At 64.5% G+C, this 55,342-nt stretch carries 57 protein-coding genes and 1 tRNA gene (2 of these 58 only partly in view); 18 read left to right on the plus strand and 40 right to left on the minus strand.

Going from position 1 to position 55,342, the window contains the following annotated elements:
• The 4 genes in view from CCC_RS05620 to CCC_RS05635 are tightly spaced (at most 10 nt apart) and all read left to right on the plus strand, a layout consistent with a single transcriptional unit that may run on beyond the window.
• Positions 1-473, plus strand: the 3' portion of a protein-coding gene (locus tag CCC_RS05620; RefSeq protein WP_009870587.1) for an AAA family ATPase. Its footprint begins 718 nt before the window's first position; 473 of the gene's 1,191 nt are visible here — the last part of the coding sequence; its start codon lies off the left edge, out of view; it ends in the stop codon at positions 471-473.
• A gap of 3 nt (positions 474-476) precedes the next feature.
• On the plus strand, positions 477-1,871 hold the full coding sequence (locus CCC_RS05625) for a CpaF family protein (RefSeq protein WP_009870588.1): 1,395 nt from the start codon (positions 477-479) through the stop codon (positions 1,869-1,871).
• On the plus strand, positions 1,864-2,859 hold the full coding sequence (locus CCC_RS05630; RefSeq protein WP_009870589.1) for a type II secretion system F family protein: 996 nt from the start codon (positions 1,864-1,866) through the stop codon (positions 2,857-2,859). The genes CCC_RS05625 and CCC_RS05630 overlap by 8 nt, the downstream gene beginning before the upstream one ends.
• 10 nt (positions 2,860-2,869) lie before the next feature.
• Positions 2,870-3,829 carry a type II secretion system F family protein gene (locus CCC_RS05635; protein ID WP_009870590.1) on the plus strand — a complete coding sequence of 320 codons (960 nt, stop codon included), beginning with the start codon at positions 2,870-2,872 and terminating at the stop codon, positions 3,827-3,829.
• 6 nt (positions 3,830-3,835) lie between these two features.
• Here the strand turns inward: CCC_RS05635 and CCC_RS05640 are convergent, their stop codons facing one another.
• The gene (locus CCC_RS05640; RefSeq protein ID WP_009870591.1) at positions 3,836-4,102 is read right to left on the minus strand and encodes a hypothetical protein; all 267 of its coding nucleotides are present in this window, start codon (positions 4,100-4,102) and stop codon (positions 3,836-3,838) included.
• A 121-nt stretch (positions 4,103-4,223) separates the two neighbouring features.
• Complete coding sequence (locus CCC_RS05645; RefSeq protein WP_041040223.1) at positions 4,224-4,985, minus strand: tetratricopeptide repeat protein; 762 nt, start codon at positions 4,983-4,985, stop codon at positions 4,224-4,226.
• A 127-nt stretch (positions 4,986-5,112) separates the two neighbouring features.
• Between CCC_RS05645 and CCC_RS05650 the strand changes: the two genes are divergently transcribed.
• Positions 5,113-5,541, plus strand: coding sequence for a pilus assembly protein N-terminal domain-containing protein (locus CCC_RS05650; RefSeq protein WP_009870593.1), 429 nt, complete (start codon positions 5,113-5,115; stop codon positions 5,539-5,541).
• Positions 5,542-5,544: 3 nt separating this feature from the next.
• On the opposite strand, the gene CCC_RS05655 is transcribed toward CCC_RS05650, so the two are convergent.
• The 3 genes from CCC_RS05655 to CCC_RS05665 are packed head-to-tail and all read right to left on the minus strand — an operon-like array spanning position 5,545 to position 7,590.
• The gene (locus CCC_RS05655; protein ID WP_009870594.1) at positions 5,545-6,771 is read right to left on the minus strand and encodes a Tad domain-containing protein; all 1,227 of its coding nucleotides are present in this window, start codon (positions 6,769-6,771) and stop codon (positions 5,545-5,547) included.
• A 13-nt stretch (positions 6,772-6,784) separates the two neighbouring features.
• Positions 6,785-7,162 (minus strand): TadE/TadG family type IV pilus assembly protein, encoded by a 378-nt coding sequence (locus CCC_RS05660; protein WP_009870595.1) that lies wholly within the window; start codon positions 7,160-7,162, stop codon positions 6,785-6,787.
• Complete coding sequence (locus tag CCC_RS05665; protein ID WP_009870596.1) at positions 7,162-7,590, minus strand: TadE/TadG family type IV pilus assembly protein; 429 nt, start codon at positions 7,588-7,590, stop codon at positions 7,162-7,164. The genes CCC_RS05660 and CCC_RS05665 overlap by 1 nt, the downstream gene beginning before the upstream one ends.
• 189 nt (positions 7,591-7,779) lie before the next feature.
• On the opposite strand from CCC_RS05665, the gene CCC_RS05670 reads away from it, so the two are divergent.
• Positions 7,780-8,829 (plus strand): HpcH/HpaI aldolase/citrate lyase family protein, encoded by a 1,050-nt coding sequence (locus CCC_RS05670; protein WP_009870597.1) that lies wholly within the window; start codon positions 7,780-7,782, stop codon positions 8,827-8,829.
• Positions 8,830-8,876: 47 nt separating this feature from the next.
• On the opposite strand, the gene CCC_RS05675 is transcribed toward CCC_RS05670, so the two are convergent.
• From CCC_RS05675 to CCC_RS05690, 4 genes are all read right to left on the minus strand, one after another.
• The gene (locus tag CCC_RS05675) at positions 8,877-9,701 is read right to left on the minus strand and encodes a VOC family protein (RefSeq protein ID WP_009870598.1); all 825 of its coding nucleotides are present in this window, start codon (positions 9,699-9,701) and stop codon (positions 8,877-8,879) included.
• Between the two features lie 114 nt (positions 9,702-9,815).
• Positions 9,816-10,703 carry a prephenate/arogenate dehydrogenase family protein gene (locus tag CCC_RS05680; RefSeq protein ID WP_009870599.1) on the minus strand — a complete coding sequence of 296 codons (888 nt, stop codon included), beginning with the start codon at positions 10,701-10,703 and terminating at the stop codon, positions 9,816-9,818.
• Complete coding sequence (hisC, locus tag CCC_RS05685) at positions 10,700-11,791, minus strand: histidinol-phosphate transaminase (protein ID WP_009870600.1); 1,092 nt, start codon at positions 11,789-11,791, stop codon at positions 10,700-10,702. The genes CCC_RS05680 and hisC overlap by 4 nt, the downstream gene beginning before the upstream one ends.
• Positions 11,792-11,820: 29 nt before the next feature.
• The gene (locus CCC_RS05690; RefSeq protein ID WP_009870601.1) at positions 11,821-12,696 is read right to left on the minus strand and encodes a chorismate mutase; all 876 of its coding nucleotides are present in this window, start codon (positions 12,694-12,696) and stop codon (positions 11,821-11,823) included.
• A 136-nt stretch (positions 12,697-12,832) separates the two neighbouring features.
• On the opposite strand from CCC_RS05690, the gene metX reads away from it, so the two are divergent.
• Both metX and metW read left to right on the plus strand, forming a co-directional pair.
• A complete protein-coding gene (metX, locus tag CCC_RS05695; RefSeq protein WP_009870602.1) occupies positions 12,833-14,017 on the plus strand; it encodes a homoserine O-acetyltransferase MetX in 1,185 nt (394 codons plus the stop codon).
• A complete protein-coding gene (metW, locus tag CCC_RS05700) occupies positions 14,014-14,640 on the plus strand; it encodes a methionine biosynthesis protein MetW (RefSeq protein ID WP_009870603.1) in 627 nt (208 codons plus the stop codon). Before metX ends, metW begins: the two co-directional genes overlap by 4 nt.
• A 452-nt stretch (positions 14,641-15,092) precedes the next feature.
• On the opposite strand, the gene CCC_RS05705 is transcribed toward metW, so the two are convergent.
• On the minus strand, positions 15,093-16,802 hold the full coding sequence (locus CCC_RS05705) for a methyl-accepting chemotaxis protein (RefSeq protein WP_009870604.1): 1,710 nt from the start codon (positions 16,800-16,802) through the stop codon (positions 15,093-15,095).
• A 147-nt stretch (positions 16,803-16,949) separates the two neighbouring features.
• Entirely contained in the window at positions 16,950-18,491 is a 1,542-nt protein-coding gene (pap, locus tag CCC_RS05710) for a polyphosphate:AMP phosphotransferase (RefSeq protein ID WP_041040225.1), read from the minus strand.
• A 103-nt stretch (positions 18,492-18,594) separates the two neighbouring features.
• Here pap and CCC_RS05715 point away from each other — a divergent pair, with 103 nt between their 5' ends.
• The gene (locus tag CCC_RS05715) at positions 18,595-18,879 is read left to right on the plus strand and encodes a CopG family ribbon-helix-helix protein (RefSeq protein ID WP_009870606.1); all 285 of its coding nucleotides are present in this window, start codon (positions 18,595-18,597) and stop codon (positions 18,877-18,879) included.
• The gene (locus tag CCC_RS05720; RefSeq protein ID WP_041040230.1) at positions 18,879-19,121 is read left to right on the plus strand and encodes a type II toxin-antitoxin system RelE/ParE family toxin; all 243 of its coding nucleotides are present in this window, start codon (positions 18,879-18,881) and stop codon (positions 19,119-19,121) included. The genes CCC_RS05715 and CCC_RS05720 overlap by 1 nt, the downstream gene beginning before the upstream one ends.
• On the opposite strand, the gene CCC_RS05725 is transcribed toward CCC_RS05720, so the two are convergent.
• Complete coding sequence (locus CCC_RS05725; RefSeq protein WP_041040296.1) at positions 19,114-20,310, minus strand: MFS transporter; 1,197 nt, start codon at positions 20,308-20,310, stop codon at positions 19,114-19,116. The two genes, CCC_RS05720 and CCC_RS05725, sit on opposite strands and share 8 nt — an antisense overlap.
• Before the next feature lie 93 nt (positions 20,311-20,403).
• Here CCC_RS05725 and CCC_RS05730 point away from each other — a divergent pair, with 93 nt between their 5' ends.
• Positions 20,404-20,865, plus strand: coding sequence for a bacteriohemerythrin (locus CCC_RS05730; protein WP_236686315.1), 462 nt, complete (start codon positions 20,404-20,406; stop codon positions 20,863-20,865).
• Between the two features lie 186 nt (positions 20,866-21,051).
• On the opposite strand, the gene lpdA is transcribed toward CCC_RS05730, so the two are convergent.
• The 11 genes from lpdA to CCC_RS05785 all read right to left on the minus strand — a co-directional run bounded on the left by lpdA (position 21,052) and on the right by CCC_RS05785 (position 36,312).
• A complete protein-coding gene (lpdA, locus tag CCC_RS05735) occupies positions 21,052-22,461 on the minus strand; it encodes a dihydrolipoyl dehydrogenase (RefSeq protein ID WP_041040232.1) in 1,410 nt (469 codons plus the stop codon).
• Positions 22,462-22,584: 123 nt separating this feature from the next.
• Positions 22,585-23,781 carry a 2-oxoglutarate dehydrogenase complex dihydrolipoyllysine-residue succinyltransferase gene (gene odhB, locus CCC_RS05740; RefSeq protein WP_041040234.1) on the minus strand — a complete coding sequence of 399 codons (1,197 nt, stop codon included), beginning with the start codon at positions 23,779-23,781 and terminating at the stop codon, positions 22,585-22,587.
• 17 nt (positions 23,782-23,798) lie between these two features.
• Positions 23,799-26,768, minus strand: coding sequence for a 2-oxoglutarate dehydrogenase E1 component (locus tag CCC_RS05745; RefSeq protein WP_009868830.1), 2,970 nt, complete (start codon positions 26,766-26,768; stop codon positions 23,799-23,801).
• A 174-nt stretch (positions 26,769-26,942) separates the two neighbouring features.
• On the minus strand, positions 26,943-27,818 hold the full coding sequence (gene sucD, locus CCC_RS05750; protein ID WP_009868831.1) for a succinate--CoA ligase subunit alpha: 876 nt from the start codon (positions 27,816-27,818) through the stop codon (positions 26,943-26,945).
• Between the two features lie 2 nt (positions 27,819-27,820).
• Entirely contained in the window at positions 27,821-29,017 is a 1,197-nt protein-coding gene (gene sucC / locus CCC_RS05755) for an ADP-forming succinate--CoA ligase subunit beta (protein WP_009868832.1), read from the minus strand.
• A 32-nt stretch (positions 29,018-29,049) separates the two neighbouring features.
• The gene (mdh, locus tag CCC_RS05760) at positions 29,050-30,009 is read right to left on the minus strand and encodes a malate dehydrogenase (protein ID WP_009868833.1); all 960 of its coding nucleotides are present in this window, start codon (positions 30,007-30,009) and stop codon (positions 29,050-29,052) included.
• Positions 30,010-30,287: 278 nt separating this feature from the next.
• A complete protein-coding gene (locus CCC_RS05765; RefSeq protein ID WP_009868834.1) occupies positions 30,288-31,475 on the minus strand; it encodes a hypothetical protein in 1,188 nt (395 codons plus the stop codon).
• 34 nt (positions 31,476-31,509) lie between these two features.
• On the minus strand, positions 31,510-32,823 hold the full coding sequence (locus CCC_RS05770; RefSeq protein WP_009868835.1) for a hypothetical protein: 1,314 nt from the start codon (positions 32,821-32,823) through the stop codon (positions 31,510-31,512).
• 30 nt (positions 32,824-32,853) lie between these two features.
• A complete protein-coding gene (locus tag CCC_RS22605) occupies positions 32,854-33,705 on the minus strand; it encodes an OmpA family protein (protein ID WP_052472948.1) in 852 nt (283 codons plus the stop codon).
• Positions 33,706-34,146: 441 nt separating this feature from the next.
• The gene (gene zapE / locus CCC_RS05780) at positions 34,147-35,310 is read right to left on the minus strand and encodes a cell division protein ZapE (RefSeq protein ID WP_009868837.1); all 1,164 of its coding nucleotides are present in this window, start codon (positions 35,308-35,310) and stop codon (positions 34,147-34,149) included.
• Positions 35,311-35,379: 69 nt separating this feature from the next.
• The gene (locus CCC_RS05785; RefSeq protein WP_009868838.1) at positions 35,380-36,312 is read right to left on the minus strand and encodes a DHH family phosphoesterase; all 933 of its coding nucleotides are present in this window, start codon (positions 36,310-36,312) and stop codon (positions 35,380-35,382) included.
• A gap of 159 nt (positions 36,313-36,471) precedes the next feature.
• On the opposite strand from CCC_RS05785, the gene CCC_RS05790 reads away from it, so the two are divergent.
• On the plus strand, positions 36,472-36,888 hold the full coding sequence (locus CCC_RS05790; RefSeq protein ID WP_009868839.1) for a hypothetical protein: 417 nt from the start codon (positions 36,472-36,474) through the stop codon (positions 36,886-36,888).
• Between the two features lie 61 nt (positions 36,889-36,949).
• On the opposite strand, the gene CCC_RS05795 is transcribed toward CCC_RS05790, so the two are convergent.
• The 6 genes from CCC_RS05795 to CCC_RS05820 all read right to left on the minus strand — a co-directional run bounded on the left by CCC_RS05795 (position 36,950) and on the right by CCC_RS05820 (position 42,569).
• The gene (locus CCC_RS05795) at positions 36,950-37,729 is read right to left on the minus strand and encodes a succinate dehydrogenase iron-sulfur subunit (RefSeq protein ID WP_009868840.1); all 780 of its coding nucleotides are present in this window, start codon (positions 37,727-37,729) and stop codon (positions 36,950-36,952) included.
• Positions 37,730-37,750: 21 nt separating this feature from the next.
• Positions 37,751-39,532, minus strand: coding sequence for a succinate dehydrogenase flavoprotein subunit (gene sdhA / locus CCC_RS05800; RefSeq protein ID WP_009868841.1), 1,782 nt, complete (start codon positions 39,530-39,532; stop codon positions 37,751-37,753).
• Positions 39,533-39,536: 4 nt separating this feature from the next.
• On the minus strand, positions 39,537-39,920 hold the full coding sequence (sdhD, locus tag CCC_RS05805) for a succinate dehydrogenase, hydrophobic membrane anchor protein (RefSeq protein ID WP_009868842.1): 384 nt from the start codon (positions 39,918-39,920) through the stop codon (positions 39,537-39,539).
• A gap of 15 nt (positions 39,921-39,935) precedes the next feature.
• Positions 39,936-40,313, minus strand: a complete 378-nt coding sequence (sdhC, locus tag CCC_RS05810; protein WP_041040237.1) for a succinate dehydrogenase, cytochrome b556 subunit — start codon at positions 40,311-40,313, stop codon at positions 39,936-39,938.
• 295 nt (positions 40,314-40,608) lie between these two features.
• On the minus strand, positions 40,609-41,685 hold the full coding sequence (locus CCC_RS05815) for a MaoC family dehydratase (protein ID WP_041040239.1): 1,077 nt from the start codon (positions 41,683-41,685) through the stop codon (positions 40,609-40,611).
• 11 nt (positions 41,686-41,696) lie between these two features.
• Positions 41,697-42,569, minus strand: a complete 873-nt coding sequence (locus CCC_RS05820) for an HpcH/HpaI aldolase/citrate lyase family protein (RefSeq protein ID WP_009869589.1) — start codon at positions 42,567-42,569, stop codon at positions 41,697-41,699.
• A gap of 93 nt (positions 42,570-42,662) precedes the next feature.
• On the opposite strand from CCC_RS05820, the gene pdxY reads away from it, so the two are divergent.
• A complete protein-coding gene (gene pdxY, locus CCC_RS05825; protein ID WP_041040300.1) occupies positions 42,663-43,514 on the plus strand; it encodes a pyridoxal kinase PdxY in 852 nt (283 codons plus the stop codon).
• 68 nt (positions 43,515-43,582) lie between these two features.
• The gene (locus CCC_RS05830; protein WP_009869591.1) at positions 43,583-44,206 is read left to right on the plus strand and encodes a LysE family translocator; all 624 of its coding nucleotides are present in this window, start codon (positions 43,583-43,585) and stop codon (positions 44,204-44,206) included.
• On the opposite strand, the gene CCC_RS05835 is transcribed toward CCC_RS05830, so the two are convergent.
• The 3 genes from CCC_RS05835 to CCC_RS05845 form a co-directional block, all read right to left on the minus strand.
• Positions 44,195-44,671, minus strand: a complete 477-nt coding sequence (locus CCC_RS05835; RefSeq protein WP_009869592.1) for a GNAT family N-acetyltransferase — start codon at positions 44,669-44,671, stop codon at positions 44,195-44,197. The two genes, CCC_RS05830 and CCC_RS05835, sit on opposite strands and share 12 nt — an antisense overlap.
• Positions 44,668-45,339: a polysaccharide deacetylase family protein gene (locus CCC_RS05840; RefSeq protein WP_041040240.1), complete on the minus strand. Its 672-nt coding sequence runs from the start codon at positions 45,337-45,339 to the stop codon at positions 44,668-44,670. The genes CCC_RS05835 and CCC_RS05840 overlap by 4 nt, the downstream gene beginning before the upstream one ends.
• 136 nt (positions 45,340-45,475) lie before the next feature.
• Positions 45,476-46,147 carry a glutathione S-transferase family protein gene (locus tag CCC_RS05845; protein WP_041040242.1) on the minus strand — a complete coding sequence of 224 codons (672 nt, stop codon included), beginning with the start codon at positions 46,145-46,147 and terminating at the stop codon, positions 45,476-45,478.
• A 148-nt stretch (positions 46,148-46,295) separates the two neighbouring features.
• Here CCC_RS05845 and CCC_RS05850 point away from each other — a divergent pair, with 148 nt between their 5' ends.
• The 3 genes from CCC_RS05850 (at position 46,296) to CCC_RS05860 (ending at position 48,107) form a co-directional block, all read left to right on the plus strand.
• On the plus strand, positions 46,296-47,150 hold the full coding sequence (locus CCC_RS05850; protein ID WP_009869595.1) for a DUF4743 domain-containing protein: 855 nt from the start codon (positions 46,296-46,298) through the stop codon (positions 47,148-47,150).
• A 220-nt stretch (positions 47,151-47,370) separates the two neighbouring features.
• Positions 47,371-47,871 (plus strand): Hsp20 family protein, encoded by a 501-nt coding sequence (locus CCC_RS05855; protein ID WP_009869596.1) that lies wholly within the window; start codon positions 47,371-47,373, stop codon positions 47,869-47,871.
• Between the two features lie 2 nt (positions 47,872-47,873).
• A complete protein-coding gene (locus CCC_RS05860) occupies positions 47,874-48,107 on the plus strand; it encodes a DUF1150 family protein (RefSeq protein WP_009869597.1) in 234 nt (77 codons plus the stop codon).
• A gap of 246 nt (positions 48,108-48,353) precedes the next feature.
• Here the strand turns inward: CCC_RS05860 and ptsN are convergent, their stop codons facing one another.
• From ptsN to CCC_RS05900, 8 genes are all read right to left on the minus strand, one after another.
• Positions 48,354-48,818, minus strand: a complete 465-nt coding sequence (ptsN, locus tag CCC_RS05865; RefSeq protein ID WP_009869598.1) for a PTS IIA-like nitrogen regulatory protein PtsN — start codon at positions 48,816-48,818, stop codon at positions 48,354-48,356.
• Between the two features lie 165 nt (positions 48,819-48,983).
• Positions 48,984-50,498: an RNA polymerase factor sigma-54 gene (gene rpoN / locus CCC_RS05870; protein ID WP_009869599.1), complete on the minus strand. Its 1,515-nt coding sequence runs from the start codon at positions 50,496-50,498 to the stop codon at positions 48,984-48,986.
• A gap of 8 nt (positions 50,499-50,506) precedes the next feature.
• The gene (gene lptB / locus CCC_RS05875) at positions 50,507-51,304 is read right to left on the minus strand and encodes an LPS export ABC transporter ATP-binding protein (RefSeq protein WP_009869600.1); all 798 of its coding nucleotides are present in this window, start codon (positions 51,302-51,304) and stop codon (positions 50,507-50,509) included.
• The gene (locus CCC_RS05880) at positions 51,301-52,278 is read right to left on the minus strand and encodes an LptA/OstA family protein (protein ID WP_009869601.1); all 978 of its coding nucleotides are present in this window, start codon (positions 52,276-52,278) and stop codon (positions 51,301-51,303) included. Before CCC_RS05880 ends, lptB begins: the two co-directional genes overlap by 4 nt.
• Complete coding sequence (gene lptC / locus CCC_RS05885) at positions 52,275-52,991, minus strand: LPS export ABC transporter periplasmic protein LptC (RefSeq protein ID WP_009869602.1); 717 nt, start codon at positions 52,989-52,991, stop codon at positions 52,275-52,277. Before lptC ends, CCC_RS05880 begins: the two co-directional genes overlap by 4 nt.
• Entirely contained in the window at positions 52,988-53,953 is a 966-nt protein-coding gene (locus tag CCC_RS05890; RefSeq protein ID WP_041040244.1) for a KpsF/GutQ family sugar-phosphate isomerase, read from the minus strand. Before CCC_RS05890 ends, lptC begins: the two co-directional genes overlap by 4 nt.
• 246 nt (positions 53,954-54,199) lie before the next feature.
• On the minus strand, positions 54,200-54,811 hold the full coding sequence (locus CCC_RS05895) for a ribonuclease D (protein ID WP_009869604.1): 612 nt from the start codon (positions 54,809-54,811) through the stop codon (positions 54,200-54,202).
• Between the two features lie 85 nt (positions 54,812-54,896).
• Positions 54,897-54,983: transfer RNA gene (locus tag CCC_RS05900), tRNA-Leu, on the minus strand.
• Between the two features lie 228 nt (positions 54,984-55,211).
• On the opposite strand from CCC_RS05900, the gene CCC_RS05905 reads away from it, so the two are divergent.
• Positions 55,212-55,342, plus strand: partial view of a complex I NDUFA9 subunit family protein gene (locus CCC_RS05905; protein ID WP_041040246.1) — the 5' portion only. 877 nt of this gene lie beyond the right edge of the window; 131 of the gene's 1,008 nt are visible here — the first part of the coding sequence; the start codon lies at positions 55,212-55,214; its stop codon lies off the right edge, out of view.

Genomic DNA, 55,342 nt, shown 5'->3' on the forward strand with positions numbered 1-55,342 from the left:
TTGTGGATCTGGCGTCGCGCATGGCGGCCCTGGTGGTGCTGGACATCCCCCATGTCTGGGCGGAATGGAGCGAGGCTTTGCTGGCCGGGGCCGACGAAGTGGTGGTTACCGCCATCGCCGATTTCGCCTCCCTGCGCGATACCAAGACCCTGGTGGACCTGCTGTCGCCGCGCCGTCAGGGCATGGCTCCGCTGCGCCTGGTGCTGAACCGGGCCGAGACCGGCCGCAAGGCGCAGCTATCGGCCAAGGACTTCGCCGAGACCCTGAAGATGACGCCCGATCTGGTCATTCCGTCCGACCCCGCCCTGTTCGGCGAGGCGGCCACCGAGGCGCGCATGCTGGGAGAGGTGGCGGCCAACCACAAGATCGTCCAGTCCCTGGGGCAACTGGCCGTCACTCTGAGTGGCAAGGCCCCGGTGGTGGCGCGCAAACCGGCCAAGTCCCGCTCCCTCCTGGACTGGCTGAGGAGATAGGCCATGTTCGGGCGCCGCGCCCAGCCGCCGGAAAAGACCGCGCCGCCGCCCAAGGAGGCGGCCAAGCCCGCTGCCGGTCCGGTATCGGCACCGGCATCTCCGTCTTCGGGGCGGACGGCCGAGTTGGATCAGCGGCTTTCCGACATCAAGATCGCCATCTTCAACGATCTGATCGATTCGGTGGACCCCACCGAGCTGGGCAAGCTGGAACCGGCCCAGGTGCGCGAGGAAATCTCGGATATCGTCGCCGAGATCATCTCCATGCGCAATCTGGTGATCTCGGCGGCCGAGCAGCAGGTGGTGATCGGCGACATCTGCAACGATGTGCTGGGCCTGGGGCCCTTGGAACCCCTGATCGCCCGCGACGACATCGCCGACATCATGGTGAACGGTGCCGACAAGGTCTATATAGAGACCGAAGGGCGCATCGAGCTGACCGATATCAAGTTCCGCGATAACGCCCAGCTGATGAATATCTGCCAGCGCATCGTCGCGGCGGTGGGCCGCCGGGTGGACGAGGCCAGCCCCATCTGCGACGCCCGCCTGATGGATGGCTCGCGCGTCAACGTCATCGTGCCGCCGCTGGCCATCGACGGGCCGACTCTGACCATCCGCAAGTTCAAGCGCGAAAAGCTGACCCTGGAAAAGCTGGTGGAGTTCGGCTCGGTCTCCGCGCCCGCCGCCCGCGTGCTGCAGATCGCGTCGGCATCGCGGCTCAACATCCTGATCTCGGGCGGCACCGGTTCGGGCAAGACCACGCTGCTCAACTGCATGACCCGCTATATCGACCAGACCGAGCGCATCGTCACCTGCGAGGATGCCGCCGAGCTGCAATTGCAGCAGCCCCATGTGGTGCGCCTGGAAACCCGGCCGCCCAACCTGGAAGGCACCGGCGCCATCACCATGCGCGATCTGGTGAAGAACTGCCTGCGCATGCGGCCCGAACGCATCATCGTGGGCGAGGTGCGCGGGCCCGAGGCCTTCGACCTGCTCCAGGCCATGAATACCGGCCATGACGGCTCCATGGGAACCATCCACGCCAACACGCCCAGGGACGCCTTGTCGCGCGTCGAGAACATGGTGGCCATGGGCGGCTATTCCCTGCCCGCCAAGGCGGTGCGCGAGCAGATCTCGGCGGCCATCAACCTGATCGTCCAGGCATCGCGTCTCAGGGACGGTTCGCGCAAGATCACCCATATCACCGAAGTGGTGGGCATGGAGGGCGAGGTCATCACCCTTCAGGATCTCTATGTCTTCGAGTTCGAGGGCGAGGATAGCCGGGGCCGCATCCTGGGCCGTCACCGTCCCACCGGCCTTCGTCCGGCCTTCTGGGACCGCGCCCGCTATTATGGGCTGGAGCGCGATCTGGCCGAGGCCCTGGGTGAGACCCATGTTTGATCTCCTCGAACGCATGCCCGCCGAGATTGCCGTCCTGGTGGCGGTGATGCTGGTCACCCTGGCGGTGCTGGGCTGGTCCCTGTTCACGCTGCTCCATGGGCCGCGCGCCCGTCTCAAGCGCCGCCTCGCCGCCGTGGCGGGTGGCTCCCACGGGGCCGAGCGGCGGCTGGCCGGGCGCATGCCCCAGCGTAAATCGGTGCAGGCCCGCCTCAAGGCGGTGGAAGGCGCCAGGGCGCGCAATTTCGGCTGGCGTCTGCGCGAACAATTGCTGCAGGCGGGTTGGAACCTGGAAGTCTGGCACTATCTGGCCGGGTCCGGTGGCCTCACCCTGGCGGTCTTCGCCCTGGGCCAGGTCTTGGGGCTGGCCATGGTGTGGAGCGGGCTGGCCGCGCTTTGCCTGGGGGTCGGCGTGCCCAAGCTGGTTTTGGGCGTGGCGGCGGGCAAGCGCCTCAAGGCCTTTACCGCCCAGTTCGCCGATGCCCTGGACGTGGTGGTGCGCGGCATCCGCTCGGGCCTGCCCTTGGGCGAGTGCATCGCCATCATCGGCCGGGAAATGCCCGATCCGGTGGGGGCCGAGTTCCGCCAGATCACCGAGGGCACCCGTATCGGCCTCACCTTGCACGAAGCCATGACCCGCGCGGTGGAACGCATGCCCATGGCCGAGATGCGCTATTTCGCCATCGTCCTGGCCATCCAGCAACAGACAGGCGGGAATCTGGCCGAGACCCTGGCCAAGCTGTCCGAGGTGTTGCGCGCCCGCAAGCGCATGCGCGACAAGGTCCTGTCCTATGCCGCCGAGGCCCGCGCCTCGGCCGCCATCATCGGTTCCCTGCCCCTGCTGGTGGTGGCCATGCTGGGCATGCTGGCGCCCCAGTATATCGGCGTGCTGTTCACCACCGAGCCCGGCAATCTGCTGCTGGCCATCGGCATCCTGACCGAGGCGGCCGGGGTGATGGTCATGCGCGGCATGATCAACTTCGATATCTGAGGAGGGCGGGATGCTGACCACCCTCATCGTGATCACGGCGGCCTTGGCGGCGGCGGCTTCGGTGCTGGCCCTGGCCCTGCCGCTCTTGGCCAGGGACCGCCGCGCCGCCCGCATCAAGGCGGTGTCGGGCCGCCGCCGGGAATTGTCCGAGCGGCAAAAGGCCGATCTGGACCAGGCGCGCGGCTCGGGGCGCAGACGTGGCGCCATGCCTCAGCGCCGCGTCGCCCTGATGCGCGCCGTCATCGACCGTCTCAAGCTGCAGGACCTGATGGAGGCCAAGGCGCTGAAGGCCAAGCTGGCCCAGGCGGGCTGGCGGGGCCAGGCGGCGCCGCTCACCTTCATCTTCGCCCGCGTGGCTTTGCCGGTTCTGCTGCTGGCATTGGGCCTGATCTACGCCACCACCTTGTTTGACGAGCAGCCGCTGATGATCCGCGCCATGATCCTGGCGGTGGCCATGGGGGCCGGGGGATTGTTACCCAATATCTGGCTGGCCAATGCGGTGCAGAAACGGCAATTGGCCCTTGGCCGCGCCTTTCCCGATGCGCTGGACCTCATCGTCATCTGCGTCGATGCCGGGTTGTCGGTGGAGACGGCGCTGGGCCGCGTCACCGAGGAGATGATGAACAGCTCGCCGGAAATGGCCGAGGAAATCGGCCTCACCGCCGCCGAACTGGCCTTCCTGGCCGATCGCCGTCAGGCCTGGGAAAATTTCGCCGGGCGCACCGGCCTGCCTCAGGTCAAGTCGCTGTCCACCGCCCTGATCCAGTCGGAGAAATACGGCACGCCTGTGGCTCAGGCGCTGAAGGTGCTGTCCCAGGAAAACCGCGAAAGCCGCATGGCCGCCGCCGAAAAGAAAGCCGCCGCCCTGCCGGCCAAGCTGACCGTGCCCATGATCGTCTTCTTCCTGCCGGTGCTGTTCCTGATGATCGCCGGTCCGGCGGCGCTGCAGGTGTCGGGGATGCTGAAGTGACGGAGCCTAGGCCGGGCAGGGGACGCCTTCGGCATGGCAGCGCCCTGCCGGGCAAGACGGTTTGATCTCCTGCAATTGCCAGCGCCCGGTCTCGAACCACTTCCGGGCGAAGACCTCGGCGTCCTGCCTGTGGGTGAACTTGACCTCGTCGTAACGGCTGATGGCGAAGGGGGCTTTGCAATGGCGCTTCAGCCAGTCTTCCATCTCCATGAAGAGATCGAAGATGTAGCCACCGGAAATGTCCACGTTTCCCCGAATGCAGTAGTTCACCATGGCCGTCTCGCAATCTGTTCCGGCGGAACAGTTGTATATCCGCCCTGATCTATTTATCAGGGGCTGGGGATCTGGTTGCCAGACGCGAGTTGTATTGAGTTGGAGCTTTTCCCGCCGCCGTTCACCGGGCGGAGGCGGCCAGGGCGCGAAGTGTCTCGATATTGATCCGCGCCTGTTCGGCCGAGAGGTCGCGGCGCGCCATGCGTTCGGCCCCGTCTCCGTCGCCCTTCAGGGCCGTCAGCAGAGCCAGGTTCTGTCGGACCTGGGCGGTGGCGGCGGGCAGGTCGGCGGCACGCGACAGCGTCGCCAGTCCCGCGTCCAACTGCCCGGCCAGGGCCTGGGACAGGCCGAGATTGTTCAGCACGGCGGCATTGTCGGGGGTGATCTCCAGGGCGCGGGCATAGGCGGATTGGGCCTCGGCGGCGCGGCCCTGGGAATCCAGCGCCACCCCCAAGGTGGAATGGATGTCCCAATTGTCGGGCGCTAGGATACGGGCTTCCTCCAGCATCTTGATGGCCAGCGAGGCGCGGTCGGCGGCCAGATAGTCCTTGCCCAGTTCCAGCAGGGTCAGGGCCTCGCGGCCCGAGCGGGCCAGATGGGACTGCATCAGATCGGCCGCCGCCTGTCCCTGGCCGGAATAACGCAGATTGCGGGCCAGGGCGATGGCGAGGCCTGAATCCGTGGGGCGGTTCTGGTAAAGGGTGGAAAGGTGCTGGGCGGCGCCCTGATAGTCGCGTCCCGATTCGGCCGCAGCGGCGGCTGCGCGCAAGGAGGGCTCCACCCCGGCGGACAGACCGCCGTTCTCGACGCCGCCACCAGTCAGGGTGCAGGCGCCTAGGGCCAGGGCCAAAGGCAGGGCGAATACGGCAAAGCGTCCGATCATGATCCTGACTCTCCCAAGCGAACGGGGTACTCTGCCTTGGTTTCTACAGCTTTGTGAAGGCCTGCACTGTGGCGGGCTTCATTCATGCCTAAGATAGTGCCGTCGCCGTGATCTCCCGAGGTACGCCATGAACCGCTTCCTGCCCCCCCTGCTCGCCGCCCTGGTCTGGGCCGCGCCCCAGGCCGCGCAGGCCTCCGAGGCGCTGGAGCTGCCCCTGGGCGGCGCTATCGTCTTGCCCATGCGCGGCGGGGTCCGCACGGTGGTGGTGGGCAATCCCGCCATCGCCGATGTCTCTGTCGATGGGCCGGGCTCGGTCACCGTGTTCGGCAAGGGTCCGGGCGCCACCAGTCTGGTGGCCCTTGATGCTGGCGGCGGCGTGCTGGCCGAGCGTCAGGTGGTGGTTCTGGCGGGCGGCGCCAATTCGGTGACGCTGCGCTATGGCACCGGCAAGACCTGGGTGCCGGGCGGCGCCACCGCCATCGTCGATTGCGGCGTCGCCACTTGCGCCCCGGCCAATACCCTGTCGGGCGAAAGCCCCTTCAAGGCCCATCGCTGATCCCTATTCCACCAGAACCGGCCGCAGCGAGGCGCCCGAGGCCACGCCCGTGGCCGCGCAACTGTTGCCCAGGGACGAATTGCCGATGAACTTCACGAAGTCGGCGATCAGCCGGGTGCAGCCCGAAGCGTCGGTGCCGTTGCCGCCTGAGAAATCCAGCTCCTGCGACGGCATATAGATGGCGCCGGTGATATTGGTGACCGAATTGCCGTTCAGCTTGTTGACCTGAAGTTCGTTTTTGCGGTCGCTGAAAAAGGCGACGCCCGCCCAGATGCCCGCGGTGGGGGCGGTAATGGTGATGGCACTGCCGCCGGTGACGTCCAGCTTGGCGTTGTTGATCAGCACGAAAGTGACGCCGGTGCCGAAGACGGTGGCCTGGGCGGTGATCTTGAAGGTGCCGCCGCTGATCACATAGACTCCCGGATTGAGGAAGACGTTGCCCTGGAAGGTCAGCCCGCCGCAATAGGTGCCGGGGCTTAAGGTGAAGTCCTTGGTCTTGGGCACACTGGCGCAGGACGCCGCGCTGGGGGCGGACAGACCGGCATAGGGATCGGCGGTGGCGGCGGCATGGGTGATGATGGTTCCGGCATGTAGTACGCCCGATCCCGATATGTCATAGCCGCCCACCGACTGGACGAAGGCGGTGGTGACCGTGGCGCTGCCCGAGACGACCACGGCATTGGAGGATGAGGAATTGGCGGCGATGCCGCAATTATGCAAGGTGACCGTGGCGCTGCCGGTGAAATAGGCGGCGTCATTGATCACATTGTCCAAGGCCAGGATGCAGGCATCGCCCACCGATCCGGTCTTGGCCACGGCGCGGGCGTTGACTTGCAGCGACTTCAGGAACAGGGCCGAAAACAACAAGGTGGTGGGCTGGGAAACGCTGACCTCGACCATCTGCGGGTTGCCCGCGTATTTGCCGCTGGCAGGCGGCGTGTGGACGGCGATGGTGGCGCCGCCTGTGGCCTGGAAGCCGTTGCGCCCCGCATCCTGAATGGCCGCCGCCGAGATCACGGAACTGTTGGAGCCGCTTCCCAGTTCGAAGGCCCCGCCCAGCGCGGCGGCATCGGCGACGCTTTGCAGATTGCGCTTGGCCGCGTACCACAGGCCGGTTTCGGTGCCCAAAGCCAGGAAGCCGATCATGGCGGTCATGCCGATGCCCACCATGATGGCCACGGCTCCCTCGGTTCCGGTGCAGAGGCGGCGTATCAGGGTCTTGAGGTTCATGCTCCGCCTCCTCTTACCGGGGCGTGTTGCTCTGGGCGCTGATCACCAGCGGCCCGAAGGGAAACAGGCCCGGTGCCAGGAATTCAAAACTATAGGCGGCGCTGACATTGATCCGGGTGGCGGTGGTGGTGACGGTGACCGTGGGGACCACGTCTTTCAGCCCCGGCAGATTGGCCTTGACCGCATCGGCGATATTGGCGCCGGTCAGGGTGGAATCGGCCAGGGCGGTGCGGGCGGCGGTCTCCACGGCGAATTGCAGGCTCTGCTTGATCCACAGGCCGCGGCCGAATTCCATGATGCCCAGCATCAGCCCCAGCAGCAGCGGCAGGACCATGGCGAATTCCACCATGACCGAACCCCTGGTGCAGGCGGCAAGGCGGCGCGGGAACATCACTGGACCCTTAGCACGGCGGTGGCGCTGAGGCTGGCCGGGCCGCTGAGGCCGGGATAATCCACCAGCAGGGAATAGCGTTCCGTGGCCGTCACGGTGAGATAGGTGCGGGTCGCGCCGCCGGAACAGGTATTGCCGCAGGCCATGGCGGAGCCGTCGGCGCAGGCGCAGGAGGTGGCGGTGGTGACCGTCAGCGCGGTGGGCGAAACTCCCGACGCATCCTTCACCGCCGAGATGATGGCGGCGCTGTCGTTCCAATTGCCATAGCCCGACTGGGCCCCGGCCCGCACGGCACTGGTCAGGCGCATCTTCTCGTTGACCGCCAGGCCCATATCGGCAAGGCCAACCATCATCAGCGCCAGGATGGGCAAGGCCAGCGCGAATTCCACGGCGCTGACGCCGCGTTCGTCCCTGATCCAATGCCTCATCCATTTCCGTGTCATGGCGGTCACGTCGTGTTTGTCCCTCATGGGAAAAGTCTAGGGGCTTTTCCCTGTGGCGTCAGTGATTGCCCCCACACACCGAGTTTGGCCGGGCGGGCGCTTTCTTCTTGTGCACCGCAATGTGACGAAGCATTATTGCGGCCCACTGTTGTTTGCCGCAAGGAGATTGCGCCCATGTCCGTCAAGCCGCCCCGCAAGTTCTTCGAGCCGCTCGCCATCGGCGCGCCCGCCCCCTATCGCGAACTGCCGGTGCGTCTGGAACGCATGATCCACTTCTTCCCGCCGCACAACGAGAAGATGCGCGCCAAGGCCGCCGAGATGGGCCGCAATGTGGACGTGCTGTTGGGCAATCTGGAAGACGCCATTCCCGCCGATGCCAAGGAAGCGGCGCGCGCCGGTTTCGTCGAGGTGGCCAAGGCCTGGGACAATCCCAATACCGGGCTGTGGACCCGCGTCAACTGCCTGAACTCGCCCTGGTTCCTGGACGACATGAATGCCATCGTCGGCGAGGCTGGCAACAAGGTGGACGTGGTGATGCTGCCCAAGGTGGAAGGTCCCTGGGACATCCATTACCTGGATCAGCTTCTGGCCCAGTTGGAGGCCAAGCATGGCGTGAAGCGCCCCATCATGATCCACGCCATCCTCGAGACCGCGCTGGGCGTCGAAAATGTGGCGGCCATCTGTCAGGCCAGCCCCCGCATGCACGGCATCAGCCTCGGCCCGGCCGATCTGGCGGCGTCGCGCGGCATGAAGACCACCCGCGTGGGCGGCGGCCACCCCTTTTACGGCGTGCTGGAAGATTCCACCGAGGGCAAGCCGGGCCGGACCCTGTTCCAGCAGGATCTGTGGCACTACACCGTGGCCAAGATGGTCGATGCCTGCCAGTCGGCGGGGATCAAGGCCTTCTATGGCCCCTTCGGCGATTTCTCCGACGATGCCGCCTGTGAGGCCCAGTTCCGCAATGCCTTCCTGCTGGGCTGTGCCGGTGGCTGGTCGCTGCATCCCAAGCAGATCGACATCGCCAAGAAGGTGTTCAGCCCCGATGTGGCCGAGGTGCTGTTCGCCAAGAAAATCCTCGAAGCCATGCCCGACGGCACCGGCGCGGTGATGATCGACGGCAAGATGCAGGACGACGCCACCTGGAAGCAGGCCAAGGTCATTGTCGATCTGGCCAAGGCAGTCGCCGCCAAGGACCCGGCGATGGCCCAGGCCTACGGGCTGTAAGCACAAGGCTTGAAGGAAGGGCCGCAGGCATTGCCTGCGGCCCTTATTTATTCCTGCAACTCGATCAGCACGCCGCAGGCATCCTCGGGCGCGATGACCACCTTGCCCTGGCGGTCGCGCTCGTAAGGAATGCCCGCCGCTTTCAGGGCCTGGGCGACGGCGGCGGTGTTCTTCACCCGCAGCGTCAGCGCCACCATGGCGGGGGCCGTCGGCAAATCCTCGTCCTCGGCCTCGGGATGCATCTGCCCGATATCGTCGGGACGGCAAAGGAAGACCATGCCGCTGCGGCTATGCACGGTCACCAGTTCGTCGGTGGCGGTGGCGGCCGCCGGGCCGATCAGGCGGTCCCAGGCGGGCATCAGGTCCAGGGGCTCGGCCATCAGGGCGGTGACCGAGACGATGCCCAGAGCAGTGTTCGCATGCTCGGTCCAGCCCGGACGGCGCAGCTTTTCCGGCGTCAGATGCTGGCACAGGAAGGAGGCGATGCCGGGTGTGGTCTCGGGCGGCAAGATACCGGCCTTGAAGCGCGCCACGTCGCCTTCAATGCTGCGCGACAGGTCGCCGGGCGGCTCGAGGCCTAAGCGTGCGCTGTCGGCCTCGGCATCCTCGGTGCCCCAGACCAGGCCCATCAGCCCCTCGCCCTTGTCATGGGTGAAGGCGCGCACCCGGTCGGCTGGGCCGCCTTCGCCCACCGCCGCCAGGATTTCCAGATAGTCGCCCTCGAACATGATGCAGTGATTGGCGGTGCCCCACTCGGCATGCTCGCCCCGTGTCGCCAGGGTGAAGCCCAGGGCGCGGAAGGTGGCGGCGGCCTTGTCCAGGTCGCGCACGGCGATGATGACGTGGTCGAGACCGGTGATGCGGCTGGTCATGGCGGGTTCCTTCCGGCGACGGAAATGGATTGCCGAGTCAAGCCCGGCAATGACGAAATCTATTATTCCGTCATGCCCGGACTTGACCCGGGCATCCATGAACGGAGCGAATTACTAAGCCTGCTTGGCGTCGATGATGGCGCGGCGGATGGCGCGGGTCTCGGAAAAGCGCTTGTGCAGCACCTCGCCCTCGCCCCAGCGGATGGCGCGCTGCAGGGCGGTCAAATCCTCGGTGAAGCGCTGGATGACCTCCAGCACGGCTTCCCGGTTGTTGAGGAAGACGTCGCGCCACATGACGGGATCCGAGGCGGCGATGCGGGTGAAGTCACGAAAGCCCGAGGCGGAGAACTTGATCACCTCCTGCTGCATCTGGCCCTCCAGATCGTTGGCGGTGCCCACGATGGTATAGGCGATCAGATGCGGCAGATGGGATGTGATGGCCAGCACCTTGTCATGGTGGTGGGGGTCCATGATCTCCACCTGCGAGCCGACCCGGCGCCACAGTTCGGCCACCTTGTCCACGGCCTTGGGATCGCCCCCGGTCACGGGAGTCAGGATGTGCCAGCGGCCCTCGAACAGTTCGGCAAAGCCGTTTTCCGGTCCCGAATGCTCGGTTCCGGCGATGGGATGGCCGGGAACCAGTTCGACGCCCTCGGGGATATGGGGGCCGAGATCGCGGATCACCGACAGCTTGACCGAGCCCACATCGGTGACGATGGTGCCGGGCTTCAAATGCGGTCCAATGGCCTCGCCCACCGCCGGGGTGGCGCCCACGGGCGCGCCGATCACCACCAGATCGGCATCGGGAATCATGGCCGCCGGATTGTCGCTGGCGGCATCGGTCACGCCCAGTTCCACGGCGACCTTGCGGGCCTTCTCGCTGGGGTCGAGCGTCAGGAAGCGCCGGGCCAGACCATGCTTGCGCATGGCCCGCGCCAGGGACGAACCGATCAGGCCGATGCCGACGAAACAGACCGTGTCGAAAAGGGGCTCCTGGCTCATGCTCCCAGGAACTCTTTCAGGGCCGCGACCACCAACTGGTTTTCTTCGCCGGTGCCGATGGTGATGCGCAAGCTATCGCCCAGGCCATAGCCGCCCATGGCGCGCACGATGATGCCCTTGGAGCGCAGGAACTTGTCGGCGGAGGCCGCATCCTTGCCCGGCTGGGCGGGGAAGCGCACCAGGATGAAGTTGCAGACGCTGGGGATGACGGTCAGGCCCAGAGCCGCGATCTGGCCCGACAGCCAGGGCAGCCAGTAGTCGTTGTGGCTCTTGCACAGATCGGCATAGGCGGTGTCGTTGAAGGCGGCCAGACCGGCAGCCAGGGCCGGGGCACCCACATTGAAGGGGTTGCGGACCCGGTTCAGCACGCCCGCCACATTCTCCGGGCAATAGGCCCAGCCCAGACGCAGACCACCCAGGGCGTACATCTTGGAGAAGGTGCGGCAGACCACCACATTGTCGCCCGCTTCCACCAGCTCCAGCCCGCCGGAATAGTCGTTGCGGCTGACGAATTCGGTATAGGCGGCGTCGATGACCAGCAAGACGTCCGAGCGCAAGCCGGCGCGCAGGCGGGCCACTTCCGAGGCCGGAAGGTAGGTGCCGGTCGGATTGTTGGGATTGGCCAGGAACAAGATCTTGGTCCGGGGCGTCACGGCCTTGAGCAGATTGTCCACATTGGCGGTCAGATCCACTTCCGGCGCGGTGACGGGCGTAGCGCCGCAGGCCTTGGCGGCGATGGCGTACATCAGGAAGCCATGGGCCGAGTACAGCACTTCATCGCCGGGACCGGCATAGGCGCGGCACAGGATGCCCAGCAATTCGTCGGAACCGGCGCCGCAGACGATGCGGGCCGCGTCCAGCTTGAAGCGGGCCGCGATGGCCTTGCGCAATTCCTCGGCGCCGCCGTCGGGGTAGCGGTGCATCTCGGGCGCCATGGCGCGCAGCGCCTCCATGGCCTTGGGGCTGGGGCCCAGCGCGCCTTCGTTGGAAGACAGCTTGAGGATGCGGTCGACGCCTTCGATGGCGGACTCGCCGCCGACATAGGCCTTGATGTCCATGATGCCGGGGCGGGGCGCGGGTGCGGTCACGGTTCTATCTCCAGCTTGAAAGAAAAGGGTCAGACGAGCGTTTCTGGCGCGAAAGGGGTGGCATAGCCGCCGATCACCGCGATGCGGCCGACGGGATCCTTGGGCGCCACCAGGGCGGCCAGCCGGGGATCGGCGGCGGTCACATGGCCCAGAATCTCCACCATGTGCAGCCACTGGGCGCCATGACGGTGGATGGCCAGCAGTTCGGCGGGCTCCAGTCCCCCGGCCGCCAGAATGGCGCGCAGGCGGTCGCGGCTGACATCGGGGCCGGTCTCCAGCACCGCCAGGGTGCGGTCGTCGCCGGATTCGTCGTGGTCGCGGCACGCGATGACCAGGGCCTGAAGGGGCTCCGCCGCGCCCTTGACCGGCTGGGTGGGGGCGAAGGGCAGGCGGGCCACCACGCGCGGCGCATCGCCGCTTTCCAGCATCAGGCTGGTCCACCACGGCTCGGCCTCGTCGGCGGCCTCGGTTCCGGGGGTCAGCGGAATCACGCCTACCGTGGCGATGCCGTCGGCAATGGCGCGCACCACCTGTCCAGGGCTGCGATAGGCGTGCAGCGGCGCCACCACGCCGAAATGGTTGCGGGCCAGTTCGATGGCGGCGGTGGAGCGTCCCGCGGCGTGGACCGCCACGTTGAGCGGAGCCTGCAACCCGGTCAGCGCGCCGACGATTTCGCGCCAGATGCGGATGACGGCCAGTTTGGGGAACTCGCCCGTGTGACGGAGCAGCAGGCGGCGCAGGATCTGCGCCTCGCGCCCGGGGCGCAGCGTCACCCGCTTGTCGGCCTTGGCCGCGGCGATGCTGCCCACCAGGCTGGTGCGGCGCATCAGCAGATCGTGCAACTGATCGTCGATGCGATCAATTTCACGACGGAGCTGCTCGAGGGCTGCGCTGTCCTGGGTCATGGCGGAATTTGGGGCCGGAACTGGTGGGTCCAAGGGGGATAGGTTTAGTGCGGCTTGGCCCGGAAATCAAAGAAAACGTTGACAGTCCCCCTCGGCGACCATAGCTAATCCATTCCCTGTCACGGCGCGTGAGCCCATGAGCCTGAACGAGACCGTTCCGACTGTTTCCCCCAACGCCCTCGGCCTCAAGGTCGAACTGGGGCGCGACCGGCCGATTCGCCTGGATTGCGGGGTGGAACTTGGGCCGATTCAGGTGGCCTATCAGACCTATGGCAGCCTCAATGCCGACAAATCCAACGCCATCCTTATCTGTCACGCGCTGACCGGCGACCATTATGTGGCCGATCCTCACCCCATCACTGCCAAGCCCGGCTGGTGGAGCGAACTGGTGGGGCCGGGCCGGGTCTTCGATACCGACCGTTATTTCCTGATCTGCTCCAATGTGCTGGGCGGCTGCATGGGCACCACGGGGCCCATGGACGAGAACCAGGAGACCGGCCAGCCCTGGGGACTGGATTTTCCGGTCATCACCATCGGCGACATGGTCAAGGTCCAGGCCCGGCTGGTGGATCATCTGGGCATCGACCAGCTGTTCTGCGTGGTGGGCGGCTCCATGGGCGGCATGCAGGTGCTGAAATGGGCGCAGACCTACCCCGAGCGGGTGTTCTCGGCCATTCCCATCGCGGCGGCCGCCCGTCATTCGGCCCAGAACATCGCCTTCCACGAAGTGGGGCGCCAGGCCATCATGGCCGATCCCGACTGGTGCGACGGCAATTACCTGAAAGAGGGCAAGCGGCCCCATCGCGGTCTGGCGGTGGCGCGCATGGCGGCGCACATCACCTATCTGTCCGAGCCCGCCCTGCACCAGAAATTCGGGCGCAACCTGCAGAACCGCGACACCGTCACCTATGGCTTCGACGCCGATTTCCAGGTGGAAAGCTATCTGCGCCACCAGGGATCCACCTTCGTCGACCGTTTCGACGCCAATTCCTATCTCTACATCACGCGGGCCATGGATTATTTCGATCTGGCGGCGGAAAACGGCGGTGTGCTGGCCAATGCCTTCCGCGGCACGCGCACCCGCTTTTGCGTGGTCAGCTTCACCAGCGACTGGCTGTTCCCCACCTCGGAAAGCCGGGCGGTGGTGCATGCTCTGAACGCGGTGGCCGCCAATGTCAGTTTCGTCGAGATCAAGTCGGACAAGGGGCACGACGCCTTCTTGCTGGATGAGCCCGAATTCCACGCCACCCTGACCGGTTTCCTGGACGGCGCCGCCGCCCATCGTGGCCTACCGCGCCAGACGAGCGGAGCCGGACCATGATGACCATCTCCAACGGCAATCTGCGCGTCGATCTCAGGCTGATCGCCGATATGGTGGAGCCCGGTTCGAGGGTGCTGGACGTGGGCTGCGGCGAAGGCGCCCTGCTGGACTGGCTGGGGCGCACCAAGAACGTGGACGGGCGCGGCATCGAATTGTCCATGGCCGGTGTGTCGGCGGCGGTGTCCCATGGTCTGTCGGTGATCCAGGGCGACGCCGACACGGATCTCAAGGACTATCCGTCCGGCGCCTTCGATTACGTGATTCTCAGCCAGACGCTGCAGGCCACCTATGCGCCGCGCACGGTGTTGTCCAATATGCTGCGCATCGGGCGGCGCGCCATCGTGTCCTTTCCCAATTTCGGCCATTGGCGGGTGCGTCTGCATCTGCTGACCCATGGCCGCATGCCGGTGACCGATACCCTGGCTTATGAGTGGTACGACACCCCCAATATCCACTTCTGCACCATCCGCGACTTCCTGGATTTGTGCCGGGATCTCGGCATCAGGGTGGAGCGTTCCATCCCGTTGGACCGCAGCGGCAGGACCATGGCGATCCCCTCTTGCGAGGGAATCGCCAATCTGTTCGCCGATCAGGGATTGTTCGTGCTGTCGCGCGAAGGGTAACGGGGCGGGCCTTCCGGCACGGGGACATCCCTTTTCCGTCGTCATCACCGGGCTTGATCCACTGGTGTCCGGTTTAATTTGAGACGGCTGGCGTGGAGTCACGAGACGCGGATAACGCGGATGCGGTGCTTCGCACCTTTCACGGATAAACACGGAAATGTGCTCTTTTCCGGCTCCCCATCCGAGCCTGCCCAGGATGACGACACGGAATTTTTCTTATCCGTGATCATCCGTGGCCGCGAAGCGGCATCCGTGTCTATCCGTGTCCATGAACAGTTGGAGCCCGCATCGGCACGGCCATTCGGGCTCGTTGAAATTTAAGCCGGACAGCAGTGGGCTTGACCCGGTGATCCATTCCTGCCCGTCCGTCATTCTTCGTTGGAAGACATTCAGGCGGTGCCGCGTGGATGGCCGGGACAAGCCCGGCCAAGACGAAAGGCGAGAACAGAGTGCTACTCAGCCGCCACCAGGGTCAGATGCGGCGCGGACTTGTCTCCCGAATGGATGGCGCCGAGGAACTGTTCGACCTCGGCGCGCAGGGCGTCGGCCTGACCGGTCAGTTCGGCGGCGGCGGCCAGCACTTCGCTGGCGGTCGAGCCGGCATGGCGGGCGGCGTCGCTCACCTCTCCGATATTGCTCGAAACCTCGGCGGTGCCGGTGGCGGCCTGCTCGATGCTGCGTGCGATCTCGGTGGTGGCGGCCGTTTGCTGATCCACGGCGATGGCCACCACCGACGAGGTCTCGTCGATCTCGGCGATGGTGCGCACGATGGCGGCGATGGCCTCGGCGGCCTGGGTGGCGGCCGACTGCACTTCCCCGATCTGCGAGGTGATTTCGTCGGTGGCGCGCGCGGTCTGGTTGGCCAGGGTCTTGACCTCGTTGGCGACCACGGCGAAGCCCTTACCCGCCTCACCGGCGCGGGCCGCCTCAATGGTGGCGTTCAGCGCCAGCAGATTGGTCTGGGAGGCGATGTCGTTGATCAACGCCACCACCTCGCCGATGCGGCCAGCGGCGGCATTGAGGCCGCCGACGATCTCGTTGGAGCGTTCGGCCTCCTCGACGGCGGTGCGGGACCGCGCGGTGGAGACCTCCACCTGCCGGGCGATCTCGGCTTCCGATGCGTGAAGCTCCTCGGTGGCGGCGGCCACGGTCTGGACGCTCAGCGCGGCATGATTGGCGGCGGCGGCCACGGCGGTGCTTTGGCGCGCGGTCTGTTCGGCGATGGCCGACATGGACTGGCTGGTGGACTGCATCTGGGCGGCGGCGGCGGCCACCGACTTGATCACCCCGGCCACCTTGGAATCGAACTCGGAGGTCAGGGTCTCGATGCGCTGCTGGCGGGCCAGATCGGCTTCCTGTTGGCGCATTTTCTCGGCGGCGGCCTCGGTCGCGGCCTCGATATGCTTTTGGAAGACCTTCAGGCCGCGGGCCAGGGCGCCGATCTCGTCGACTCGTTCGGTATGGCGGATTTCCACGTTGTGGTCATCGCTGGTCAGGCGGTCCAGGGCGGCGGTGACGTCGCTTAAGGGGCGGGTGATGCCGCGTCCCACCCAGGCGGCGATCAGCCAGACCAGGGCCAGGATGCCAAGGGCGGCGGCGCCGAACTGCACGGCGCGGGTGCGGAAAGCGGCGGAGACGTCGTCGATATAGATGCCGCTGCCGATCACCCAGCCCCAGGGGGCGAAGCCCTGGACATAGGACAGCTTGGCGACCGGTTCGGTGGCGCCCGGCTTGGGCCACATATAGTAGACGAAACCGGCGGACTTTTCCGTGACCGCTTTGTTCATCTCGCGGAAGATGAACAGACCGTTGGGGTCCTTCATGTCCAGAATGGGCTGATTTATCAACTTGGCGTTGGGATGCGACAGCATCACCGATTCGTTCAGACGATGGACCCAGAGATATTCCGTGCCCTCGTAGCGCAGTTTGGCCACGGCGGCCAAGGCGGCGGCCTGGGCCTCCTCGCGGCTCAAGCGTCCCGCGCGTTCCATTTCCTCGAAGTGGGACAGCAAGGACTGACCCACCTCGACGATGTGGCGCGTCTTGACCTCACGGTCGTCCATGAGGTCATGATTCATCTGCGTCAGACTGGACGCCACCACGGCGGCTATGCCACACAGCGCGGTGGCCACGATCAGCCACAGCCGGATTGCGATCTTCATGTTATCCCCCCCCAGGCAAACCGGGAGGTGGTGTTTGGTGCACTCTTTCTCCCGCATGTAGGGGTTTTTATGTATAAATAAAACGGTAGTCAAGTACCGATTTCGGTCTACTACCTCAGTCGGATAGGGTCGCCACCGCGGAACGGCTTAGTCCTTCTTCTTTTTTCCAGCTTTGCCCAGGGCGGCCTCCAGGGCGTCGGCGACGGTGCGCATGACCTTGACGCGGGCATAGGACTTGGAATTGGCCTCGACCAGGGTCCAGGGCGCGTTGGTGGTGGAGGTGCGCTCCACCATGTCGTTGACCGCCTGTTCGTAGACGCCCCATTGCTCGCGGTTGCGCCAATCCTCGTCGGTCAGCTTCCACTTCTTGTATTCGATTTCGCCACGGGCGTTGAAGCGGGCCAGCTGCTCCTCGGCGGTGATGTGCAGCCAGAACTTGCACATGACGATACCGTGATCGGTGATCTGCTTCTCGAAATCGACGATTTCGCCATAGGCGCGGCGCCAGGCTTCCTCGGTGCAGAAGCCCTCGACCCTCTCAACCAGGACGCGCCCATACCAGGAGCGGTCGAACACGGTCACGCGCCCGGCCCGCGCGATGTGACGCCAGAAGCGCCAGAGATAATGCTGGGCGCGTTCTTCCTCGGTGGGGGCGGCGATGGGAATGACCTGATAGTCGCGCGCGTTCAGCGCATTGGTCAGGCGGCGGATGGTGCCGCCCTTGCCGGCTGCGTCCCAACCTTCGAAGACCAGGGCGGTGGAGACGCCCTTCTGCTTGGCCACATGGTAGAGATGGGCAAGGCGGGCGCGCTGTTCCTGCAGGGCCTTGTTGTAGTCGGGACCTTCCAGGGACAAGGTCATGTCCAGGGACGACAGGATGGAGGGCTGCGACGCCAGGACGCTGGGCTCGGCTCCGCCCTTCTTCGCCTTGGCCTTGGCCTTGTCCTTGATCTCGGCATTGACCTTCTTGACTGCGTCGCGCGCGGCGAAATGCTTGGTAATGGCCTCCTTCAGGGTCTGAAGCACCACCGCCGAGCGATAGCGGGGATCGGCACCCTCGACGATCTGCCAGGGGGCGTGGCCCTTGCTGGTCTGCATGATCAGGCGCTCGGCGGTGGAGATGAACTTGTCGTACATCTCCCAGTGTTGCCAATCCTGCTTGGTGACCTGCCAGGCGGTCAGCGGGTCCTTCTCCAGGCTTTTCAGGCGCTTCTTCTGGCCCTTCTCTGACAGATGCATCCAGAATTTGAGGATCAGGGCGCCTTCATCGGCCAGGGTCTTCTCGAAATGGACGATGCGTTCCAACTGCTCGTCCAGTTCGGGGGCGGTGATCTTGTCGGTGACGCGGTCGATCAGCGGGTGGTGGTACCACGACGACATGAACAGCCCGACCTTGCCCTTGGGCGGAAGATCGCGCCAATAACGCCAGTATTCGGGGCGCTCGCGCTCCTCGTCCGAGGGCGGGCCATAGGCCCGCGTCACGATCCAGCGCGGGTCCATCCATTCATTGAGGAGATTGACGGTCTCGTTCTTGCCCGCGCCGTCCACACCGGCGAACAGCACGATGACGGGAAAGTCCGCCTCGCGCAGTTGCTGTTGCAGAGCCAGAAGCTCGGTGCGCAAGGCCGGGGCTATGGCATCGAAATCCTCACGCGAGATCTTGCGTCCCAGTTCCGCCGCTTCGAACATGCCCCATCCCCCCATGACCCAATCAACCGGAAGTATGAGCGTATGCTTATTGGGACGGAGCCACAAGAGGCTGTAGTATTCCCGCAGATTGCCGGAGAGTGTCATGCCCAGAACCATTCAGCTTGTTCTCGACGATGATCTGTCCCGACGGCTGGAGACCCGTCTGGCGACGGATGGCGGCGATGCGGCGGCGCTTCTGGAGAGGGCCTTGCGGCACTACCTGGATGCCGAGGACGACCGGCAGGCGGCGCGACAGGCGGTGATCGAAGCGGCGGGCGAGGGCGAGTTCGGCGCCCGGCCCGGTCTGTCCGCCGATCATGCCCGTGTACGGCTCTGGCTTCTGGGCTGGGGGGGTGAGGACGAATCCGGCCCGCCGGGATCGTGCTGATGATCCGCTGGTCCGATGCGGCCTTGACCGATTTGTTCCGTCTGCGCACCGGCCTGGCCGGAGAGGGGGCGCGCCGCGTCGGGCGCCTGATCGCCGAAAGCGCCGATCTCCTGGCCCAGTTTCCCGAAAGGGGCCGTGACGGCACCGCGCCAGGGACCCGGGAGCTTCCGCTGCCCGGCCTACCCTGGCGTCTGGTCTACCGGGCGGGCGAAGGCGCCGTGATGGTGTTGCGGGTCATCTGAGCCGCAAGGCAAGGGGGCCGAGGCTCACCACGATCGCCAGAGAGGCGAAGGCCATGCCCCAGGCCAGGGAGGAACTGCCTCCTCCCGCCAGATCCAATACCATGCCGAAGGCCAGGGGCCCGATGAAGCCCGCGCCAAAGCCCAGCAGGGAGTGAATGGCGATGGTGGCGCCGCGCCGCTCGGGCTCGGCGGCCATCACCGCGCCGGTGGTCAGCGCCGCCGAATCGATCTGGATCAGAATGTTGTACAGCAGCATCAGCCCGGCCACGATTCCATAGGGCAGGCCGCCCAAAAAGCCGATGATCGCAGCCAGGGCGGCCGAGGCCAGCATGGCGACGGCGCAAACCCGGCGGCGGTCGAAGCGGATGGCCAGATCGGCGCCCACCAGGGAGGCGGCCATGGCCAGCAGGGAGGCAAGGGTGGCCGTGGTGGTGGGCGACGGCCCGCTTGCGCCCGGCTGGCTGGCCAGGACCCAGGCGAGAAAGGCCACCATCCACGAGCGGGCTCCGAACAGTTCCCACACATGGGCGGCATAGCCCAGCACATAGCCCATGGCGGCGCGGTTGCGGAACACAGGGCCGAAATCGAAGGGATTGACCGGCTGGGCGGGGGCGACCGGTTCTGTCCGTTCCAGCACGGCCAGGACCAGGACAAAGGCGGCCAGGGCTGAGAGACCGGCCAGGACGAAGGCGGCCTTCCAGCCCCAAACTTCAGCGACAGCGCCGATGATCATGAACGACCCGCTGGTGCCCAGCGAGAAACTGGCGGTGTAGAAGCTGATCCAGCGCGCCTGCTTCGGGCCCCGCGTGCGGTCGACCAGGGCCTTCAGTCCCGGCATATAGGTGCCCGCCAATCCCACGCCTGCCAGGAACCGCAGGGCCAGCGCCGACCAGAAGCCTTGCGCCCAGACCGCATAGGCCAAGCAGGAGAGGGCCGCGACCAGGGCGCCCAAGAGATAGACCCGCTTGGCGTCGATCCGGTCGGTCAGCGTGGTGAGGACCGGCACGGCCACGGTATAGCCCGCGAACAGAATCCCGGAAATCCATCCCGCCTCGGTATTGCTCAGTCCCCATTGGGCCACGAAGGCGGGCAGCAGGGCGGGAAAGGCGAAGACGCCCACCATGGTCAGAACTTCGGCCGCGCACAGGCAAAAGACGGCCTTGGCGCCAAGGGAATGGACCTCACTCACCACAATGATCCATGACTTTCGGACCGTATCAATTCAAGCATCAGGTGTATACCCTAGTCTCCGGCGTTGGGGACGCCTTAGGGGCGCCGTCAGGTGAAGAAGGATACCTGTCATATGGCCTCGGACGAGTCAGTTTCTTGGGGGAACCATAAGATCGAATGGTCGAACGACCTTCTGCTGCATATGGAGCAGGAGGACGGGGATCATCGCGAAATGTTCGTGCTGATGAACCGGATCTTTTCGGCGGCCCAGATCGGGGCCGATATGGTGACTCAGGCGGTCGCCGATCTGTGCCTGTTCACCCGCGAACATTTCCTGCGCGAACAGCACGGCATGGAACGGGCAGGCTATCCCGACCGCGAAGCCCACCGCTATGACCACGAATACCTGATCTTCCAACTGGACGTTCTGATCGACCGGCTGATGCTGTCGGGACCCGAATGCGTGGCGGAAGAACTGGTCGACCTGCTCAAGCGCTGGCTGTGCGACCACATCCTGACCTACGACCAGGCCTTCGCGGCCTATCTGCACGAGCGTGGGCAGAAGGTGGCGTGACGTCTGCCTTTGAGGGTTCTTGGTCTGCCGAATTACGGCGCCCCCACACCTGCGAACGGGCGAGGGGATTAGGGATCAGGGATGCGCGAAGGGATGAATCCCTTCGCATCCTTCTTTTTCTTTTCGGATCAAAAACAAAAAGGGCGTCTCTTGCGAGACGCCCTTTCCGTTAGCGAGATGAAAAAACTACGTGTGCAGCGGGCGGCCATCCACGGCCAGGCAGGCTTCCTTGACCGCTTCGCCCAGGCCCGGATGGGCGTGGCAGGTCCGCGCGATGTCTTCCGACGCCGCGCCGAATTCCATGGCCAGAACCACTTCGGCGATGAGGTCGCCCGCATTGGGGCCGACGATATGGGCGCCCAGGACCTTGTCGGTGGTGGCGCAGGCCAGGATCTTGACGAAGCCGTCGACCTCGTTCATGGAGCGTGCCCGGCCATTGGCGGTGAAGGGGAACTTGCCCGCCTTGTAGGCGATGCCTTCGGCCTTCAACTGCTCTTCGGTCTTGCCGACGCTGGCCACTTCCGGCCAGGTGTAGACCACCGCCGGGATGGCCTCGTAGTTCACATGGCCGTGCTGACCGGCCAGGATCTCGGCCAGGGCGACGCCCTCTTCCTCGGCCTTATGGGCCAGCATGGCGCCGCCGACCACGTCGCCGATGGCGTAGATGCCGGGCACATTGGTGCGGAAATGGCCGTCGATGGTGACGAAGCCGCGCTTGTCGATCGCGACGCCGACCTTGTCCAGGCCCAGGCCCTCGGTGAAGGGGCGGCGACCGATGGCGACCAGGACGCAATCGGCCTCGATCTTTTCCGCGGCGCCGCCAGCGGCGGGTTCCACGGTGATTGTGGCGGTCTTGCCCTTCCTGGTGATGGCGGTGACCTTGGTGCCCAGCTTGAACTCCATGCCCTGCTTGGCCAGCAGGCGCTGCATGGTCTTGGACACTTCGCCGTCATTGAAGGGCAGGATGCGGTCGAGGAATTCCACCACGGTGACCTTGGCGCCCAGGCGGCCCCAGACGGTGCCCAGTTCCAGACCGATGACGCCGCCGCCAATGACGACGATGTGCTTGGGGGTCTTGGGCAAAGCCAGGGCGCCGGTGGAGGAGATGATCACTTCCTCGTCGATCTCGACGCCCGGCAGGGGGGTGACCTCGGAGCCGGTGGCGATGACGATGTGCTTGGCGGCGACGGTCGACTTGGCGCCGTCCTTGGCCGTCACTTCGATCTGGCCCGGCGCGGTGATGGCGCCCGCGCCGATGATGTAGGTGACCTTGTTCTTCTTGAACAGGAACTCGATGCCCTTGGTGTTGTCGGACACCACCTTGTCCTTATGGCCCATCATGCCAGCCACGTCGATTTCGACCTTGGACACCTTGATGCCAAAGGCGCCCAGATCATGGGAGGCCGCGTGGTAGTGGTGCGATGCGGCCAGCAGCGCCTTGGACGGGATGCAGCCCACATTGAGGCAGGTGCCGCCCAGGCTTCCCCGCTTTTCGATACAAGCAGTCTTCAGGCCCAACTGGGCGGCGCGGATGGCGGCGACATAGCCGCCGGGGCCACCGCCGATGATGACGACGTCAAACGAAGAATCGGACATGGAATGCCCCCTAGAAAAGAAATTTCACCACGAAGACGCGAAGGCACGAAGAGACACGAAGGGAAAAGAACATAATCTTCTTCTCTTAACCTTCGTGTCTTCGTGCCTTCGTGGTTAACGATCCTACATCTCGAGCAGGATGCGCTGCGGGTCCTCGATGCACTCCTTGACGCGCACCAGGAACGACACCGCCTCGCGGCCGTCGATGATGCGGTGGTCGTAGGAGAGCGCCAGATACATCATGGGCCGGGCCTCGATCTTGCCGTCGGGCATGACCATGGGGCGCTGCTGCACCTTGTGCATTCCCAAGATACCCGACTGGGGGGTATTGAGGATGGGGGTGCTCATCAGCGAGCCGTAGACGCCGCCATTGGAGATGGTGAAGGTGCCGCCCATCAGGTCTTCCATGGACAGCTTGCCGTCACGGGCCTTCTTGCCCAGATTGGCGATGCCCTGTTCGACACCGGCGAAGGACAGGGCGTCGGCGCCGCGCAGCACCGGCACCACCAGGCCTTGCGGCGTGCCCACGGCGACGCCGATATCGTAGTACTTCTTGTAGACCAGATCCTCGCCGTCGATCTCGGCATTGACGGCGGGCCAATCCTTGAGAGCGGCGACGCAGGCCTTCACGAAGAAGGACATGAAGCCCAGCTTGACGCCGTGGCGCTTTTCGAACTGGTCCTTGTACTGATTGCGCAGATCAAACAGAGCGCCCATGTCCACCTCGTTGAAGGTGGTCAGCATGGCCGCCGTGTTCTGGGCTTCCTTCAGACGCCCGGCGATGGTCTTGCGCAGACGGGTCATCTTGACCCGGTCTTCCAGCTCGGCCTTGGGCCGGGGGCCCGACGGAGCGGCGGGCTTGGGGGCCGGGGCGGGAGCCGGAGCGGCGGCGGCGGCCAGCACGTCGCCCTTGGTGACGCGCCCGTCCTTGCCGGTACCGCTGATGGCCGAGGTATCGACGCCGCTATCGGCGGCGATCTTCTTGGCCGAGGGCATGACGCCAGCTGCGGCCGGGGCGGCGGCGGGAGCCGGAGCCGGAGCCGGGGCTGCGGGTTTGGGGGCCGGAGCGGCCGCCGCGGCACCGGCGGCGCCGAGAACGCCCAGCAGGGCGCCCACTTCCACGGTGGCGCCCGTGGCGGCGACGATGTCGGTCAGGGTTCCGGCCGCTGGCGCATTGACCTCGACGGTGACCTTGTCGGTCTCCAGCTCGACCAGGGGCTCATCGGCGCGGACGGCATCGCCCACATTCTTGAACCACTTGGCGACGGTGGCTTCGGTCACGGACTCGCCCAGGGTGGGCACCTTGATTTCGGTGGTCATTTTTTTGTTTTCCCTTTCTAGGCGGTCAGGCGGGAGAGCTTGGAAGCGCGGCGGAACGGCTGGGGCAGGGCGACCAGCTCGCCGCTCATGGCCATGCTGGTGATCCATTCCTGTTCGGCCACATGGGTCTTGTAGAGGCCCGTGGCGGGCGACGCGGCGGCGCGGCGTCCGCAATAGAGCGCCTTCCTGGCCTTGATATCGAGCTCTTCGCAGATGAACTCGATACGCCGGTCGACGAAGGTCCACGGTCCCATATTGGCCGGTTCTTCCTGCACCCACAGCAATTCGGCGTTGGGATAGCGGGCCAACTGGGCCTTGATGGTGTCCTTGGGCCAGGGATAGAGCTGCTCGACGCGGATGATGGCCACGTCCTTGAGGCCGCGCTTGGTGCGCTCCTCCAGCAGATCGTAATAAACCTTGCCCGAGCACAGCAGGACGCGCCGGATCTTGGAATCGGCGGCCAGCTTCTCCGTCTCGGGCAGAACGCGCCGGAAGCGCGAGCCCGAGATCAGCTCGTCCAGCTTGGACACGCACAGCTTATGACGCAGCAACGACTTCGGCGTCATGATGATCAGCGGCTTGCGGAAATTGCGGCGCAGCTGACGGCGGAGCGCGTGGAAGTAATTGGCCGGGGTGGTGATGTTGCAGACCTGCCAGTTATCCTCGCCCGAAAGCTGGAGATAACGTTCCCAGCGGGCCGAGGAATGCTCGGGGCCCTGGCCTTCATAGCCGTGGGGCAGCAGCATCACCAGACCCGACATGCGCAGCCACTTGGACTCGCCCGAGTTGATGAACTGGTCGATGATCACCTGGGCGCCGTTGGCGAAGTCGCCGAACTGGCCCTCCCACAAGGTCAGCGTGTTGGGCTCGGCCTGGGAATAGCCGTATTCGAAGCCCAGCACCGCCTCTTCCGACAGCGGCGAGTCCATAACTTCGAAATAGGCCTGCTTGCCGGGACGAATGGCGTTCAGGGGCTCGATGCGTTCCTCGGTCTCCTGATCGGTCAGGCGGCAATGGCGCTGCGAGAAGGTGCCGCGTCCGCAATCCTGGCCCGACAGACGCACGCCGTTGCCTTCGATCAGCAAGGTGCCAAAGGCCAGAGCCTCGGCGGTCGCCCAATCGATGCCCTCGCCCGTGTCGACCATCTCCTTCTTGGCGGCCAACTGGCGGACGACCTTGCGGTTGACGTTGAAGCCCTCGGGGGTGCGGGCCAGGGCGTGGCCCACTTCCTTGAGGATATCGGCGGCAACGCCGGTCTTTTCCTCGCGGAACTCCTCTTCCTCGGCCAATTGCACCAGGCCCTGCCACTTGCCTTCCAGCCAGTCGGCCTTGTTGACCTTGAAGCTTTTGGCGGCCTCGTAGTCACCTTCCAGGCGGGCCTGGAAGTTGGCGAAGATGGCGTCCGCCTCGTAGCGCGTGATGGTGCCCTCGGCCACCAGCTTCTCGGAATAGAGCGCGCGGGTGGTCGGGTGGCTGGCGATCTTGCGGTACATCAGCGGCTGGGTGAAGGCCGGCTCGTCCGACTCGTTATGGCCATGGCGGCGGTAGCACACCATGTCGATGACCACGTCGGCACCGAATTCCTGACGGTATTCGGTGGCGATGCGCGCCACATGGACCACGGCTTCGGGATCATCGCCGTTGACGTGGAACACCGGGGCCTGGAAGCCCTTGGCCACGTCGGACGAATAGGGGCCCGACCGCGAATATTGCGGCGCGGTGGTAAAGCCGATCTGGTTGTTGATGATGATGTGCACGGTGCCGCCCGTGGCATAGCCCTTGAGCTGGGACAGCAGCATCACTTCCGGCACCACGCCCTGGCCAGCGAAGGCCGCGTCGCCATGCAAGATGATGCCCATCACCCGCTTGCGCTCGGTATCGCCGAACTGGGTCTGCTTGGCGCGCACCTTGCCGACCACCAGGGGGCCGACCACTTCCAGATGCGACGGATTGGGCATCAGCGACAGGTGGACGGTCTTGCCGTCGAAATCCCGGTCGGCGGAGGTGCCCAGATGGTACTTCACATCGCCCGAGCCCTGCACGTCCTCGGGGCTGGCGGCATTGCCCTGGAATTCCGAGAAGATGGCCTGATAGGGCTTCTTCATGAAATTGGCCAGGACGTTGAGACGGCCACGATGGGCCATGCCCAGCACCACTTCGTCCACGCCCAGTTGGCTGCCGCGCTTCAAGATCTGTTCCAGCGCCGGGATGACGGACTCGCCACCTTCAAGGCCGAAGCGCTTCGTGCCGGTATACTTCATCTGAAGGAAGCGCTCGAAACCCTCGGCCTCGGTCAGACGCTCCAGGATGGCGGTCTTGCCGCGCGGCGTGAAATCGGTGCGGTTGTGGATGGATTCGATGCGCTTTTGAATCCAGGCCTTCTGGTCAGGGTCCTGGATGTGCATGAATTCCACGCCGATCTTGGCGCAGTAGGTCTCCTGCACGATGCGCACGATGTCACGCAGCTTGGCGCTTTCCAGCCCCAGGACGTGGTCGATGAAGATCTCGCGGTCGAGATCGGCATCGGTGAAGCCGTAAGTGCGGTAATCCAGTTCGGGATGCTGCTCGGGCTTGGTCAGCTCCAGCGGGTCCAGCTTCGCCATCAGGTGACCGCGCACACGATAGGAGCGGATCAGCATCAGGGCGCGGATGGAATCCACCTGGGCCTGACGGATGGCGGCGGGATCGGCGGCGGCCGGGGCGGCGCCCTTGGGCGCGGAATCCTTGCCCCCCTTCTTGGCGGCGGCGGCGGCGGCCGCTGCGGCTTCGGGGTCGATGGCGCCGATGATCTGGATGTCACGGCGGGCGTTGGCGGTGCCCTTGAAATCTGAGATCAGCTGCGAGCCATCGTCCTTCAAATCCTGGAAGAAGGCGACCCACGAGGAATCCACCGAAGAGGGGTCTTCCAGATAGCGGGCGTAAAGCTCAGCGATGAAGACGGCGTTGCCGCCGCTCAGAAAGGACGATTCGTCGAACTGCTTTGTCATGTTCGGGATTCGACGCAGGTTCTAGCCCGCGTCCCTTTCGTGCTTGGGCCGGGCGGCGCCGCCGGGCGCCGCTCATTTACGGCGCAAACTGCTTTGTTCTTATTATTGGAACGGTCCGGCGCGCCGACGGTCCGGCGCTCCGGCGACACGCCGGACCGTTTAGTCTTAAGCGGATCAGCCCTTGAGGAGCTTCACCATGGTCGAGCCCAGCGAAGCAGGCGAATCAGCGACGGCGATACCGGCGGACTTCAGGGCTTCCACCTTGAAGTCGGCGGTGTCGTTGCCGCCCGAGATCACCGCACCGGCATGGCCCATGCGGCGGCCGGGAGGAGCGGTCCGCCCGGCGATGAAACCGACGGTCGGCTTCTTGATCTTGGAACGCTTCAGCAGCTCGGCGCCCTGGACCTCGGCGTCGCCGCCGATTTCGCCGATCATGATGATCGCCTGGGTCTCGGGGTCGGCCAGGAAGAGCTCCAGGCTGTCGACGAAGTTGGTGCCGTTGATGGGGTCACCGCCGATGCCGATGCAGGTGGTCTGGCCCAGGCCGGTGGCGGTGGTCTGAGCGACCGCCTCATAGGTGAGCGTGCCCGAACGCGACACGATGCCGACCTTGCCACGCAGGTGGATGTGGCCGGGCATGATGCCGATCTTGCACTCGCCGGGCGTGATGACGCCGGGGCAGTTCGGCCCGATCAGACGGGTCTTGGAGCCCTGCAGGGCGCGCTTGACGGCCAGCATGTCGGCCACCGGGATACCCTCGGTGATGCAGACGGCCAGCTCGATCTCGGCGTCGATGGCTTCCAAGATGGCGTCGGCGGCAAACGGCGGCGGCACGTAGATCACGGACGCGTTGCAGCCGGTCTTGGCCTTGGCCTCGGCGACGGTGTTGAACACCGGCAGGTCGAGATGGGTGGTGCCGCCCTTACCGGGGGTGACGCCGCCGACCATCTTGGTGCCATAGGCAATGGCCTGCTCGGAGTGGAAGGTGCCCTGGGCGCCAGTGAAGCCCTGGCAGATCACCTTCGTATTGGCATTAACGAGAACGGCCATTTTTATGCAGCCTCCTTCACGGCCTTCACCACCTTCTCGGCGGCGTCGGCAAGATTGTCGGCGGCAATGATCGGCAGGCCGCTCTGGGCCATGATCTTCTTGCCCAACTCGACGTTGGTACCTTCCAGACGAACGACCAGCGGGACGTTCAGGCTGACTTCACGAGCCGCGGCGACAACGCCTTCGGCGATGACGTCGCAACGCATGATGCCGCCGAAGATGTTGACCAGAATGCCTTCGACATTGGGGTCGGACAGGATCAGCTTGAACGCGGTGGTGACGCGCTCCTTGGTGGCGCCGCCGCCCACATCGAGGAAGTTGGCCGGCTCGGAGCCGTACAGCTTGATGATGTCCATGGTGGCCATGGCGAGGCCGGCACCGTTGACCATGCAGCCGATCTGGCCGTCCAGCTTGATGTAGTTCAGCGAGTGACGGGCGGCTTCGAGCTCGGCCGGATCTTCTTCCGACTCGTCACGCAGCTCTTCGATGTCCTTGTGACGGAACAGCGCGTTGTCGTCGAAGTTCACCTTGGCGTCGAGAGCGATCAGCTCACCGGCGCCGGTGACCACCAGCGGGTTGATCTCGACGATGGAGCAGTCCAGGTCCATGAAGGCCTTGTACAGCGCGCCGACGAACTTCACGCAGGTGTTGACCTGCTTGCCCTCGAGACCGAGGCTGAAGGCGATCTTGCGGCCGTGATACTGCTGGAAGCCCTCGACCGGATCGATGGCGACCTTGAGGATCTTCTCGGGGTGGTTATGAGCCACTTCCTCGATCTCCATGCCGCCCTCGGTGGAGGCGACGATGGTGACGCGGCAGGTGGCGCGGTCGACCAGCATGGACAGGTACAGCTCGCGCTTGATGTCGCAGCCCTGCTCGATATAGACGCGCTTGACTTCCTTACCGGCGGGGCCGGTCTGCTTGGTGATCAGAACCTGACCCAGCATCTGGTCGACATTGGCGCGGACTTCGTCGATGGACTTGACGACGCGGACGCCGCCCTTGCCATTGGGGTCGTTCTTGAAACGACCGGCGCCACGGCCACCGGCGTGGATCTGGGACTTCACCACATAGATCGGTCCGCCCAGGTCCTTGGCAACCTGCACCGCCTCGTCGGGGGTGTAGGCGACGCCGCCCTTGAGCACGGCGACGCCGTACTTGGCCAGCACCTGCTTGCCCTGATACTCATGAATATTCATCGGGTATTGCTCCCCTTATGGTGTCTTGTCGATTAGCCCATCAGGCCCTTGGCGACCTTGACCAGGCCGCGGACGGCGTCGGCCGACTTGTTGAACTCGGCCTGCTCGGCGGCGTTCAGCTCGATCTCGACGATGCGCTCCACGCCGCCTTCGCCGATGACCACCGGCACGCCGACGAACACGTCGTCGGGCTGGCCGTAGGTGCCGCCCTTGACCAGGGTGGCGACGGGCAGGACGCGCTTCTTGTCCTTGAGGAAGGCTTCGGCCATGGCGACGCCCGAAGCGGCCGGGGCGTAGTAGGCCGAGCCGGTCTTCAGCAGGTTGACGATCTCGGCGCCGCCGTCACGGGTGCGCTGCACGATCTGGTCCAGCTTCTCCTGCGTGGTCCAGCCCATCTTCACCAGGTCGGGCAGCGGGATGCCGGCGACGGTGGAGTAACGGACCAGCGGGACCATGGTGTCGCCGTGGCCGCCCAGCACGAAGGCGGTGACGTCCTCGACCGAGACGTTGAACTCTTCACACAGGAAGGTGCGGAAACGGGCCGAATCCAGCACGCCAGCCATGCCGACGATCATGTTGGCGGGCACGCCGGAATAGTGCTGCAGCGCCCAGACCATCACGTCCAGCGGATTGGTGATGCAGATCACGAAAGCGCCGGGGCAGTTCTTCTTGATGCCCTCGCCGACGGCGGCCATGACCTTGAGGTTGATGCCGACCAGATCGTCGCGGCTCATGCCGGGCTTCCTGGGCACGCCAGCGGTGACGATGACCACATCGGCGCCCTTGATGGCGGAGTAGTCGTTGGCACCGGAATAGCGGCAGTCCACGCCCTCGACCGGGGTGGACTCGAGGATGTCGAGACCCTTGCCCTGGGGGATGCCCTCGGCGATGTCGAACATGACGACATCACCCAGTTCCTTGAGGCCGATCAGATGGGCGAGCGTGCCGCCGATATTGCCGGACCCTACGAGAGCGATCTTCTTGCGTGCCATGGATGGAGTTCCCTCGAATTCGATGAGATGGTTCTAGACGAACGGGTGGGGCGCGCCGTTGCGCGCAAAAATGGCCTGGGGGGCTTAGGTAACGCGATTCGCGCCCAAGGGCAAGCGGATTGGCATGCGGCCGACGCAAAGCGGCCCCGCCAGGAAACCTTGGTATTTCCGAACACTGGCCTCTAAGCGGTACGACCAATGCCGTAATGCTTTGGACTCATTACAAGTTTACCTACCCGGAGGGGGTTGGCGCCCACTCGGTCGGGTGGGTTGCGGTTTCAGAATCGCGCGGCGTCATCGCGAACCAATCCGATCACGTACTCCGCAGGCTTCCCATCCGAGAATTTCGCCCCGGTCGGATCCTTGAGGGCGCCTTTCATTTCCTTGGCATTGCCACGCAGAAGCAGGACATCTCCGCGCTTGAAGGCTCCCACATCGGTGCGCAGCTTGGCGGTGATTTCGCACATGCTTTCGACGCACTTTTCCTTGCCTTCGAGGGGGAGGCCGCCCGAGTTGTTGACCACCAGCCAGCTATTGACCAGAACACCGCTTTCGTCGGTCATAATCCGGAGATTGACTTCGGAATGCATGTCGGCGACGGCAAGCGCGCCGCGCCAGCGCTTGACGGCAATGCTTCGGGAATCTCCCAGATTCAGGGTATTGGAAAACTGTTCCAGATAGGCGCCATTGGCCAGGAAAAAGGCGCGCCAGAAGGCCTCCATCTTGCGGTTGACGGGGTCTCCGGCCGGGACCGTGCTACCGATTCCAAAGACATGAACCTCCGCCAGATTGAAGCGTATGGCATATTTCCTGGCCGCATCGATTCCGCTGGCGGCGGGGTCGTTTTCCTTGGTGGGCTGGAAGGACTGGCTGTTCTGGAGCATGTCCGAGAAGATGATCAGGCGTGACACGCCGTTCTCGGTCGCGAAGCGCTTCTCGTCATAGAACATGGCTTCCGCAATGGACTTGTCAGGCAGGGGGCCCGTCTGGACGGGAGCGATGCCGGATGCCTGGCCCTTGACGATGAAGGAGGACAAGGCCACGCGAAAGCCGCGATCAAACTGTTCGCGGGCCTGCCTCATCTGGTCCATGGGCGTACCCGTAAAGAACTCGCTGATCCTTTGTCCCCGGCGCAAGTCCTCCAATTCCGCCTGACTGTAGTCGGGGTAGCAAAGACTGAAGCGCTGGTCCGCGGTGCCCGCGTCGGCCCGCAAGGCAACGACCTGGACTCTTTCACGCGGTGTGAAATGAATCTTGTTCATCAACTGGCGCGCCCATTTGTCATCGCCCTGGGTGATGATGGATTCATCCACATAGATGACGGTCTGGCGGGGAGAGCTCTGGTTGCACCAGGACTCGATGCCGCCCTTGTTGAATATCCGGGACTCGACTTCGGCCGCTTTGACTGACGATATCCCTATGCCCAGGCAAAGCAGGACGGAGAACGCGATATTCTTGATGATCATAGCTGGGGATCCTGCGACAGAAGTTGCGTCGGGATTATGATTCGGGGAAATAGGCCTGCAGTTCCGCGGCCGGAAATTCCAGTCGTTCGGTATTGAATTGCGTTAAGCCGATTTTGTTTGGGCCGAAGACCAGATTCCGCCTTTGACGGGTTGCCCCCGTGACGAGGGCATTGCGGTAGGCCGCCAGATTGGCGTTGATCTGCTGGCTCGCGGCGCGCAGTACATTGACGCGGGAGTTCAAGAGGCGCTCCCTGAGGCCGCGAATGGTCCGCAGTTGCTCGCTCTGCTCGCGCGCCCGGCTGTCAAGGGCCGCTTCGGCCTCGAAGAATTGGGCGGCGATCTGTTCCTTGCGAGCGATGAACTGGCGGTCGAATTTTTCCAGTTCGTCTTGGGCCCGCTGCGCATCGAGCCTGGCTTCGTTGAAGTTGGGAATGGGGTCGTGAAAGAAATAGGACACCAGGCAACCGGCAAACCAAACCAGGATGTTAAGGATGACGGTTTGGAGCAATCGGCCTTCGACGGATTCCGTCGCCCGGCCATTGCCGAGGACATCGGGGCCGAGCCCATTGCTCAGGCCGAATTGCGCTGAAATGAAGCCGTAGCGTTCATATGTCACCGTTCCCAGAGCAACAAGGAAGAAGAAGGTGACAAGACCGATGACGGCGATCATCTGGATCCGCTCCCGATGGTCGACCGACTTGTTGAACATTCTCAGTCGCTGCTTGAGTCCCAGCCCGTGGAAATGGCTGGCGGCGGCGAACGAAATGGCGATGATGACGGTGGCCGCCATGGCGAAGAAGGGCGCATAGGCTTCGCGGAAGGTCGGATAATTGATGAACCATTCCGACAGGCCGACCAGCATCAAGGGAACGATGTAATAGAGGCGGGAATAGCCGTGGGGAATTTTGCCCCGGTTCTCGGCCAACATATCCTTGTAGCGCTTGTCCGTTACCGTGACGCGGTTGGCTAATTCCTTATACCGAGGCTGGGTCGTGTGTTCATTTAACGCCGCGGTCTCTTTGGCTTTTCGATCCGCATTCAGTCTTTGGCGCTCCGCTTCGTAGCTGAGTTCGGCCGTGACTCGATCCTGGGTCATCTGAAGGGTGTGGAGGGCTTCGCGGTAACGCCTCTGCCAAGCCCCGATGGATTCCAAGATGGGAAGCACCACATAGCTCTTCATTCCCCGGGTATGGCCATGCTCATCCAGAAGCATCTCGTCGTTGATGGCCGTCTCGGTATCACGGGAAACGGTTTCCTCCAGCAGTTCCGGACTGGCCTTGGCGGTAATTGTCGAAAGCGGGTCGTCTGCAACAAGGGCATTCACCAAATTGGTCAGGTCGCTGGGCATCAGACTGTCTCCAAGGGTGTCAGCTCTAAGTCAATGGGTCGGCAGAATGCCCAGGCGCATCATCGCGGCCCGCTCGTCCTGCGTCAGCGTGGTGGCCGATGCCGGCTTGAGTCTGGCAATGGACCGGGAGGGAAGGTCGGACGGCGGCGGCGGCGGCGGCGGCGGCGGCGGCGGGGGGGGCACCTCCACCTTGGTCTGTTGCTGCGGTGCTTCCTCCAAGAGGGGAGGGTCCGACTGGATCGGATGCCGCGGCTCCGGGGGAATCGGCACGGCCTTCTCTCGAGTGTAGACAGGAATAGCGACCATGCGAGGGGGGCTGATGGGGAGGCCGTCGGCCGTCACCGAGGTGACGGCGACCTCTATGGACTTGGTCGTGCACTCGGTACAGGGCGGCTGCGCCGGAGCTTCCAACTCCTTGATATTGATATCGCGTCGGGCCGAGATCAGGAATTCGACCCGGCGGTTCTGCGCCTTGCCAGCCGCTGTGCTGTTCGACGCCACGGGCTGCGATTTGCCCATTCCGACCAGCTGGATATGCTCATGCGGGACGCCTTGCAAAACCAGCTGAGCCGCGACCGCCTCGGCCCTTCGGCGCGATAGCTCAAGGTTATAAAGATCGCCCCCACTCGAATCGGTGTGACCGATAACCATTATATGGGGCTTGGTCTGGTCGGCGCTGATCAATCGCGAAATGGCGCCGATGACGGATTCGCCGCTTTTCAGGATTCGATCGCTATCGGAGTCGAAGAAGATCTGGTTGCTGAACGAGACGCGCGCAATCTGTTCGCTCTGGCCATTTTCCCCCTGTGGCCGCAGCACGCCTCTAATGCTGACCCCGGACGAATTGGGAAGGCTGCTGGCGACGCGGTCAAGTCCCGCCATGATGACCGTATGACTCTCTCGGCTTCTTTCGGCGGTTACGGACGGAGAGGCTATGGATGTGTTCAGAGTGACGTCAGAGGCAGTGCGGCCCGGAGGCGAGGGCGGAGGCATCTGGCTGCCGCCACTGGGGGCGTCGACACCTCCAAGAACGCGAATTGCGTCCTTGCGGATCTGATCAACGGTGCAGCCGCCAAGCGCGGCGCAATTCACGAGCAACCACAGGGTGGAAATTAGCCGTTTCATATCCGCTATAGCCCCGGTAACGCATTGCGCGCGCATCGCAAAAATCAATGCGTAAAAAAGCCCCCAACGGCGATGCGACTTATTAATAGCGTGTTTTTATAAATAAAAAAATCGCAAAAAGTGTATACAATCGCGCACTGCGTCCTACGAGAAGGCCTGTCAATCCAATCAACATATCTTGGGTGGTGAAGGGGGTGGCTACCCCAAATGTTCCCGCATCACATAATCCTCGGCCTGCATTTCCATGAGGCGCGAGACGGTGCGTTGGAACTCGAAGGCTCCGACGCCTTCGGGATAGAGGGTCTCGGGCGGTGCGGCGGCCGAGCAGATCAGGGTCACCTTGTGCTCGTAAAGAGCGTCGATCAAGGTGACGAAGCGCCGGGCCTCGTCCTTGTTGGCGGGTGACAGAAGCGGGATGTCGGACAGGATCAGGGTGTGATAGCGCCCCGCCAGGGCGAGGTAGTCGCTGGGGCCTAAGGCCGTGCCGCAGAGCTGGGAAAAGGCGAAGCGGGCCACACCGGCTCCGGCCAGGGGGACGCGCAGTTGGCGGCCATTGACCTCGATGGTGTGGGGATTGGTGCTGGTGCCCTCGGTCAGGCGGGCGAAGGCCAGTTCCAGGGCGTTTTCCGCCTCTTCCGACAGCGGCGCGTGATAGACCTGGAGGCCGCGCTTACGGCCCAGGCGGTAGTCGCGATCCGAGTTCAGCTCCAAAATATCGAGCTTTTCCTCGATCAGCTTGATGAAGGGGATGAAGCGGTCGCGCTGAAGCCCGTCCTTGTAGAGGTCGCTGGGATGGCGGTTCGAGGTGATCACCACCACCACGCCGTCATCCATCAGGCATTTGAACAGGCGCCCCACGATCATGGCGTCGGCGATGTCGGTGACCTGCAACTCGTCGAGACAGAGCAACCAGGCTTCCGAGGCGATGGCGCGGGCCAGCTTGGGAATGGGGTCGGCATCGCCGCGCGATGGGGTCTGGCGCCACTTGTGGATGTCGCGGTGGATGTCACGCATGAATTCGTGGAAGTGGACGCGCTTCTTGCCAGGGATCGAGACGGTGTGGAAGAACAGGTCCATCAGCATGGACTTGCCGCGCCCCACCTCGCCGAAGATGTACAATCCGTGTTTGGGCGCCGCCTGGGTGGCCAGATCGCCAGCCCCCCAGTTCCAGGTGGAGGTGGGCGCCGCCTTCTTCAGGCCGAAGCGGGCCAGCCAGCCGGATTCACCCAGGGCCGGGCGATAGCGCGCCAGGGCGTGGTGGAGGCTTTGCAGCTTCTCCATGGCCAGTTCCTGGGCGACGTCGGGCCGGACCTCGCCGCTTTGGACCTTGGCGCGATAGGCGAACAGGGGGCCTTCGCCCATGGTTCCCTTAAGCTCCCGAAATGAAGCGGGCGGGAGTTTCCTCCCGCCCGGTCACGGATGTCTGGCCGCTCAGCCGTCGGCGTTGATGGTGGCGATGATGTCGCCCAACGCCTTGTCGCACACGGCGTTGTCCACCTGGCAGGTGCCGGCGTTCATGTGGCCGCCGCCGCCGTATTTCAGGCACAGCTCGCCCACATTGGTCTTGGACGAACGGTTGACGATGGATTTGCCGATGGCGAAGACGGTGTTCTGCTTCTTCACGCCCCACAATTCGTGGATGGAGATGTTGGTCTCCGGGTACAGCGCATAGATCATGAAGCGGTTGCCGGCATAGATGGTCTCCTCGCCGCGCAGGTCGAGAACCACCAGATTCTTGTGGACGGTGGAACAGCGCTTGATCTGGTCCTTGAACTTCTCGGCATGCTCGAAATAGATGTCGGTCCGTTCCTTGACATCGGGCAGGGCCAGGATCTGGTCGATATTGTGATTCCGGCAGTAATCGATCAGGTCCATCATCAGCTGGTAGTTGGACACCCGGAACTCACGGAAGCGGCCCAGGCCGGTGCGGGCGTCCATGATGTAGTTCAGCAGGGTCCAGCCGGTGGGGTCGAGGATCTCCTCCAGGGAGTACTGGGCGGAATCGCCCTGATCCACTGCCGCCATCATCTCGTCCCAGGAAGATGGGAACACCTTGGCGCCGCCGTAATAGTTATAGACCACGCGGGCCGCCGAGGGGGCTTCCGCCTCGATGATGTGGTTTTCCTTCTTGCCCACCCGGATGGTCTCGGACAAGTGGTGGTCGAAGGCGATATGCACGCCGTCCACATAGGGAAGGTTGGTGGTGATGTCCTTTGGCCCGATCTCGATGATGCCGTCCTGCATATCCTTGGGGTGGACGAACTTGATATCATCGATGAGATCGAGCTGCTTCAGCAGGACCGCACAGACCAGACCGTCAAAGTCGCTGCGCGTAACCAGCCGGAATTTCTTACCGTCGGACATAGACCTACTCCTCTTTCCCGCCCCAGGGGGAGATGCCATTTCCCCGAGAATAGCCTTGAGCGGTTCCAGTGACAACGTCCCAGGCGCAGGAATGTTTCCAAAACCTGGACTTTGGTTTAAACAATGGGGGTACCCCACCGGATTTCACGGGCTTTTCCAATGCTTGGCTTACGCAGCGCCGCTCTCATCATCGTTTTGGCCGTGCTCGGAGGCTGCTCCTCGGGCGATGCTTTCGTCGATCGCGCAGAGATGGCCAAGTCCATCAAGAAGCAGAAACTGCCCGGCTATAATGGTCAGGTAACGGTTTGCTATGACAGCGAGACGCCGAAGGCCGAGCGTGATCGGCTGGCCGCCGAGGCATGCGAGGTCTACGGCCTCAAGGCGCAGTTGACCAGCGAAACGCCGTGGCAATGCCGGATGACCGCTCCTCACCGCGCCCAGTATTATTGCTATGATCCCGATATGCGCATGGCCGATGGGTCGTTGGTGAACCCGTTTTCCAATTCCCAGGTCAAGGCCTGGAACCGGGAACGAAATGCCGCCAAGGCCGGGCAACAGCCAGAGGCCGAGCAATAAGCGAAGAAAAAGGGCGGCTCCCAAGGGAACCGCCCCATTCTTTTGGCCGTGAAAGGCCGCGTCAGATGCGGCGCTCCGCGATCTTTTCCTTGATGGCGCCAATGGCCTTGGCCGGGTTGAGGCCCTTGGGGCAAGTCTTGGTGCAGTTCATGATGGTGTGGCAGCGATACAACTTGAAGGGATCTTCAAGGGCATCCAGACGCTCGCCGGTCATCTCGTCGCGGGTGTCGAGAATCCAGCGGGCGGCCTGCAGCAGAACGGCCGGGCCGAGATAGCGGTCGCCGTTCCACCAGTAGCTGGGGCAGCTGGTCTGGCAGCAGAAGCACAGGATGCATTCCCAAAGTCCGTCGAGCTTCTCGCGCTCTTCCGGGCTCTGCAGACGCTCGCCATCGGGCGGCGGAGCGGTCTGGGTCTGCATCCAGGGCTTGACCGAGGCCAGCTGGGCATAGGGGCGGGTCAGGTCGGGGATCAGATCCTTGACCACCGGCATGTGCGGCAAAGGATAGATGGCCGCGTCGCCCTTGATGTCCTCGATGGGCTTCAGGCACGACAGCGTATTGGTGCCGTCGATATTCATGGCGCAGGACCCGCAGATGCCTTCGCGGCAGGAGCGGCGGAAGGTCAAGGTCGAGTCGATCTCGTTCTTGATCTTCAAGAGGGCGTCCAGAACCATGGGGCCGCAGTTATCGAGATCGATCTCGTAGCTGTCGAGCCGGGGATTGGCGTTGGAATCGGGGTCATAGCGGTAGATCTTGAAGACCTTGACGTTCTTGGCGCCGACGGCCTTGTAGACTTTTCCGGGCTGGACCCGCGAATTGGCGGGTAGGGCGAAATCGACCATGTGCGTTCTCCTTACCCTTCCTTAGTACACGCGCTTTTGCGGCTTGATGTACTCGACTTCGTCGGTCAGCGTGTAGGTGTGCACCGGACGGTAGTCCAGCTTCACCTTGCCGTTCTCGACCCAGGCCAGCGAGTGCTTCTGCCAGTTGACGTCGTCGCGGTCGGGATAATCCTCGTGGGCGTGGGCGCCGCGGCTCTCGTGACGGGCTTCCGCCGACACGATGGTGGCCAGGGCGCAATCCATCAGGTTTTCCAGCTCCAGGGCCTCGACCAGATCCGAGTTCCACACGGTGGAGCGGTCGTTGATCTTGATCTGGGGCAGGGTGGAGGCCACCTGATCCATCTTGGCGCAGCCCTCGGCCAGCGACTTGGACGTGCGGAACACCGCCGCGTCCATCTGCATGGTCTTTTGCATGGCCAGGCGGATTTCGCTGGTATGCATGGAGCCGTTGGCGTTGCGCAGACGATCGAAGCGCGACAGGGCCAGGTCGCTGCCATCCTTGGGCAGCGGCTTGTGCGGGGTGCCGGGCTTCAGGGTCTCGGCGGCGCGCAGAGCCGAAGCGCGGCCGAACACCACGATGTCCAGCAGCGAGTTGGTGCCCAGACGGTTGGCGCCGTGCACCGAGACGCAGGCCGCCTCGCCGATGGCCATCAGGCCCTCGACGGTGGCGTCGGGGTTCTCGGCGGTGGGGCGCAGCACCTCACCGTACAGATTGGTGGGGATGCCGCCCATGTTGTAGTGCACGGTGGGCAGAACCGGGATCGGCTCCTTGGTCACATCCACGCCGGCGAAGATCTTCGCCGTCTCGGAAATGCCCGGCAGGCGCAGTTCCAGGGTTTCGGCGCCCAGATGTTCCAGGTGCAGGTAGATGTGGTCGTTTTCCTTGCCGACACCACGACCCTCGCGGATCTCCATGGTCATGGCGCGCGACACCACGTCGCGGGACGCCAGATCCTTGGCGGTGGGGGCATAACGCTCCATGAAGCGCTCGCCGGCGGAATTGGTGACATAACCACCTTCGCCACGGGCCCCCTCGGTGATCAGGCAGCCCGAACCGTAGATGCCGGTGGGGTGGAACTGCACGAATTCCATGTCCTGGAGCGGCAGACCGGCGCGGGCGACCAGGCCGTGGCCGTCGCCGGTGCAGGTATGCGCCGAGGTGCACGAGAAGAAGGCGCGGCCGTAACCGCCCGAGGCCAGAACGACCTTATGGGCGCGGAAGCGGTGCAGCGTGCCGTCGTCCAGATTCCAGGCGATGACGCCGCGACAGGCGCCGTTCTCCATGATCAGGTCGATGGCGAAGTACTCGATGAAGAACTCGCACTGATGCTTCAGGCACTGGGAGTACAGCGTGTGCAGGATGGCATGTCCGGTGCGGTCGGCCGCGGCGCAGGCGCGCTGCACCGGCTTCTCACCGAAATTGGACATGTGGCCGCCGAACGGGCGCTGATAGATCTTGCCCTCGGGCGTGCGCGAGAAGGGCACGCCGAAATGCTCGAGCTCGTGCACGGCCGGGACGGCCTCGCGGCACATATATTCGATGGCGTCTTGGTCGCCCAGCCAGTCCGACCCCTTGACGGTGTCGTACATGTGCCACTTCCAGTTATCCTCGGCCATGTTGCCGAGCGAAGCGCCGATACCGCCCTGGGCGGCCACGGTGTGGGAGCGGGTGGGGAACACCTTGGTGATGCAGGCGGTCTTGAACCCGGCCTGACCCATGCCCATGGTGGCGCGCAGGCCGGCGCCGCCGGCACCGACGACGACCACGTCATAGGTATGGTCGATGATCTTGTAGGCAGCCATGGCGTCAGGCTCCAATCGCGACTTTGAGGATCGACACCGTCATGAAGACGGCGAGGAAAGCGATGACCAGCTTGGACCCGACCAGGGCTGCGACCTTCTTGCACTCGCAGTGGACGTAGTCCTCGATCACCACCTGCAGGCCCAGCTGGGCGTGATACAGCACCGTGAGGACGGTGAGCAGCAGCAGCGAGGAATTGCCGGGCTTGGCCATCCACGCCTTGAAGGTGGCGTAGTCGGCATGCGACAGGCCGATCACGGAGACGGCGAACCACAGCGACAGGGGGATCAGGAAGATGGCGGTGACGCGCTGGGCGATCCAGTGGCTGGCGCCTTCCTTGGCGGAACCGAGGCCGCGGGCGCGGCCGACGGGGGATTCGAGGCGGCTCATTTTGCGCTCTCCCGATTACAGGCCAAAGACCCAGGCCAGCACGGTCAGGAGGGCGGCAGCGCCCACGACCATGCGGCCCGACTTGTCGGCCTCGGCGATCTCATAGCCACGGCCCTTGTCCCAGAACAGGTGACGGATGCCGTTGCACAGGTGATAGAACAGGGCCGCGGTCCAGCCGAACAGCACCAGCTTGCCCAGCACCGAGCCGAGCACGGCCTGGGCGTGCCCATAGGCGACGGGGCCATAGGCGGCCGAGGCCAGCCAATAGGCCAGCACGATGGTGCCGACCGCGAGAGCCACGCCGGTGATGCGGTGGCTGATGGACAAGATGGCCGTGAACGGCATCCTGTAAACCTGGACGTGTGGCGAAAGCGGCCGGGTGCGCGTTGTCATGGCTGGAGCCCCTGAAATACGGACGACGAGGGCCGTTAAGTCGGCCCTTTGCGGCGATGCGGTGTAGGTGTTTAGCCCCTCGCGCCCTCCGAGTCAACGATAGGAAACCACACTTTTCGGCAGGGCAGCCTACCCGGTGGGAGTAGGGCAAAGCCCTCAGCCGGTCCCGATACGGCCAAATACCTTGGGGAGTCGCCTGTCGGGGGTAGGTCAGCCATCGGTGGGGTAGGGCGTGATGGCGCAGCATGAAGGAACAGGGGAGCGCGAGGGGACGAGTCCCCTCGCATCGTCCACCTTACTTCTTCCTGGGCATCAACACTGTGTAATCGAAGTCCAGCACCACGCTGGCGTCGAAATCCTTGCCGTTTTCCGCCTTGAGGGGGAAGGCGGCGCAAGGGCAGTTCTTGGTGGCGACCAGGCGCAGGCGCAGCGCGCCCACGTCCTTGCGGCCGGGCACCTCGATCTTTTCCAGCACTTCGGTCCAGGCGTGGATGGTATCGCCCGCGAAGGTGGGGTTGGTGTGGCGGCCGCCATTGATGGCGACGATCTTGAAGGCGTTGCCAAGGCCGTTGAAGGACAGGGCGCGGGCGAGAGAGATGATATGGCCGCCATAGATCAGGCGGCGGCCAAAGCGGCCCTGGCCCTCGGTGTACTGGTTGAAGTGCACCTTGGCGGTGTTCTGCCACAGGCGGGTGGCCATCATGTGTTCGGCTTCCTCGATGGTCATGCCGTCCACATGGTCGATCTTCTCGCCCACGGCGTAGTCGTCCCACAGATGGGGGCTGCCCGCCAGAGTGGTGTCATAGGCCCCCAGCGTCAGGCTCTCGGGGATCACCAGATCGGCGGCGGCGACGGCGGAGGGCAGTTCGGGCACGGTTTCTGCGGGCGAGGGCGCGTTCAGGTCACGCTTCTTGACCATCACCCAGCGGACGTATTCCACCACCATTTCCTGAAGCTGGTTGGTGCCCACCGAGCGGACATAGACCACGCCGGTCTGCTTGTTGGAGTTTTCCTTCAGCCCGATGACCGTCGAGGTGGTGGTGATGGTGTCGCCGGGATAGACCATCTCGCCGAAGCGGCCCGCGGCATAGCCCAGATTGGCCACGGCGTTGAGGCTGATATCGGGGACGGTCTTGCCGAACACCACATGGAAAGCCAGCATGTCGTCCACGGGGGCGAGATGGCCCATGCTCTCGGCGCCCAGGCCGATGGACTTGGCGAATTCGGCCGAGGAATTGACGGCGAAGCGAGAACCGTAGAGCGCGGTGTAAAGCGCCACGTCGCCCGAAGTGACGGTGCGCGGCGTGGCATGGTTGATCACCTGGCCGAGGCGGAAGTCCTCGAAGAAGTTACCGGCATTGGTCTTGGTCATGGCGATGCTCCTCAGGCCATTGCGGCGATCTGGTCGGACAGCGCAACGATGCGTCGCGCATTCTCCACATGCAGGTTCTCGATCAGCTTGCCATCGACCACCACGACGCCCTTACCGGCGGCGGCGGCTTCGGCATGGGCGGCGATGATCTTCTTCGACCACTCGATGTCTTTCTCGGCCGGGGCGAAGACGCGGTTGGCGGCGTCGATGGTCTTAGGGTGGATCAGGGTCTTGCCGTCAAAGCCCAGTTCCAGCCCTTGGGTGCAGGAATATTCGAAGCCCGCATCGTCGTTGAGGTCGAGATAGACGCCGTCCAGGGCCGCCAGACCATAGGCGCGGGCCGCCAGCAGACACAGACCCAGGCTGGTGATCATGGGCAGGCGGTCGCGGGTATGGGCGCAGTGCAGATCCTTGGCCAGATCCGAGGTGCCCATGACGAAACCGCCCATGCGGGGGCTGGAGCCCGCGATCTCTTCGGCGCGGAGCATGCCGCGCGGCGTCTCCATCATGCACCAGATGGCCATCTGGGCAGGCGCGCCGTTGGCGGCCATGATGGCTTCCACCTGGCGCACCGTGTCGGCGCTTTCCACCTTGGGGATGAGGATGGCGTCCGCTCCGCAAGCGGCCGCCGCGGCCACGTCGGCCTGACCCCAGGGAGTGGCCAGCGAATTGACGCGCACCAGCAGTTCGCGGGCGCCATAGCCGCCAGCCTGGACCGCATCGACGACTTGGCGGCGGGCCTCTTCCTTGGCATCGGGGGCGACCGCGTCTTCCAGGTCGAGGATCAGGCCGTCGGCGGCCAGCGTCCGGGCCTTTTCCAGGGCGCGCGGATTGGAGCCGGGCATGTAGAGGACGGAGCGGCGGGGCCGCGCGGTGGTCGCCATGGACGAATCTCCGGACAAAGTGACAAAAGGCGGGGCAGACTACCCGATGGTCCGGTTGCGGCGCAACATTTGATCGTCTATACCGGCTTTGACATGAAGATTCTTTCTTTCCAATCGGCGGTGACCTTCGGCCATGTGGGCAATTCCGCCGCCCTCTTCGCGGTGCAGCGCCTGGGGCTGGACGCCTGCCCGGTGGACACGGTGCAGTTCTCCAACCATCCCGGCTATGGGGCATGGCGGGGCGGTGCCCATTCCACCGACGGTCTGCGCGACATCGTCGAAGGCCTTGACGGAGCCGGGCTGCTGCAAGAGTGCGGCGCGGTGCTGTCGGGCTATCTGGGCCGGGCCGAAACCGGCGAGGTGGTGGCCGAGGCGGTGCGGCGCCTGCGTCATTACCGCCCGGCCACCCCCTATCTCTGCGACCCGGTGATGGGCGACGAGGGCGGCGGGCTTTACGTGGCCGAGGGGATTCCGCAAGTCTTCGCCCAGACCCTTCTGCCCTTGGCCGACATCGCCACGCCCAATCGCTTCGAGCTTGGCATACTGACCGGTCGGTCTGTTGAGACCATCGGGGATGCCCTGGCGGCGTCGCGCCAGTTGATGGCGCGGGGAACGAGGGCGGTGGTGACCACCAGCCTTCCCGCCGGAGACGGCATGATCTGCTGCCTGGCGGTCGATGTCCGGGGGGCCTGGATGGTGCGCACTCCGCTGCTGAGCTTCAATACGCCGCCCAATGGCGGCGGCGACACTTTGTCGGCGCTGCTGCTGGGGCATGTGCTGAAGGGGCGAGATCTGCCCGAGGCCCTGTCAAAGGCGGTCTCCAGTCTGTTCGGCGTGCTGGAGTTGACCCAAAGCACCGGGGGACGGGAACTGGCCCTGGTGGCGGGGCAGGGCGAGATCACACAACCCTCGCGGATTTTCCCGCCCATGCCGGTCGGAGCCTAAGCTCCGCCCTTGACCGGAAGCGCCGGTTGCGTTTCTCCTGGCGCCCCGTACCCTGGTCGAGGTGGCCTGTGGACCCCGTCATTCTGTATCTGCGTGGCATCGCCATCGGCTTCGCCATCGCCGCGCCCATCGGGCCGGTGGGCATTCTGTGTATCAGAAAGGCCCTGGCCGATGGGCGGCTGGCCGCCTTCGTGGCCGGGTTGGGCGCGGCCCTGGCCGATTCCCTGTTTGGCGCCGTGGCGGCGTTCGGCATCGGCGCGGTGATGAGCTTCATCGATGGCCAGATGGTGGTTCTCAAGATGGTGGGCGGGGTGTTCATGCTGGGCCTGGGCGTTCACACCTGGCGCTCGGCCGCTTTGTCGGTGGAGGCCGAACCGGGCAGGGGCCCCGGCATGGCCCGGGATTTTCTCTCCACCTTCGCCATCACCATCACCAATCCCGGCACCATCTTCGGCGTGGCGGGCGTGTTCGCCGCGCTGGGCCCCATGGGCAAACCCGGCATCGGCCTGCCCACCGGCCTGCTGGTGGCGGGGATCTTCAGCGGTTCGGCCTTGTGGTGGCTGACCCTGTCCGCTCTGGCCTCGGCGGCCCGCAACCGCTTCACGCCGGAACGCATGCGTCTCTTCAACCACCTGTCGGGCGCCATGCTGATGGTGTTCGGAGCCGCCGCCCTGGGCAGCCTATTGCTGTAGGCGTTTGCGCAGCAGAATCTCGCTCATTCCCGCCTGGACCAGTCCGTCCAGAGGCGCCACCTCGGTAAATCCGTGGCGGGCATAGAAGGCCCGCGCCGGGGCGTTGAAGTCGGAGACGCAGGCCCAGAGATTGGGGGCGATCTCGGCGGCGCTTTTCGCGGCCCAGTCCAGGACCTTGCCGCCGAGACCAAGCCCCTGATGGCCGGGCAGGATGGCGAAAAGCTCGATATAGGGGCCGCGCAGCCAGGGCGAGCGCAGCGCCAGAATGCCCGCCGTCCCGCCGTCATGCTCGGCGACCCAGCGGGTGAGCGCGCGGTCCTCTCGGCCGAAATAGCGCTCCAGCGCCTGCGCGCCATAATCGAGGCGGGCCCAGGGGTCCATGGCGGCCAAGGCTTGGGCCAGTGCCGGGGCGTCGCCGGGGGCCAGCGGGCGGAGTTGGCAGCCAGCCAGTGCGATATTGGTCATGGCAGGACCTCGTCCAACTGGGCAAAGCGGTAACCGCGCCGCTTCAACTCGGTCAGGATGCCGGTCAGGGCGGGACCGGTGGCCGGAGCCCGCTGGTTGACGTGAAAGATCAAGATGGAGCCGGGCCGGGTCTTGGACAGGACCCAATCCGTGAGATGCTCGGGCGTCGTTCCCCGTGCCGGATCGCCCGAAGCGAAGGTCCAGTGCACTATCTTATGGCCGGTGGCCTCGACCGTGCTCAAGGTGGCCGCGTCGTAATTGCCCGCGGGAAAGCGGAAGAAGCGGGGCTTGCGCCCGGTGGCCGCTTCGATGGCCTCGTCGGCTTCCTCCACCTGGCGGCGGACCGCCTGGGCGTCCAGGCGCTCCATATGCTGGGGGTGGTCGAGGGAATGGTTCTCGACCCGCACCAGCGGGCTTGTGGACAGATGCCTCAGCTCGGCGGCATTGCGGCGGGCGAACAGGCCGGTGGCGAAGATGGTGTAGGGGACCTTCTCGGCCTCCAATACCTTCAGGATGGTCTGGTCGAGATAGGCGGGCGCCCCCTTGGCCTCGCAGGCGTCGAAGGTCAGCGCCACCACCTTGTCCGTGGTGGGCAGCCACTCGATCACCTCGGCCCGCACGGCGGGGGCGAGGAGAAGGAATGGGACAAGGAGGGCGAGCCTCGACATGATACGGCAATCCCGTGGCGGATGAGGGCTTTCACCACGAAGGCACGAAGATACGAAGAAAAAGAAGGTCTCCTTCGTGTTCCTTCCCGCCTTTGTGCCTTCGTGGTTATGTCGTTGCCGCAAGCGGCCTGGAATTTCAGAAATCCGGGTCGGCATAGTGCCGGGGCGGGGGCAGGCCGGGCAGATGGTCGGCCAGCAGGACGCGGAAGCTGGGCCGCGACTTGACGCGGGCATACCAGTCCTTGGCCGGGGCGTGGGCGTCCCAGGGGACGTCGCCCACATAATCGACAGCGGAAATCTGGGCGGCGGCGGCGATGTCGGCCAGGGTGAACAGCCCCCCCGCCAGATAGCCATGCCGTTCGGTCAGGCTGCCCAGATAGTCCAGATGCTGGTGGATATGGGCATAGCCGGTGCGGATGCGCCGCGAATCGGGTTCGTTGCGCCCGGATTCGAGGCGCCTGAACACCTTTTCGCCCACCAGATGGTCGGTGACCTCGGCATGGAACTTCTGGCAGAACCAGGCGACCAGACGCCGCACCTCGGCCCGGGCCAGGGGTTCCGCGGGCAGCAGGGGCGTTTCGGGGCTGATCTCTTCGAGATATTCGACGATGGCGGTGACGTCGGCCAGGGCCGCGCCGCCGTCCTCGACCAGCACGGGCAGCAGCCCCGCCGGATTGAGAGCGAGGAAGCCGGGCCGCCGCTCCCAGGTCTTTTCAATCTGGGGCTCGAAATCCAGCTTCTTCTCGGCAAGCACGACGCGGACAAGGCGCGAGAACGGGCAGAGTGGATGATGGTAAAGGGTCCTCATGCCCCCCTTTTACAGCTTTTCCCGTGGCGAGAATAGAGGGTGGCGGCCCCATATGAACGTTTCTTAAACGAATTTTTCGCCGTGTGGCTACCTTGACGGCGCGGGCTGCGGGCGTCACCCTGTCGGCCTTCCTTGCCGGAGCCCGAACATGGCTTTCCTGGACCATATCCGAATCTGTAACCGCCACGACCTGTCGAAGTTCCGCCCGTTCTCGGTGGAGGGCAAGTGGATCGGCTGGGTGCGCCACGACGTGGCTCAACGCCTTGCCGCCTTTCCCGAGGCCTTCCGCGTTTCCATCGAAGGCGTCAGCCTTCATCCCGCCCTGACCACGCCCGAGGCGCGCAGCAAGGCCATCGACGAGGTGGCGCTGGAGCTGGCCGATGACTGGGGCACGCCGAAATTGCGGGGCGAGCGTTTTCGGGTGGCGGCCCGGTTCGGCGATCCCGCCCTGATGAGCATCGACCGCGGTGTGATCAGCTTGTTCGGCATCCGCGCCTATGGCGTCCACGTCAACGGTCTGGTGCGTCGTCCCGACGGTCTTCACCTGTGGATCGGGCGGCGCGCCAAGGATAAGAGCGTGGCGCCCAACAAGCTGGACAACATGGTGGCCGGGGGCCAGCCCAGCGAATTGTCCCTGGCCGACAATCTGATCAAGGAAGCGGCCGAGGAGGCGGATATTCCCGCCGCCCTGGCCGCCACGGCTCGGCCGGTGGGCGTCATCTCCTATTGCCTGGAAGACGAATGGGGGCTCAAGCCCGATGTGATGTTCTGTTATGACCTGGAGGTTCCCGAAAGCTTCACGCCGCGCAACACCGACGGCGAATTGCAGGGCTTCACCCTGATGCCGGTGGCCGAGGTGGCGCGCCTGGTCAGGGATACCGAGGAATTCAAGTTCAACGTCAATCTGGTGATCATCGACTTCCTCATCCGTCACGGTCAGATTTCGCCCGATGTGGAACATGATTACGTCGATCTGGTGGGCGGCCTTCGCAAGGGCTGGTAGTTTATCCGTCGTCATCCCGGCCTTGAGCCGGGATCCATGGTGCCGTTGGGCAAATGGATCCCGGATGGCGCGTTGCGCTTGGGGGATGGCGAAGGGAAAAGGGGCGCTTTTCTCCCCGCGCTTGACGATCCTTTAATTCCCCCCAAGATATTATGCAGAAGGGTGCCGATGTCGGGCCCTTCCTTGGCGTACTCGCTCATGCCCGAGGAGGACGAAGATCATGTCCCGCTTGTCCGCGTTCAATTCCCCCCTGCTGCTCGGTTTCGATCATTTCGACCGGCTGTTGGACCGTATGTCCAAGGCCTCGCCCGAGGGTTATCCCCCCTACAATATCGAACAGATGTCCGAAAACGGCCTGCGCATCACGCTGGCGGTGGCCGGGTTCTCGTGGGATGACCTGTCGGTGGCCCTGGAAGACAACCAGCTGGTCATCAGAGGTCGCCAGTCCGAAGACGACGGCAACCGCCTCTTCATTCATCGCGGCATCGCGTCGCGGCAGTTCCAGCGGGCTTTCCTGCTGGCCGACGGCATGGAGGTGATGGGCGCATCCTTGGATAACGGTCTGCTGCATGTGGATCTGATCCGGCGGGTGCCCGAGCCCAAGGTCCGCACCATTCCCATCGGCCGGGCGGGAGAGGCTCCCCACACCATTACCGTTTCCGCCGACGAAGCCTCGCCGGCGTCATCCCGGGCCAGAAGCGGCCAGAAGAGGGAGGTCTGAACATGAAGACCATGGATGACAGAACCGCGTTCCTGGGCCGAAGCCTGATGAACGCCACGGATTTCGCCAATTGGGGCCTGCCCGCCATCGCCTATTTCAAGCACGAGGACAATGGCGGCCAGGGCGGCTGGTCCATCCACGCCGCTGACGGCACGGTGATCGGCGCGGCGCCGTCGCGCGACACCGCATTCGCCGCCATCCTTCAGCACGACATGGAGCCCATGAGCGTGCATTGACCAACTCGCACGAAAGTCCTTCGGCCTGACGGCCTCAGTGTACTTTCGTGCGGGAAGAATAAGGAAAAGCCCGCGCTTGGGGCGGCCCGGCGCGCGGGCTTTGGCTTTCTTGTCCCCAATCCGAGACGAAGGTCTCGGATTGGGTAAGACGAGTCAAAAATGGGCGCGAAGCCGCCTTAAGCCCATTTTTTCAATATACTCTCGCGGAAAGTACACCGAGGCGCAGCCGAGGGACTTTTCGCGAAATCACGCCGCCCGGCTGGCCGGGCTTTCGGTCAGCAGGGCGTAAAGGGCATCGGCATTGTCGGTGCCGCGCAGCTTCTCGCACACGCTTTTGTCGCGCAGCAGGCGCGAGACGCGGGCCAGGGCCTTGAGGTGGTCGGCACCGGCGGATTCGGGCGCCAGCAGCAGGAAGATCAGGTCCACCGGCTGTTCATCGATGGATTCGAAGGCGATGGGCTTTTCCAGGCGGGCGAAAACGCCATAAAGCTTTTCCATGGTGGGAAGCTTACCGTGGGGGATGGCGATGCCGTTGCCCACGCCGGTGGTGCCCAGACGCTCGCGTTCCAGCAGCACGTCGAAGATGGCCCTTTCGTGAAGGCCGGTAATCTCGGCGGCCTTCTTGGCCAAATCCTGCAGCGCCTGCTTCTTGGATGCGGCGCGCAGATTCGGAATGACGGAGGCCGGGCTGATCAGATCGGTGATTTCCATGAATCCACCCTGTGAGGGCGAAACCTTGAGGTTCCGCTGGGTCTTCCATCTAAAGCGCGCGGGATGCACTCTACCGCGCCATTGTCCCCGTCCCGTCTTTCCCACGGGGCGGGCGGAAAATAGGCCCCGACTTGTCCGAAGTCAAGCATGCCGGATGGCCGGGGGTCACATGCCCAGCGACTTCTCGCGCCGCCGCTGGACCGACGAGCCGATATTCATGGCTTCGCGGTATTTTGCCACCGTACGGCGCGCGATGTCGATACCTTCGGCTTTCAGGGCGTCGACGATGGAATCGTCGGACAGCACGCTCTTGCCCTCTGCATCGATCAGGGCCTTGATGCGGTGGCGGACCGCCTCGGCGGAATGGGCATCGCCGCCATCGGCCGAGCCGATGGCCTGGGTGAAGAAGTACTTCAGTTCATAGATGCCGCGCGGCGTGGCCATGTATTTGTTGGAGGTGACGCGGCTGACCGTGCTTTCGTGCATGGAGATGGCGGTGGCGATGTCCCTGAGCACCAGCGGGCGCAGATGCTGCACCCCTAAGCGGAAGAATCCGTCTTGCTGGCGCACGATCTCGGTCGCCACTTTGAGGATGGTGGTGGCGCGCTGGTGCAAGGACTTCACCAGCCAGTTGGCTGATTGGAAGCGCTCGGAGATATAGGTCTTGTCGTCCTTGCTGCGCGCGGCTCCGGCGATCTTGGAATAGTAGCGGGTATTGACCAGGACGCGGGGCAGGGTGTCGGAGTTCAGCTCCACCACCCAGGAGCCGTCCTGGGTGCGGCGCATCAGCACGTCGGGCGTGACCGGCTGGGCGACGATATGGTCGAAGGCCAGGGCCGGTTTGGGGTCCAGGGCCTTGATCTCGCCGATCATCTCGGCCAGGTCCTCGGCATCGACGCCACACACCTTCATCAGGCCGGGCAGGTCGCGCCGGGCCAGCAGTTCCAGATTGTCCAGCAGGGCCTGCATGGCGGGATCGAGGCGGTTCTTCTCGGCCAGTTGCAGCCCCAGGCATTCCTTGAGCGAGCGCGCGAAGACGCCCACGGGGTCGAAGCCCTGGACGCGTTTGAGTACCGCCTCGACGCGCTCGACCGGGCAATTCAGCCGTTCGGCCAGTTCGCCCAGGTCACCGATCAGATAACCGGCCTCGTCGAGCATTTCGATCAGGTGAAGGGCGATCAACCGGTCGGCTGGATCGAGGATGTCCACATTGACCTGGGCCGCCAGATGGTCGCGCAGGGTGATATCGCCCGCCACCATCTGTTCCAGGTTGGACTCCCCGTCATCGAATCCCTGACCGCCGCCGCCGCCGACATTGCCCCATTGGCTTAAGGATTCGTCCTGGACGGCGTCCGAGGCGCTGTCGTTGTTGAAGGTGTTGTCGTAATCCACGTCCATGCCGTCTTCGGCCGAGCCGCCGTCCATGCCGTCCAGCAGGGGGGCTTCGGCGGGGGCGGAATCGAGGACCGCCAGATCGGTAGCATCCACTTTGGGCTCGGCGGACTCGGGGCCGCGCTCGGTCTCCTCGCGCTCCAACAGCGGGTTGCGCTCCAGTTCCTGGTCAATGAAGGCGGTCAATTCGAAATTGGACAATTGCAGCAGCTTGATGGCCTGCTGCAATTGCGGGGTCATCACCAGAGACTGAGTCTGGCGGATATCAAGCCTGGGACCGATGGCCATGGCGGTGGCTACATGCTGAACCGCTCGCCGAGATAGACCCGTCGCACCCCTTCATGGGCGACGATCTCGGCGGGGCGGCCCTCCATCAGAACCGCGCCGTCGTGCAGGATATAGGCGCGGTCGATGAGGTCCAGGGTCTCACGCACATTGTGATCGGTGATCAGCACGCCGATGCCGCGATGCTTGAGATGGGACACCAGATCGCGGATGTCGGAGACGGCGATGGGGTCGATACCGGCCAGGGGCTCGTCCAGCAAGATGAAGTGGGGGCGGCACGCCAGGGCGCGGGCGATCTCGACGCGGCGGCGCTCGCCGCCCGACAGCGCCATGGCCGGAGCCCGGCGCAGATGGCTGATGGAGAATTCGGCCATCAGGCTTTCCAGATCGTGCTGGCGGCGTTCCAGGTCGGGCTCGACCACTTCGAGCACCGCCATGATGTTGCCTTCCACCGACAGGCCTCTGAAGATGGATGCTTCCTGCGGCAGGTAGCCGATGCCCAGCCGGGCGCGGCGATACATGGGCAGGTCGGTGATCTCGGTGCCGTCCAGGGAGATGGAGCCGGTATCGGGATTGATCAGGCCGGTGATGCAGTAAAAACAGGTGGTCTTGCCCGCGCCGTTGGGGCCAAGCAAGCCCACGGCCTCGCCCCGCTGCACCGAGATGGAGACGTCGCGCAGCACCGGGCGGCCCTTGAAGCTTTTGCCGATATTTTGCGCCAGCAGGCCGGGATTGTCGGCCACCAGACGCGGCCCCGGCGCGGCCGGGGGATTGGCGCTGAGCGGAGAGCCAGGCTTGACGGTTTTCATCGTTCCCCCGATCCGGGTGTCGGCACGTTTCCGGTAAAGCCCGCCCGGCCCGGCGGCTCGCCCTTGTCGCCCTTGTCTTTTTTCTGAGGAATGAACACGCCCTGAACCCTCTGGCCACTTTCGGCGGCGCCGGCGGCGGTGGGGAACAGTTTGCTGACCCCGGTGTTGAGGTTCACGTGCGCCCATCCCCCTTCCAGCTGGTTACCGCCTTCGCGGCTGATCTTAACCGAACCGGAGACGGTGGCGATACCGGTTTCGGCGTTGTAGTCGCCGCGATCGCCGGTCACTGTCTCGGAAGACGAGATGATCACCACATGGCCATAGGCGTCGGCGCGCTGCAATTCCAGTCCGCCGCCGTCGCCAGAGCCCGCAGCGGCGCCCGATGACGTGCCCGACTGGGGCTTGGCGCCGGGGCGGGCGGGAGCGGGCTTGTCCTTTTCCTTGTCCTTGAAATGGGCGGTCAGCACGTCGCCCTTCAGGGTCTTGCCGCCTTCCTGGACGGCGACGGCATCGCCTCTCAGCACCGCCATCTTCGTCAGTTCCCAGTATTCCAGGCTGTCGGTGGCGGTGAAAGTGTCGGTGGGGGTCACCAGCTTGGCCGGAGTGCCCTTCAGGACGAAGATGGACTTGTCCAGGTCATAGATGGCCTTGTGGCCGGTGGCGGTGTCGTTGGGCGAGCGGATCACCACATTGCCGTCGGCGTCCAGGCGCCAGATCTCGTCACCCTTGGGGCCCTTGCGGTAATGGGCGGTCAGCACATCGGCGTCCACGGTCATGTTGCCGCGGATGGCGTGAGCGTTGCCGCGCGCGATGACCCGCAATTCCTCGGAATGCCATTCGATGCCGTTATCGGCATAGACCTGGATCTGCTGATCGCCGGACTTGCTCATCTCGAAGCCCTGGGCCAGGGACAGTCCGGGAAGGGCCATCAATATGGCGGCGGTGATGAACGGTATCAGAGCGGGCGGCTTCATGGCGTCTTGGCTCCCTTGCCCCGGCCCTTTCCCGGGGCCTTCTTGCTTACGGCGCGCAGATTCAGCTGCGACTTGCCTGTAAAGGTGATGTCGTGGCGCTTGCCAGTGATCTCGAACCCGATCGAGCGGATGGCGCCCTGGGGGCCGTGACCTTCTACCGGCTCGAAGCCCCGCGCCGAATTGGTGGCCAGTTCCACGATGGCCGTGGGGGTATGAATCTCATAGCCGCTGTCGTGGTAAAGGTTCACGCCACCCGACAGATCCAGCACCTTGGTGGATTGATGATAGATGCCTGCCACGGCATCCACCACGATATTGGCGCCCGAATTGGAAGTGAAGTCGGCCTTGGGATTGACCAGATAGATCAGATCCTGGTTGTCGGGCAACTGGGTGGCGGTGTCGGAGGTGACCGCGAAGGGGCGGTTGGACTCGTCGACGCCGAAATAGCGGGCATTCTTCATCACCAGAGTGTCGACCGATTTGGGCGACAGATTGGCGAAGCTGAGTTTGAAGCCGCTTTCCAACTGCGACAGCTTGGGCCAGATGACCACCAGGCCCAGCAGAAAAACCGCCAGGGCGGGTAAGGCGATCTTCATCACCGAGACGAAATGGGAATGATCGGCGAAGGGGCCGAGCTTGGGGCCGCGCGGATGGCGCCCCCTGGGGCGCCGCCCCTGGGGCGGTTGCGGATCGGTCTCGGCGCGCAGGCTCATGCCAGTCCGGCCCGCAGACAGTCGTGGACGTGAAGCACACCCACCGGGCGGCCATCGCTTTCGACCACGAACAGGCTGGTGATGGAGCGCTCGTTCATCTGGCGCAACGCTTCGGCGGCCAGAAGGTTGGGCGGCACGGTGCGGGGCGAGGCGGTCATCACCTCGGCGGCCTTGGCGGTCAGCAGGTCGGGACTCATATGGCGGCGCAAATCGCCGTCGGTAAGGACGCCCGCCAGCTTGCCGCCGGAATCGATCACTCCGGCGCATCCCAGGCTTTTGGCCGTCATCACCAGCAAGACATCGGCCATGCTCGCCTCGGTCCCGACCAGAGGCAGGCCGTCCCCGCCATGCATCAGGTCGGTGACCTTGAGCAGGCGCTGGCCCAGCTTGCCGCCGGGATGGAAGACCTGGAAATCGGCGGCGGTGAATCCCTTGCGCTCCAGAAGCGTGACGGCCAGGGCATCGCCCAGGGCCAGCATCAGGGTGGTCGAGGTGGTGGGCGCCAGACCCATGGGGCAGGCCTCGGGATTGGGCGGCAGGACCAGCGCCACATCGGACGCGGCAGCCAGCGTCGAGCCGTCGCGGGACGTGATGCCGATCAGCGGAATCTCGAAACGCCGCGTATAGGCGATGACGTCGCTCAGTTCCGGCGTCTCGCCCGAATTGGAGAGCGCCACCACGGCGTCGTCGCGGGTGACCATGCCCAGATCGCCGTGGCTGGCTTCGGCCGGATGGACATAGAAGGCGGGGCAGCCGGTGGACGCCATGGTGGCGGCGATCTTGCGCGCCACATGGCCGCTCTTGCCCATGCCGGTGACCACGACGCGGCCCGGCGCGCCCTCAATCAGGGTGACGGCCTTCAGAAAGGCGTCGCCCAGGCTGGTCGCCAGGGAGTCCAGCGCACGGGCCTCGGTGGCGAGAACCCGGCGGGCGGTGGCGAGGGCTTCGGAATCGGCGGTCATCAAGGGGGTCCGGTCAAACTGATCCATTCCCCGCTGGTACGAGGCGGGGGCGCATAACTATACGCAACGGCCCGGTGACGGAAAGGCAAAACGAATCCGCTTGGTCCGTTTTGTGCATTCGGGAGGGGCGGGCGTAAATCCCCGCCAGCCAGTCCTGGCTGGCTAGGCCCAAGGGGCCGCGCCGCTCATGCGGCGACAGCCAAGGGTTTCGGGAGAAACCCGCCCGGCGTCTGAGGGGCAAAAAAGCTAATGCGAGAAGATGTCTTCCGCATCCCATCCGGCCAGATCCAGCTCGGCGCGGTCGGGAAGGAAGGCAAAGCAGGCCTCGGCCAGGGCGCGGCGGCCTTCGCGGTCCAGCAGCATGTCGAGGCGGTCCTTCAACTGGTGCAGGTAAAGCACATCCGAGGCGGCATAGGCCAGCTGATCGGCATTCAGTTCAGGCGCGCCCCAATCCGAGCTTTGCTGCAGCTTGGACAGGTCGATATTGAGGAATTCCTTGCACAGGACCTTGAGGCTGTGACCCTCGGTATTGGTCCGGGTCAGCTTGGACGCGATCTTGGTGCAAAACAGCGGATTGCAGCGCACGCCCAGATATTTGCGGATCATGGCCACGTCGAAACGGGCGAAGTGGAACAGCTTGGTCACCTTAGGGTCGGCCAGCATGCGGACCAGATTGGGCGAGTTCCATTCGGGCTTGGGATAGTGGACCACATGGGCATGGCCGTCGCCCGCCGACAGCTGCACCACGCACAGGCGGTCACGCTGCAGGTTGAGGCCCATGGTTTCGGAATCGATGGCGACGAGATTGCCGAGATCGAGGCCGTCCGGGAGATCGTTCTTGTGGTAGAAAACGGTCACGGAGCCGCTCCTTATCATCCCCTGATGGGGAGGGCGGCTCCGCGTCCGATGTATCCATCAGCTAGACCGCGCCGCGGTTAAGAGATGGTGCCCAGGAGAAGACTCGAACTTCCACGACATCACTGCCACACGGACCTGAACCGTGCGCGTCTACCAATTCCGCCACCTGGGCAGGTAGCTTGCCGAACGGCCTCAGCCGTCCGAGGCGCGAAGAAATATGCGAGAGGCGCGTGCCTGTCAACGATGTTTTTTGCCCCTCTTCCGCATTTTCCCATTGCCCTGCCGATTCAGCCCCCACCCTTTACACCCGTGCGCCTTATGGGCTAGCTTTCGACCCGAAGTTTCAGCCCCGTCGGGCAGGGGGCGGCAGGCATTGCCGCCGGGCTAATGGAGGGACAGCATGGCGCGTCGCGTGGTCACTGTATTCGGGGGGTCGGGCTTTATCGGCCGGAATGTGGTCAAGCGTCTCGCCGCCCAAGGCTGGGTGGTCCGCGCCGCGGTCAGGGATCCTATCGCCGCCGAGTTCCTGAA

The sequence above is a fragment of the Paramagnetospirillum magnetotacticum MS-1 genome (assembly GCF_000829825.1).
GTDB lineage: Bacteria > Pseudomonadota > Alphaproteobacteria > Rhodospirillales > Magnetospirillaceae > Phaeospirillum > Phaeospirillum magnetotacticum.

Coding starts and splice junctions, on each gene's coding strand:
- CCC_RS05670 (WP_009870597.1), top strand. CDS start 7,780: ATGTCCGTCAAGCCGCCCCGCAAGTTCTTCGAGCCGCTCGCCATCGGC.
- CCC_RS05705 (WP_009870604.1), bottom strand. CDS start 16,802: ATGAAGATCGCAATCCGGCTGTGGCTGATCGTGGCCACCGCGCTGTGT.
- CCC_RS05745 (WP_009868830.1), bottom strand. CDS start 26,768: ATGACAAAGCAGTTCGACGAATCGTCCTTTCTGAGCGGCGGCAACGCC.
- CCC_RS05640 (WP_009870591.1), bottom strand. CDS start 4,102: ATGGTGAACTACTGCATTCGGGGAAACGTGGACATTTCCGGTGGCTAC.
- CCC_RS05690 (WP_009870601.1), bottom strand. CDS start 12,696: ATGACCCAGGACAGCGCAGCCCTCGAGCAGCTCCGTCGTGAAATTGAT.
- lpdA (WP_041040232.1), bottom strand. CDS start 22,461: ATGTCCGATTCTTCGTTTGACGTCGTCATCATCGGCGGTGGCCCCGGC.
- lptB (WP_009869600.1), bottom strand. CDS start 51,304: ATGAAAACCGTCAAGCCTGGCTCTCCGCTCAGCGCCAATCCCCCGGCC.
- CCC_RS05655 (WP_009870594.1), bottom strand. CDS start 6,771: ATGAACCTCAAGACCCTGATACGCCGCCTCTGCACCGGAACCGAGGGA.
- CCC_RS05835 (WP_009869592.1), bottom strand. CDS start 44,671: ATGACCAATATCGCACTGGCTGGCTGCCAACTCCGCCCGCTGGCCCCC.
- CCC_RS05840 (WP_041040240.1), bottom strand. CDS start 45,339: ATGTCGAGGCTCGCCCTCCTTGTCCCATTCCTTCTCCTCGCCCCCGCC.
- CCC_RS05650 (WP_009870593.1), top strand. CDS start 5,113: ATGAACCGCTTCCTGCCCCCCCTGCTCGCCGCCCTGGTCTGGGCCGCG.
- CCC_RS05765 (WP_009868834.1), bottom strand. CDS start 31,475: ATGATCATCAAGAATATCGCGTTCTCCGTCCTGCTTTGCCTGGGCATA.
- odhB (WP_041040234.1), bottom strand. CDS start 23,781: ATGACCACCGAAATCAAGGTGCCCACCCTGGGCGAGTCCGTGACCGAA.
- CCC_RS05630 (WP_009870589.1), top strand. CDS start 1,864: ATGTTTGATCTCCTCGAACGCATGCCCGCCGAGATTGCCGTCCTGGTG.
- CCC_RS05880 (WP_009869601.1), bottom strand. CDS start 52,278: ATGAAGCCGCCCGCTCTGATACCGTTCATCACCGCCGCCATATTGATG.
- CCC_RS05715 (WP_009870606.1), top strand. CDS start 18,595: ATGCCCAGAACCATTCAGCTTGTTCTCGACGATGATCTGTCCCGACGG.
- CCC_RS05665 (WP_009870596.1), bottom strand. CDS start 7,590: ATGAGGCATTGGATCAGGGACGAACGCGGCGTCAGCGCCGTGGAATTC.
- rpoN (WP_009869599.1), bottom strand. CDS start 50,498: ATGGCCATCGGTCCCAGGCTTGATATCCGCCAGACTCAGTCTCTGGTG.
- pdxY (WP_041040300.1), top strand. CDS start 42,663: ATGAAGATTCTTTCTTTCCAATCGGCGGTGACCTTCGGCCATGTGGGC.
- CCC_RS05645 (WP_041040223.1), bottom strand. CDS start 4,985: ATGATCGGACGCTTTGCCGTATTCGCCCTGCCTTTGGCCCTGGCCCTA.
- CCC_RS05860 (WP_009869597.1), top strand. CDS start 47,874: ATGAAGACCATGGATGACAGAACCGCGTTCCTGGGCCGAAGCCTGATG.
- CCC_RS05795 (WP_009868840.1), bottom strand. CDS start 37,729: ATGGTCGATTTCGCCCTACCCGCCAATTCGCGGGTCCAGCCCGGAAAA.
- CCC_RS05625 (WP_009870588.1), top strand. CDS start 477: ATGTTCGGGCGCCGCGCCCAGCCGCCGGAAAAGACCGCGCCGCCGCCC.
- zapE (WP_009868837.1), bottom strand. CDS start 35,310: ATGGGCGAAGGCCCCCTGTTCGCCTATCGCGCCAAGGTCCAAAGCGGC.
- CCC_RS05820 (WP_009869589.1), bottom strand. CDS start 42,569: ATGGCGACCACCGCGCGGCCCCGCCGCTCCGTCCTCTACATGCCCGGC.
- sucD (WP_009868831.1), bottom strand. CDS start 27,818: ATGGCCGTTCTCGTTAATGCCAATACGAAGGTGATCTGCCAGGGCTTC.
- CCC_RS05850 (WP_009869595.1), top strand. CDS start 46,296: ATGGCTTTCCTGGACCATATCCGAATCTGTAACCGCCACGACCTGTCG.
- lptC (WP_009869602.1), bottom strand. CDS start 52,991: ATGAGCCTGCGCGCCGAGACCGATCCGCAACCGCCCCAGGGGCGGCGC.
- CCC_RS05855 (WP_009869596.1), top strand. CDS start 47,371: ATGTCCCGCTTGTCCGCGTTCAATTCCCCCCTGCTGCTCGGTTTCGAT.
- CCC_RS05785 (WP_009868838.1), bottom strand. CDS start 36,312: ATGTCCGACGGTAAGAAATTCCGGCTGGTTACGCGCAGCGACTTTGAC.
- sucC (WP_009868832.1), bottom strand. CDS start 29,017: ATGAATATTCATGAGTATCAGGGCAAGCAGGTGCTGGCCAAGTACGGC.
- metW (WP_009870603.1), top strand. CDS start 14,014: ATGATGACCATCTCCAACGGCAATCTGCGCGTCGATCTCAGGCTGATC.
- ptsN (WP_009869598.1), bottom strand. CDS start 48,818: ATGGAAATCACCGATCTGATCAGCCCGGCCTCCGTCATTCCGAATCTG.
- sdhC (WP_041040237.1), bottom strand. CDS start 40,313: ATGACAACGCGCACCCGGCCGCTTTCGCCACACGTCCAGGTTTACAGG.
- CCC_RS22605 (WP_052472948.1), bottom strand. CDS start 33,705: ATGGCGGGACTTGACCGCGTCGCCAGCAGCCTTCCCAATTCGTCCGGG.
- CCC_RS05675 (WP_009870598.1), bottom strand. CDS start 9,701: ATGACCAGCCGCATCACCGGTCTCGACCACGTCATCATCGCCGTGCGC.
- CCC_RS05890 (WP_041040244.1), bottom strand. CDS start 53,953: ATGACCGCCGATTCCGAAGCCCTCGCCACCGCCCGCCGGGTTCTCGCC.
- CCC_RS05845 (WP_041040242.1), bottom strand. CDS start 46,147: ATGAGGACCCTTTACCATCATCCACTCTGCCCGTTCTCGCGCCTTGTC.
- CCC_RS05790 (WP_009868839.1), top strand. CDS start 36,472: ATGCTTGGCTTACGCAGCGCCGCTCTCATCATCGTTTTGGCCGTGCTC.
- CCC_RS05770 (WP_009868835.1), bottom strand. CDS start 32,823: ATGCCCAGCGACCTGACCAATTTGGTGAATGCCCTTGTTGCAGACGAC.
- pap (WP_041040225.1), bottom strand. CDS start 18,491: ATGTTCGAAGCGGCGGAACTGGGACGCAAGATCTCGCGTGAGGATTTC.
- sdhD (WP_009868842.1), bottom strand. CDS start 39,920: ATGAGCCGCCTCGAATCCCCCGTCGGCCGCGCCCGCGGCCTCGGTTCC.
- CCC_RS05680 (WP_009870599.1), bottom strand. CDS start 10,703: ATGAGCCAGGAGCCCCTTTTCGACACGGTCTGTTTCGTCGGCATCGGC.
- mdh (WP_009868833.1), bottom strand. CDS start 30,009: ATGGCACGCAAGAAGATCGCTCTCGTAGGGTCCGGCAATATCGGCGGC.
- CCC_RS05635 (WP_009870590.1), top strand. CDS start 2,870: ATGCTGACCACCCTCATCGTGATCACGGCGGCCTTGGCGGCGGCGGCT.
- CCC_RS05660 (WP_009870595.1), bottom strand. CDS start 7,162: ATGTTCCCGCGCCGCCTTGCCGCCTGCACCAGGGGTTCGGTCATGGTG.
- metX (WP_009870602.1), top strand. CDS start 12,833: ATGAGCCTGAACGAGACCGTTCCGACTGTTTCCCCCAACGCCCTCGGC.
- CCC_RS05720 (WP_041040230.1), top strand. CDS start 18,879: ATGATCCGCTGGTCCGATGCGGCCTTGACCGATTTGTTCCGTCTGCGC.
- CCC_RS05815 (WP_041040239.1), bottom strand. CDS start 41,685: ATGACCAAGACCAATGCCGGTAACTTCTTCGAGGACTTCCGCCTCGGC.
- sdhA (WP_009868841.1), bottom strand. CDS start 39,532: ATGGCTGCCTACAAGATCATCGACCATACCTATGACGTGGTCGTCGTC.